This is a genomic window from Brevundimonas sp. SL161, assembly GCF_049896985.1.
GTDB lineage: Bacteria > Pseudomonadota > Alphaproteobacteria > Caulobacterales > Caulobacteraceae > Brevundimonas.
Window position 1 is genome coordinate 1 of sequence record NZ_JAFCVJ010000020.1, and the last position, 51,413, is coordinate 51,413.

General features: G+C 66.9%; 51 protein-coding genes and 1 tRNA gene. 18 read left to right on the forward strand and 34 right to left on the reverse strand.

Annotated features, from left to right (window positions below; translation table 11 throughout):
- Window positions 1–258: 258 nt before the first annotated feature.
- Genes ACP7AU_RS13170 through ACP7AU_RS13190 form a run of 5 tightly spaced genes read right to left on the reverse strand, consistent with a single transcriptional unit; the run spans window position 259 to window position 4,038 of the window.
- Window positions 259–540: a DUF2442 domain-containing protein gene (locus ACP7AU_RS13170; protein WP_426051687.1), complete on the reverse strand. Its 282-nt coding sequence runs from the start codon at window positions 538–540 to the stop codon at window positions 259–261.
- On the reverse strand, window positions 537–812 hold the full coding sequence (locus ACP7AU_RS13175) for a DUF4160 domain-containing protein (RefSeq protein ID WP_426051688.1): 276 nt from the start codon (window positions 810–812) through the stop codon (window positions 537–539). The genes ACP7AU_RS13170 and ACP7AU_RS13175 overlap by 4 nt, the downstream gene beginning before the upstream one ends.
- A 38-nt stretch (window positions 813–850) precedes the next feature.
- Window positions 851–2,080 carry an NAD(P)/FAD-dependent oxidoreductase gene (locus ACP7AU_RS13180; RefSeq protein ID WP_426051689.1) on the reverse strand — a complete coding sequence of 410 codons (1,230 nt, stop codon included), beginning with the start codon at window positions 2,078–2,080 and terminating at the stop codon, window positions 851–853.
- Window positions 2,081–2,089: 9 nt separating this feature from the next.
- Window positions 2,090–3,034, reverse strand: a complete 945-nt coding sequence (gene gcvA, locus ACP7AU_RS13185; RefSeq protein WP_426051690.1) for a transcriptional regulator GcvA — start codon at window positions 3,032–3,034, stop codon at window positions 2,090–2,092.
- Window positions 3,031–4,038 (reverse strand): cysteine synthase A, encoded by a 1,008-nt coding sequence (locus ACP7AU_RS13190; protein WP_426051691.1) that lies wholly within the window; start codon window positions 4,036–4,038, stop codon window positions 3,031–3,033. The genes gcvA and ACP7AU_RS13190 overlap by 4 nt, the downstream gene beginning before the upstream one ends.
- Window positions 4,039–4,200: 162 nt before the next feature.
- Between ACP7AU_RS13190 and ACP7AU_RS13195 the strand changes: the two genes are divergently transcribed.
- The gene (locus tag ACP7AU_RS13195; RefSeq protein WP_426037746.1) at window positions 4,201–6,648 is read left to right on the forward strand and encodes a S9 family peptidase; all 2,448 of its coding nucleotides are present in this window, start codon (window positions 4,201–4,203) and stop codon (window positions 6,646–6,648) included.
- A gap of 186 nt (window positions 6,649–6,834) precedes the next feature.
- On the opposite strand, the gene ACP7AU_RS13200 is transcribed toward ACP7AU_RS13195, so the two are convergent.
- The 14 genes from ACP7AU_RS13200 to rutB all read right to left on the reverse strand — a co-directional run bounded on the left by ACP7AU_RS13200 (window position 6,835) and on the right by rutB (window position 22,020).
- Entirely contained in the window at window positions 6,835–8,697 is a 1,863-nt protein-coding gene (locus ACP7AU_RS13200; protein WP_426051692.1) for a hypothetical protein, read from the reverse strand.
- The gene (locus ACP7AU_RS13205) at window positions 8,694–10,859 is read right to left on the reverse strand and encodes a DUF4175 family protein (RefSeq protein WP_426051693.1); all 2,166 of its coding nucleotides are present in this window, start codon (window positions 10,857–10,859) and stop codon (window positions 8,694–8,696) included. Before ACP7AU_RS13205 ends, ACP7AU_RS13200 begins: the two co-directional genes overlap by 4 nt.
- A complete protein-coding gene (locus tag ACP7AU_RS13210; RefSeq protein WP_426051694.1) occupies window positions 10,856–12,007 on the reverse strand; it encodes a BatA domain-containing protein in 1,152 nt (383 codons plus the stop codon). Before ACP7AU_RS13210 ends, ACP7AU_RS13205 begins: the two co-directional genes overlap by 4 nt.
- Window positions 12,004–12,891, reverse strand: a complete 888-nt coding sequence (locus tag ACP7AU_RS13215; protein WP_426051695.1) for a DUF58 domain-containing protein — start codon at window positions 12,889–12,891, stop codon at window positions 12,004–12,006. The genes ACP7AU_RS13210 and ACP7AU_RS13215 overlap by 4 nt, the downstream gene beginning before the upstream one ends.
- A gap of 8 nt (window positions 12,892–12,899) precedes the next feature.
- Entirely contained in the window at window positions 12,900–13,898 is a 999-nt protein-coding gene (locus ACP7AU_RS13220) for an AAA family ATPase (protein WP_426051696.1), read from the reverse strand.
- 31 nt (window positions 13,899–13,929) lie between these two features.
- Window positions 13,930–14,637 (reverse strand): DUF4159 domain-containing protein, encoded by a 708-nt coding sequence (locus ACP7AU_RS13225; protein ID WP_426037748.1) that lies wholly within the window; start codon window positions 14,635–14,637, stop codon window positions 13,930–13,932.
- 28 nt (window positions 14,638–14,665) lie between these two features.
- Window positions 14,666–15,994 (reverse strand): TldD/PmbA family protein, encoded by a 1,329-nt coding sequence (locus ACP7AU_RS13230; protein WP_426051697.1) that lies wholly within the window; start codon window positions 15,992–15,994, stop codon window positions 14,666–14,668.
- Between the two features lie 22 nt (window positions 15,995–16,016).
- Window positions 16,017–17,654: a TldD/PmbA family protein gene (locus tag ACP7AU_RS13235; protein ID WP_426051698.1), complete on the reverse strand. Its 1,638-nt coding sequence runs from the start codon at window positions 17,652–17,654 to the stop codon at window positions 16,017–16,019.
- A gap of 183 nt (window positions 17,655–17,837) precedes the next feature.
- A complete protein-coding gene (locus ACP7AU_RS13240; protein ID WP_426051699.1) occupies window positions 17,838–18,671 on the reverse strand; it encodes an enoyl-CoA hydratase-related protein in 834 nt (277 codons plus the stop codon).
- 3 nt (window positions 18,672–18,674) lie between these two features.
- On the reverse strand, window positions 18,675–19,748 hold the full coding sequence (gene rutA, locus ACP7AU_RS13245; protein ID WP_426051700.1) for a pyrimidine utilization protein A: 1,074 nt from the start codon (window positions 19,746–19,748) through the stop codon (window positions 18,675–18,677).
- 12 nt (window positions 19,749–19,760) lie between these two features.
- A complete protein-coding gene (gene rutD / locus ACP7AU_RS13250; RefSeq protein ID WP_426037627.1) occupies window positions 19,761–20,561 on the reverse strand; it encodes a pyrimidine utilization protein D in 801 nt (266 codons plus the stop codon).
- Window positions 20,558–20,863 (reverse strand): DUF3147 family protein, encoded by a 306-nt coding sequence (locus ACP7AU_RS13255; protein WP_426037629.1) that lies wholly within the window; start codon window positions 20,861–20,863, stop codon window positions 20,558–20,560. The genes rutD and ACP7AU_RS13255 overlap by 4 nt, the downstream gene beginning before the upstream one ends.
- A 50-nt stretch (window positions 20,864–20,913) precedes the next feature.
- The gene (gene rutC / locus ACP7AU_RS13260; protein WP_426037631.1) at window positions 20,914–21,306 is read right to left on the reverse strand and encodes a pyrimidine utilization protein C; all 393 of its coding nucleotides are present in this window, start codon (window positions 21,304–21,306) and stop codon (window positions 20,914–20,916) included.
- A complete protein-coding gene (gene rutB / locus ACP7AU_RS13265; RefSeq protein ID WP_426051701.1) occupies window positions 21,307–22,020 on the reverse strand; it encodes a pyrimidine utilization protein B in 714 nt (237 codons plus the stop codon).
- A gap of 73 nt (window positions 22,021–22,093) precedes the next feature.
- Between rutB and ACP7AU_RS13270 the strand changes: the two genes are divergently transcribed.
- The 4 genes from ACP7AU_RS13270 to hutI all read left to right on the forward strand — a co-directional run bounded on the left by ACP7AU_RS13270 (window position 22,094) and on the right by hutI (window position 25,684).
- On the forward strand, window positions 22,094–22,489 hold the full coding sequence (locus ACP7AU_RS13270; protein WP_426051702.1) for a response regulator: 396 nt from the start codon (window positions 22,094–22,096) through the stop codon (window positions 22,487–22,489).
- Window positions 22,486–22,932 carry a chemotaxis protein CheE gene (locus ACP7AU_RS13275; RefSeq protein ID WP_426051703.1) on the forward strand — a complete coding sequence of 149 codons (447 nt, stop codon included), beginning with the start codon at window positions 22,486–22,488 and terminating at the stop codon, window positions 22,930–22,932. Before ACP7AU_RS13270 ends, ACP7AU_RS13275 begins: the two co-directional genes overlap by 4 nt.
- 659 nt (window positions 22,933–23,591) lie before the next feature.
- On the forward strand, window positions 23,592–24,482 hold the full coding sequence (locus ACP7AU_RS13280; protein WP_426051704.1) for an agmatinase family protein: 891 nt from the start codon (window positions 23,592–23,594) through the stop codon (window positions 24,480–24,482).
- The gene (gene hutI, locus ACP7AU_RS13285) at window positions 24,479–25,684 is read left to right on the forward strand and encodes an imidazolonepropionase (protein ID WP_426051705.1); all 1,206 of its coding nucleotides are present in this window, start codon (window positions 24,479–24,481) and stop codon (window positions 25,682–25,684) included. The genes ACP7AU_RS13280 and hutI overlap by 4 nt, the downstream gene beginning before the upstream one ends.
- 184 nt (window positions 25,685–25,868) lie before the next feature.
- Here hutI and ACP7AU_RS13290 read toward each other — a convergent pair whose 3' ends face one another.
- The 3 genes from ACP7AU_RS13290 to ACP7AU_RS13300 all read right to left on the reverse strand — a co-directional run bounded on the left by ACP7AU_RS13290 (window position 25,869) and on the right by ACP7AU_RS13300 (window position 29,908).
- The gene (locus ACP7AU_RS13290) at window positions 25,869–28,283 is read right to left on the reverse strand and encodes a TonB-dependent receptor domain-containing protein (protein ID WP_426051706.1); all 2,415 of its coding nucleotides are present in this window, start codon (window positions 28,281–28,283) and stop codon (window positions 25,869–25,871) included.
- Window positions 28,284–28,314: 31 nt separating this feature from the next.
- On the reverse strand, window positions 28,315–29,274 hold the full coding sequence (locus tag ACP7AU_RS13295; protein WP_426051707.1) for a FecR family protein: 960 nt from the start codon (window positions 29,272–29,274) through the stop codon (window positions 28,315–28,317).
- Window positions 29,275–29,383: 109 nt separating this feature from the next.
- Complete coding sequence (locus ACP7AU_RS13300; protein ID WP_426051708.1) at window positions 29,384–29,908, reverse strand: RNA polymerase sigma factor; 525 nt, start codon at window positions 29,906–29,908, stop codon at window positions 29,384–29,386.
- Window positions 29,909–30,093: 185 nt separating this feature from the next.
- Here ACP7AU_RS13300 and ACP7AU_RS13305 point away from each other — a divergent pair, with 185 nt between their 5' ends.
- The 4 genes from ACP7AU_RS13305 (at window position 30,094) to ACP7AU_RS13320 (ending at window position 33,450) form a co-directional block, all read left to right on the forward strand.
- Entirely contained in the window at window positions 30,094–31,056 is a 963-nt protein-coding gene (locus ACP7AU_RS13305; protein ID WP_426051709.1) for a glucosamine inositolphosphorylceramide transferase family protein, read from the forward strand.
- A 1-nt stretch (window position 31,057) separates the two neighbouring features.
- Window positions 31,058–32,251 carry a glycosyltransferase family 4 protein gene (locus tag ACP7AU_RS13310; RefSeq protein ID WP_426051710.1) on the forward strand — a complete coding sequence of 398 codons (1,194 nt, stop codon included), beginning with the start codon at window positions 31,058–31,060 and terminating at the stop codon, window positions 32,249–32,251.
- A 157-nt stretch (window positions 32,252–32,408) separates the two neighbouring features.
- A complete protein-coding gene (locus ACP7AU_RS13315; RefSeq protein WP_426051711.1) occupies window positions 32,409–32,990 on the forward strand; it encodes a class I SAM-dependent methyltransferase in 582 nt (193 codons plus the stop codon).
- Window positions 32,991–33,159: 169 nt separating this feature from the next.
- Window positions 33,160–33,450: a YciI family protein gene (locus ACP7AU_RS13320; protein WP_426037676.1), complete on the forward strand. Its 291-nt coding sequence runs from the start codon at window positions 33,160–33,162 to the stop codon at window positions 33,448–33,450.
- A 1-nt stretch (window position 33,451) separates the two neighbouring features.
- Here ACP7AU_RS13320 and ACP7AU_RS13325 read toward each other — a convergent pair whose 3' ends face one another.
- The 4 genes from ACP7AU_RS13325 to msrA all read right to left on the reverse strand — a co-directional run bounded on the left by ACP7AU_RS13325 (window position 33,452) and on the right by msrA (window position 38,993).
- Window positions 33,452–35,137 carry an alkaline phosphatase D family protein gene (locus ACP7AU_RS13325; protein ID WP_426051712.1) on the reverse strand — a complete coding sequence of 562 codons (1,686 nt, stop codon included), beginning with the start codon at window positions 35,135–35,137 and terminating at the stop codon, window positions 33,452–33,454.
- Between the two features lie 159 nt (window positions 35,138–35,296).
- A complete protein-coding gene (locus ACP7AU_RS13330) occupies window positions 35,297–37,870 on the reverse strand; it encodes a TonB-dependent receptor (protein WP_426051713.1) in 2,574 nt (857 codons plus the stop codon).
- 115 nt (window positions 37,871–37,985) lie between these two features.
- Entirely contained in the window at window positions 37,986–38,327 is a 342-nt protein-coding gene (locus ACP7AU_RS13335) for an MmcQ/YjbR family DNA-binding protein (RefSeq protein WP_426037682.1), read from the reverse strand.
- An 18-nt stretch (window positions 38,328–38,345) separates the two neighbouring features.
- Window positions 38,346–38,993 (reverse strand): peptide-methionine (S)-S-oxide reductase MsrA, encoded by a 648-nt coding sequence (msrA, locus tag ACP7AU_RS13340; RefSeq protein WP_426051714.1) that lies wholly within the window; start codon window positions 38,991–38,993, stop codon window positions 38,346–38,348.
- 147 nt (window positions 38,994–39,140) lie between these two features.
- Between msrA and ACP7AU_RS13345 the strand changes: the two genes are divergently transcribed.
- The 5 genes from ACP7AU_RS13345 (at window position 39,141) to ACP7AU_RS13365 (ending at window position 43,570) form a co-directional block, all read left to right on the forward strand.
- Window positions 39,141–39,230, forward strand: a tRNA-Ser gene (locus ACP7AU_RS13345).
- Window positions 39,231–39,460: 230 nt separating this feature from the next.
- The gene (locus ACP7AU_RS13350) at window positions 39,461–40,018 is read left to right on the forward strand and encodes a hypothetical protein (RefSeq protein ID WP_426051715.1); all 558 of its coding nucleotides are present in this window, start codon (window positions 39,461–39,463) and stop codon (window positions 40,016–40,018) included.
- Window positions 40,019–41,189: 1,171 nt separating this feature from the next.
- Window positions 41,190–41,576, forward strand: coding sequence for a hypothetical protein (locus ACP7AU_RS13355; RefSeq protein WP_426051716.1), 387 nt, complete (start codon window positions 41,190–41,192; stop codon window positions 41,574–41,576).
- A gap of 14 nt (window positions 41,577–41,590) precedes the next feature.
- Window positions 41,591–42,808, forward strand: coding sequence for a cupin domain-containing protein (locus ACP7AU_RS13360; RefSeq protein WP_426051717.1), 1,218 nt, complete (start codon window positions 41,591–41,593; stop codon window positions 42,806–42,808).
- A 372-nt stretch (window positions 42,809–43,180) separates the two neighbouring features.
- Window positions 43,181–43,570 (forward strand): BLUF domain-containing protein, encoded by a 390-nt coding sequence (locus ACP7AU_RS13365; protein ID WP_426051728.1) that lies wholly within the window; start codon window positions 43,181–43,183, stop codon window positions 43,568–43,570.
- A gap of 157 nt (window positions 43,571–43,727) precedes the next feature.
- On the opposite strand, the gene ACP7AU_RS13370 is transcribed toward ACP7AU_RS13365, so the two are convergent.
- The 7 genes from ACP7AU_RS13370 to ACP7AU_RS13400 all read right to left on the reverse strand — a co-directional run bounded on the left by ACP7AU_RS13370 (window position 43,728) and on the right by ACP7AU_RS13400 (window position 48,003).
- The gene (locus ACP7AU_RS13370; RefSeq protein WP_426051729.1) at window positions 43,728–43,868 is read right to left on the reverse strand and encodes a hypothetical protein; all 141 of its coding nucleotides are present in this window, start codon (window positions 43,866–43,868) and stop codon (window positions 43,728–43,730) included.
- Entirely contained in the window at window positions 43,813–44,493 is a 681-nt protein-coding gene (locus ACP7AU_RS13375) for a hypothetical protein (RefSeq protein WP_426051730.1), read from the reverse strand. Before ACP7AU_RS13375 ends, ACP7AU_RS13370 begins: the two co-directional genes overlap by 56 nt.
- 2 nt (window positions 44,494–44,495) lie before the next feature.
- Window positions 44,496–45,032, reverse strand: coding sequence for a hypothetical protein (locus tag ACP7AU_RS13380; RefSeq protein ID WP_426051718.1), 537 nt, complete (start codon window positions 45,030–45,032; stop codon window positions 44,496–44,498).
- 272 nt (window positions 45,033–45,304) lie between these two features.
- Window positions 45,305–45,595, reverse strand: coding sequence for a hypothetical protein (locus tag ACP7AU_RS13385; protein WP_426051719.1), 291 nt, complete (start codon window positions 45,593–45,595; stop codon window positions 45,305–45,307).
- Window positions 45,592–45,795, reverse strand: coding sequence for a hypothetical protein (locus ACP7AU_RS13390; protein ID WP_426051720.1), 204 nt, complete (start codon window positions 45,793–45,795; stop codon window positions 45,592–45,594). The genes ACP7AU_RS13385 and ACP7AU_RS13390 overlap by 4 nt, the downstream gene beginning before the upstream one ends.
- Before the next feature lie 184 nt (window positions 45,796–45,979).
- Window positions 45,980–46,168, reverse strand: coding sequence for a helix-turn-helix domain-containing protein (locus ACP7AU_RS13395; protein WP_426051721.1), 189 nt, complete (start codon window positions 46,166–46,168; stop codon window positions 45,980–45,982).
- 614 nt (window positions 46,169–46,782) lie between these two features.
- Window positions 46,783–48,003 (reverse strand): tyrosine-type recombinase/integrase, encoded by a 1,221-nt coding sequence (locus ACP7AU_RS13400; RefSeq protein WP_426051722.1) that lies wholly within the window; start codon window positions 48,001–48,003, stop codon window positions 46,783–46,785.
- A gap of 387 nt (window positions 48,004–48,390) precedes the next feature.
- Between ACP7AU_RS13400 and ACP7AU_RS13405 the strand changes: the two genes are divergently transcribed.
- The 4 genes from ACP7AU_RS13405 (at window position 48,391) to ACP7AU_RS13420 (ending at window position 50,913) form a co-directional block, all read left to right on the forward strand.
- Window positions 48,391–49,587 (forward strand): tyrosine-type recombinase/integrase, encoded by a 1,197-nt coding sequence (locus tag ACP7AU_RS13405; protein WP_426051723.1) that lies wholly within the window; start codon window positions 48,391–48,393, stop codon window positions 49,585–49,587.
- 10 nt (window positions 49,588–49,597) lie between these two features.
- Window positions 49,598–49,801 (forward strand): hypothetical protein, encoded by a 204-nt coding sequence (locus ACP7AU_RS13410; protein WP_426051724.1) that lies wholly within the window; start codon window positions 49,598–49,600, stop codon window positions 49,799–49,801.
- Window positions 49,801–50,100 (forward strand): hypothetical protein, encoded by a 300-nt coding sequence (locus ACP7AU_RS13415; RefSeq protein WP_426051725.1) that lies wholly within the window; start codon window positions 49,801–49,803, stop codon window positions 50,098–50,100. The genes ACP7AU_RS13410 and ACP7AU_RS13415 overlap by 1 nt, the downstream gene beginning before the upstream one ends.
- Window positions 50,101–50,541: 441 nt before the next feature.
- Window positions 50,542–50,913, forward strand: a complete 372-nt coding sequence (locus ACP7AU_RS13420; protein ID WP_426051726.1) for a hypothetical protein — start codon at window positions 50,542–50,544, stop codon at window positions 50,911–50,913.
- Window positions 50,914–50,980: 67 nt separating this feature from the next.
- Here ACP7AU_RS13420 and ACP7AU_RS13425 read toward each other — a convergent pair.
- The coding region (locus ACP7AU_RS13425; RefSeq protein WP_426051727.1) for a DDE-type integrase/transposase/recombinase at window positions 50,981–51,413 on the reverse strand (433 nt) is incomplete at its 5' end.

The window sequence follows — 51,413 nt, forward strand, 5'->3', positions numbered from 1 at the left end:
AAGAACGCCCACTCCGCATCCGACATCAAACCACGAACCATGGCTGCTCTCCGCAAAGAACAGCCTTGAATCAGCGATCAGCTGATTTGGGAATCCACTTTGTCCACATCACCTAGGACTCTATGAAATCTCGGCAGATCGATACCTAGATCTGCTGCGAGCCGCCGGAACGGATGATCCGGAGATGACGACTTACAAGTTCAACGAAGCTCGAGACGACTACGACGTTTGGAGGGGACCAGAGCCCAAACGTGTTCGTTAGGCCATCACGCTCTCGAACTTCAGCACACCCGCTGCCGCCATATCCGCGTGCAGGGCCTCGGGGCTCCAGTCATACCCGTTAGGCCAGGTCAGGCCTCCGAACTCGACGAAGACCTCATTGAAGAAGGCCGGGTCCTTGAAGGGCTCGACCATCGGGCCTCGCTCTCGGGTCGCCAGTTCCGAGAAATCCCATTCGCCCGCCGTGCCGTCAGTGAACCACAGCTTCAGGCGATAGCCGCCGAGGCGCAGAACCCGTCTCACATGGATGATGTCGGTCACTGGGGCGTATCCAAACCCGGTATCCGCCGAAGGGGCATCCGCGACCCCGGCCGGGAGTTCTCCCAGTTCTCGATCAGCGCCGCCTGATTGATCAGCGTCCATTCTCTCACCAGTCCGCGCGCCTGCTTCGACAGGCGGCCCTTCATGATTTCACCGTCGGAAATCCGCACCTGTGCCTCGTTGCCAGCCTCATAGGCATGGAAATGGGGCGGCGCGTGATCGCCGAAGAACATGCGGATCGATATACCATAAAACCATGAGATGGTCGGCATGGGTCGATCATTACACGGGTGGGTTGCTTTCGCGAAGCCTAAGCCCCCACCTCCTTCATCGACACCGCCCTGTCCGCCAGCTTCTCCACATCCACCGCGCGCCGTTCCCCGATCAGCTTCCGGCCCATCATGAACTCGGGCGGGGCGTTGATCGCCTCGACCGCCTGAACCCTGTCGCCGGACAGGTGGAAGACCGCGAAGCTGGCGGTGGCCGGATCGCCGCGGACGACGATGCGGTCGCTGTCGAAGGGATAGCCGGCGATCTGGAGCTTGAGGTCGTACTGGTCCGACCACTGCCAGGGCGTCTCGCCGGCGGGAGCGGGGCGGCCGGTGATGGCCGCGGCGGCCTGTTTGGCCTGTTCCAGGGCGTTAGGGACGCTCTCCATGCGGAACATCCGGCCGTAGATCGGCATCGGACGGCGGGTGACGTCGCCGATGGCGAAGATGGCGGGGTCGGAGGTGCGGGCCTCCAGATCGACCAGGATGCCGCCCTCGACATCGAGCCCCGCCGCGACCGCCAGCGCGTCGTTGGGAATGGCGCCCACGCCGACGACGGCGCTGTCGCAAGGCACGGTGCGGCCGTCGGCCAGGGTCACGCCGGCGACGCGGGGGCCGTCGCCGACAAAACCGGTGACGTCGGCGGCCAGTTCGAAGCGGACGCCGCGATCCTGATGGTAGGTCTGGAAGAAGGTCGAAAGCACGTCGCAGGCGACGCGGGCCAGAAGGCGCGGCTCGCGCTCCAGCACCACGACCCCGGCGCCCAGGGCACGGGCCGAGGCGGCGACCTCCAGCCCGACATAGCCGCCGCCGACCACGGCCAGGGTGCGGCCCTCGCCGAGCTGGGCCTTGATCGCCTCCGCATCGGCGGCCGTGCGCAGGACGTGGACGCCGACGAGGTCCGCGCCGGGGACGTCGAGTCTGCGGGCCCGCGCTCCAGTCGCAAGGATCAGGTGATCGTAGGCCACGGTCGAGCCGTCCGACAGGCCGACGGTCCGGGCCGTCCGGTCAATGCCGGTGACCTCGACCCTGAGGCGAAGGTCGATCTCGTGTTCGGCGTAGAAGGCCAGCGGACGCAGGGCGAGGCTGTCGCCCTCCGCCTCGCCCTTGAGCCAGGCCTTGGACAGGGGTGGGCGCTGATAGGGGATCAGCGGTTCCTCGCCGATCAGGGTGATGGGCCTGTCATAGCCGTACTGGCACAACAGGGCGGCGGCCGTGCCGCCTGCATGGCCCGCTCCGACGATGACGACGCCTCGATCCGGAAGATTCATACGGGTCTCCTACAGCTCATCGACCGTGCCGTCGTCGGCATCAGCTTCCCGCCTCAGCCAGGCGACGAAGGTGCGGGCCTCCTCGCGGCCGCCGTTGCGGCGGGTCAGCACATGGTAGGCCATGTCGGTCGGCAGGTAGCCGTCGGCGAACGGCGTCATCAGCCGGCCCGAGGCCAGGTCGGCGGCGACGAACGCGCGCGGGGCCAGGGCCACGCCCCGGCCGTTGGCGGCGTCCTCGATGGCGAAGGCGGTCTGATCGTAGCGGGACCCGGCCGAGGCGTCGACGCCGGTCACGCCTCGGGCCTTCAGCCAGGTGGCCCAGTCGGGGCGCGGCTCCTCGACATGCCCGTTGCCGACATGGATCAGGGTGTGGCGAGCGAGGTCGGCGGGCTTCTGCAGCGGCGAGCGGCCGGTCAGCAGGGCCGGGCTGCAGACGGGCACGACTCCGGCCTCGAACAGGAGGTCCGAACGGACACCGGGATAGCCGCCGATGCCGTAACGCACGGCGACATCGACCCGGCCGCCGGCCACGTCGGCCAGTTGCATGTCGGCCGAGACCCAGACCTCGATCTCGGGATGTTCGGCCGAGAAACGGACCATGCGCGGAGCCAGCCAGCGGGCGGCGAAGGACGGCGGCACGCTGACCGCCAGCGAGCCACGACCGACGGGGCCATAGACGATGTCAGCGGCGCGCTTCAGATGTTCGAAGGCGTCGCGCAGCACGGGTTGAAGCCGGGCGCCGAGTTCGGTCAGGGCCACGGCGCCGCCGTCGCGACGGAACAGGGGGCCGCCGGCGTGATCCTCCAGCACCTTGATCTGCTGGCTGACGGCGCCGGGGGTGACGCCCAGTTCGCGCGCGGCGAGCGAGATGCTGAGCCGACGCCCCGCGGCCTCGAAGGCCTTCAGAGAGTTGAGGGGCGGGAGGCGGCGTCCCGCGTCGCCTGCGTCGCTCATACGCCCTCCAGCCAGGCGGGCACGTCGAAGCCCTTGGAGCGCAGGAACGCGGGGTTGTAGATCTTGCCGGCGTAGCGCTGGCCGGGATCGCAGAGGATGGTCACGATGGTGTGGCCGGGGCCGAGTTCGCGGGCCAGTCGGACGGCTCCGGTGACATTGACCCCGCTGGACGGGCCCAGGGTCAGGCCCTCGTCTCTGGCCAGATCGAAGATGACCGACAGGGCTTCGACGTCCTCGATGCGGAAGGAATGATCGACCGTGACGCCCTCAAGATTGCCGGTGATGCGGTTGACGCCGATGCCCTCGGTCACGGATGAGCCCTCGGCCTTCAGCTCCCCTTCGGTGAACCAGGCATGCAGAGCGGCGCCGGGCGGATCGGCGAGGCAGATGCGGACGGCGGCGTTCTTCGAGCGCAGGAAGGCGGACGTGCCGGCCAGTGTGCCCCCGGTGCCGGCGGCGCAGACGAAACCGTCGATGCGGCCTCCGGTCTGGTCCCAGATCTCCGGGCCTGTGGTCTCGAAATGGGCGCGGCGGTTGGCGGTGTTGTCGAACTGGTCGGCGTAGAAGGCCCCGTTTGGCTCGCTCTCATTCAGCTCGGCGGCGAGGCGGCGCGAGAAATGGACGAAATGGTTGGGGCTGGAGAAGGGGGCCGGATCGACCTCGACCAGGCGGGCGCCGTGCAGGCGGACGGCCTTCTTCTTTTCCTCGCTCTGGCTGCGCGGCATGACGATGACGACGGGATGGCCCAGCGCGGCGCCGACCAGGGCCAGGCCGATGCCGGTATTGCCGGCTGTTCCCTCCACGATCGTGCCGCCGGGTCGCAGTGTGCCGGAGGCCTTGGCGTCGAGGATCAGGCCGCGTGCGGTGCGGTCCTTCACCGACCCGCCTGGATTGAGAAACTCTGCCTTGCCCAGAATCTCGCAGCCCGTAGCGGCGGACGCCGCGCGCAGCCGGATTATCGGCGTGGAGCCGATCAGGGAAAGAATATCGGAGGCGATTGGCACGGGGAGGTGCTCCATCTGAACGATGGCCGCTTTTAGAATCTCTTGGGTCGCACGGGAAGGGAGGTTTGCCTTGGTGACCAGGGCGAAATGCGGGGTTACTGTCCGCGCCGGCGCGCCGGAGGGGCCCGCCTTGTCCTGTCTGGGTGAGAGTTTCCGATGAAGATGCGACTGATGCGTCATGTGGCGCCGACTGTGCTGATGCTGTTCGCGACGCCCGTTCTGGCCCAGACGGCCGGTAGCGCGCTGACCTATCAGCAGCCGCCCGCGCCGATTGCGGACATCCTGGACGCCCGGCCGACGCCCGGCGCCAGCGTCAGCCCCGATCAGAAGACCCTGGTCCTTTTCCAGCGGTCCAACCTGCCGACGATCGCCGAACTGGCCGAGCCGATGCTCCGCCTCGCCGGCTATCGGATCAATCCGCGCAACAACGGACCGGCCAACAGCCGCATCTCCTGGGTGACGGGCCTGAGCTTCCAGTCGGTCGAAGGCGGCGCGGCGCGCGCCGTCGCCCTGCCCGAAGGCTCGCGCTTCACGGGGGCGAGCTGGTCGCCCGACGGCAGGTCTGTCGCCTTCCTGATGGACCAGCCCGAAGGCATGGCCCTGTGGGTCGCCGATGTCGGCACGGCCACGGCGCGCGAGGTGTTTGGCGCCCGCGTGAACGCCGCGACGGGCGCCGGCATGAGCTGGCTGCCGGACAGTTCGGGCCTGCTGGTCCGGGCCGTGCCGGCTGATCGCGGCGCTGCGCCGGACGTGACGGCCGCGCCGGCCGGGCCCACGGTCGCCGAGAGCGGCGGCCGCGCGGCGGCGGTGCGCACCTATCAGGACCTGCTGGCCGATGCCGGCGATGAGGCCCTGTTCGCCCACTATTTCACCGCGCAGCTGGTTGTCGTCCCGCTGACCGGAGAGGCCCGCAGCATCGGCGCGCCGGGCGTGATCCTGGGCGCTTCGGTGTCGCCGGATGGCCGCTATCTGCTGCAGACCACGGCCAGACGGCCGTTCAGCTATGTCGTGCCCGCGCGCCTGTTCCCCGGCGACGTGGTGGTGACCGACATGGACGGCCGGGTCGTGCATGAGGTCGCCGACCTGCCGCTGCGTGACAATATCCCGCCGCCCTTCGACGCCGTAGAGACCGGCCCCCGCGCAGCCCAGTGGCGCGCCGACACGCCATCGACCCTGGTCTGGGTCGAGGCCCAGGACGGCGGTGATCCGCGTACGCCGGCGACCGTGCGCGACCGCGTCCTGATGCTGGATGCGCCATTCAAAGGTCAGGCGACGACCCTGATCGATCTGCCCGAACGCTATGCCGGCGTGACCTGGGGCCGGTCGGACGTGGCCGTGGTCAACACCCAGTGGTTCAACACCCGGCACGAGACCCGGTCGGTCGTCGATCCGTCGCGTCCGGGCGCTGGCCGCGTCATCGTCGATCGCAACTATCAGGATCGCTACAACGACCCGGGCTCGATCGCGACCGAGGCCAACGCCGCGGGCCGCGAGGTGATCCAGTTCACCCCGGACGGGTCGCGCGTCTTCGTCGAGGGCGACGGCGCGACGCGGGAGGGCGAGTATCCCTTCCTCGGCACGCTCGACCTCGCGACAGGCCAGACGGAGCGGATCTGGCAGTCGGCGAGCGGCGAGTACGAGACCGTCGTCGGTCTGCTTGATGACGACGGCCGCCGTCTGGTCACGGTGCGCGAGAGCCGGACCGAGCCGGCAAACCTGCGGGTCCGCGACCTGGACGGCGACGTGACGCCCCTGACCAGCTTCCCCGACCCGGCGCCGCAGCTGGCTGGCGTGACCCAGCAGCTGATCACCTACACCCGAGACGACGGGGTGCAGCTGTCGGGCACCCTCTATCTGCCGGCCGGCTACGACAAGGATCGCGACGGCCCCCTGCCGCTGCTGATGTGGGCCTATCCGGCGGAGTTCACCGACGCGGCCGTGGCCGGTCAGGTCGTGGATACCGCCAACCGCTTCGTGCGTCCGGGCGGCTCCAGCCACCTGTTCCTGCTGACCCAGGGCTACGCCATTCTGGACAACCCCTCGATGCCGATCGTGGGCGCGGACGGGACCGAGCCGAACGACACCTACATCGAACAACTCGCCGCCAGCGCGAAGGCGGCGGTCGATGCGGTGGTAGGAATGGGCGTGGCCGAACGCGGCCGTATCGCCGTCGGGGGCCACAGCTACGGCGCCTTCATGACCGCAAACCTGCTGGCTCACACCGACCTGTTCGCCACCGGCATCGCCCGTTCGGGCGCCTATAACCGGACCCTGACGCCGTTCGGTTTCCAGGCCGAGCAGCGGACCTACTGGCAGGCGCCGGAGACCTATAACGAGATGTCGCCCTTCGCCTATGCCGACAAGGTCAATGAGCCGATCCTGCTGATCCACGGCGAGGCGGACGACAACCAGGGCACCTTCCCGATCCAGTCGGAGCGGTTCTACGCCGCGCTCAAGGGCAATGGGGCGACGGTGCGTTACGTCGTCCTGCCGCTCGAGGCGCACGGCTATCGGGCGCGGGAATCGGTCGGTCACACCCTGTGGGAGATGACCCGCTGGCTGGACCAGACGATCAAGAACCCCACCGCTCCGGCGGCGGGATCGCAATAGGTCCGGCCTGGCCTCCGGCGGAGGGTGATCCCTTCTGCCGGGGGCCAAGGCGCCAAAGGGCGATATGAATTTATTCCTGATCAGGTCTTGCGCGTCAGGCCGAGGCTCTCATCTGATCTCTGCGGTCTTTGACAGGTCTCATCATCACCCCGTCGAAGCGGCGCGACTCTGTCGACTCTGTCGAGTCTATTTCCGGAGTCGCGCGGCGAACCCGCTCCAGCGATGGCCGACGCGCGTTCGCAAGGCCGCGACCCATCCGCCGACGTCCCGGTTCCGTTCGAACCACCACAGGCCTGACAACACCACCAGCAGCCCGGCGAACCATGGCCAGGGCGAGCCGGGCGCGTCGGAGGTCGAGGCCGGCGCCGCCCGGGTCGGGGCGGTCCCCGCGAGCGCCAGCGTCGCCAAACGGTTGGCGGCCATGACCAAAGAAGGCGCGGCGTCCGCGGGCTGGACATAGAAGGCCGTCTGGCGGTTCTCGCCGTCGCGGATGACGTGCCAGCCCGGTTGTTCGGGCCAGTAGGCGGCGCAGGCGCGGTCGCCGGCGGCCGGATCAACGCGCAGGCCATGGGCGCGGCCGTCCTGACCCAGGACATTGGCCTGGCCGACGAGGCGGCACACGGCGATGCGGGCGCCGACGCGGGCGATGCCGTCGACCTCGGCGCGGCTGTCGTCGCCGGCGCGGCCGATCTCCGAGAAGGCTTCGCTCCACATCTCGCCGTAGCGATCCGGACGGCCGGTGAGCACCAGGGCGTAGCTGTCGGTCACGGTCCAGACGCCGACCCGGCCGCGGCCGCGCGCGCGCCAACTGGCCAGGGCGACGCCGTCGGCGTCCCGCAACAGGGTCACGGCGCCGGAGCCCTCGTCGGTCAGGTCGCGACGGGCCAGTTCCGGCATGGCCTCGGTCTCTTCGGCCGTCTCGGCCTCGGCCCCGGGCGTGGCCTCTTCGGCGGGGAGATCGAGGCGCAGAGGAACGGCTTCGTCCCCGCCGGTCAGGGCGACGCCGAGCCCGGCCCAGTCGCGCCGGGTCGCGGCCGACAGCGGGCCGGTCGGGCGGAACAGAAGACCCATGCCGCCGTTCACTGCCGCCGTCAGGGCCGCACGCTGGCTGCCGCCGAGACTGTCCCAGCGACGGTCGTCGAGAACCACGAGATCCAGTTCATCCAGGGTCGTGGCGTTGAGCGGCACGGGTGCGTCGCCGAGCCGGACGCCCGCGCCGACGTCGATGTCGAGGGTCAGTTCGACGCCGGAATCCTCGGCCCAGCGCTTCAGATATTTGGTCTCGGCCGTGGGCGCTCCGGCGAGGACGAGGACGCGCGGCGGCGTCGTCGCCATGGTCTCGACCGGGATGGCGATGCGCTCGACGACGGCGCCGGCGGGGTCGCGGAGCCTGAGGTCGAACAGGGCGAGGCCGGGCGCGCGGGCGGCGGCCATCAGGGCGAAACGCTCGCCGGGCGCTGTGCGGGCGCGATCGACGACGACGTCGGCGGGCTCGACCAGTTCGACGGTTCCCGCAGGCATCGTTCCAACCTGTCCGCCGACGACGAAGGTCGCGCCGGGCGCCGTCACCTCGGGCAGGGCGATGTCGATCAGGCCGCGCGGAGGGGGCGGGGCGGAGAACTCGACCGGCACAGGCAGGGGAGACTGGTCTCGTGGCGTGAACCCTTGCCCCAGGACCCGGATACGGACCGGCGTGGGAGAACGTCGCAGCGCCGTCGCGAGGTCGGGGACGCGGGTCGCGCCGGTGACGGGGCCGGCCTCGGGCAGGGCCACCAGGATGTCTCCGGGCGCGGTCGGGATGATCGCGGGGGCCCCCCCCGTGGCGACGATCAGGGTTCCGGTGCGCATGACGGACGAGGGCGGGTTCAGCGTCAGCCAGACGAGGGCGCCGGCGACGACCTGAAGGCCGATCAGTGCGGCCAGACGCCAGCGCGGGGCCTGGGCCTCCGGAGCCGCGGATCCTTGCCACCGGAGCAGACGTATGACGCCGAGGGCAACCCCTGCGACGATGATCAGGGTCGTCCAGAGAGCCGGGCTGGAGACGTTCATCGCAGGGCGTCCAGATAGCGTTGGCCGCGTGCGCCGGGAGCCTCGCGGCGGCCGGGCGACGGGGCCGGACGTTGCAGGGCGGTCCACAGCAGGGCGCGCAGGCGGCGGCGGCAGTCGAGACAGGCGGGCTCGTTGCGCACCGTGTCGATGGCAGCTCGCAGGGCCAGGGGCTCGGCGAGCCGGCCTCCATTCTCGCGCGCCCAGCGGTCGAGGGCGCCGAGCGCCAGCGCCCCCGAGGCCGAACGCGGCCGTTCCTCCAGCGCGCGCCAGGCGTCGGCGGCGACGGCGTCTGCAGGACTGCGTTCGGGACGCTCGGCAGTCTCCGCCACGATGTCCTCGCGCTTGCCGGTCAGACGGCGGGCGAAGTCGACGGGCGGCAGGTCCGAGCCGAGTCTGGGAAGGAAGACGCGGGTCGCGCGCTGGGCCTCCTTCAGCAGTTCCAGCGCTTCGTTGGCAAAGGGCAGGGCCTGCTCCGGCCGTCCCTGACGCAGCTCCCGCTCCGAGCTCCACATGGCGTCCAGCGCGCGGGCGAGGGCGGATCGGGTCCGGGGCGCGAACAGGGTCGCGGCCTCACCGGTGTCGTGGGCGTGGCCGAACTCGTGCAGCACATCGACCTCGGAACCCATGGCGCCGCCGGCGGCCTCTCCGCCATGGTCGCCGTGATCGTCATGCTCGTCATGCGCGGGCGCTTGGGCGGGCGCGGGCGCGTCGCTGGTCGGCAGAGGCGCGCGGGCGGGCGGAGCGTCGCTGGTCGGCAGGATGATGCCGCTGCCTCCACCGCCCTCCGCCTCCTCGCCCATGAACTGTCCGTAGCGCAGACGCAGCGCGGCCTGTTCCTCGCCGATGACGTTGGAGCGGTCCATCAAGGCGCGCGGCTCCAGCCGACGACGCTCGGCGATCAGGGCCTCGGCGTTGATGATGATCTGGCGCTGGCTGGCGAAATAGGCGGGCATGATGCGCATGGCCATGCCGTCCAGCCCGTCGGCCATGGCGAGGTTGGCGGGCCATCTCAGGATCACGCTGGGACCCTCGACCTGCTGGCGTTCAGGCACCCGGTTATCGGAGACGACGAGCTGGACGATCAGGTCGCTGCCGGCCGCCATGCCCTCGCGGGCGAGATCGAGCGTCGTGGAGAAACGCAGCTGTTTCGCCGCGCCCCGTCCACGCAGCGGCATGGAGCGCTGCTCGAAGGTGATGTTCTCGCCGTCGCCCTTGGTGACAGTGATGCGCAGGGTCGCTGTCTCGATGACGCCGTAGTCGTCGCTGGCCTCGAACACGGGCGTCCAGGTCGTCTGGCCTGGGGTGAGCTGGACCAGCTGGCTTTCGGGTTCGACCAGGCGGACGACAGGTGCGGCGTCGGCGACGGCGTCGAGCCGATTCAGACGCTGCTGGGCCAGACCCGTGGCCTCGATCCGGTAGAGCAGGGGTCGATCGACGATCCGCGCGCCGGTCCAGCGCCGGCCGTCCCGGATCAGGGACACCGGCGTGCTTTCGGGGAACTCCAGTCCGGCCGAGGACGGCTGCGGGGCGAAGTCGATCAGCCATTCCACGCGAGAGCCCTCTGGCGCCCGGGCGTCGAGCGCGGTCTGCTCGCGGACGGGCAGGCCGGTGTAGGCGGGCGGAGTGATCCGCAGGCGCGCGCCGGTCAGGACGGGCGCCGTGGCTCCGGCGGCGGCGCGGGCGGGGGCGGCGGTCCTGGTCTCGGAGCCGTTCGCGCTAGGCCAGATCAGGATGGCGGCGATCAGGATGACGGCGGCGGCCCAGGCGATCAGGATCGGCCGCTGCGACCAGTCGGGGCGGAGGTCGATGGCGGAGGCTTCGTGGACGCGGCTCTCCAGCCGGTCGCGTTGCAGGGCGGCGAGGCCGGCGACGGCGGCGCGGTCCCTGAACAACAGGGCGGTGCTGTCCTCGAAGCGCGGAATGCGGGCGTCGAGCTCGCCGATCAGCCAGCGCAGGTCGAACCGGCGAGAGCGCCAGATGGCGAGGGCAGCGAGGGCGACGAGACCAGGCAGGGCGGCGATGACCGCGCCCGTCACTCCGAACAGCCGCCAGCCCAGCGCGGCGAGAACGAGAACGCCGGGCAGGCCGAGGGCGACGGTGTCGAGGCCGGCGCGCGCGCGGGCGGCGCTCTGGTGGTTCAGCAGGACAGGGACGGCCGTCATGGCGTGACCGCCCTCTGGCGCCGCATGGCCAGCCAACGCTCGCCGGCGAAGGCGACGGCGATCAGCAGGGCCAGCCACGGACGCAGGTCGAGCGGCGGCTGGTCATAGGGAACGGCGCCGGTCAGGGGGGCATGATCGACGGCGGCGACGCGGCCGGGCGCCGGACGCGGATCGAGCATGGACAGGAGGGCGTCGGGGAAGTCCGGCTCGACCAGCTGCGGGATGGCGGCGGGTTCCAGCGCGCGGGTCAGGCGGATGACGCGGCCCCGGCCCAGACGGCCCGCGAAAGCCAGCGGTTCTCCGGCCGCACCGCGCCACACGGGAACGGTCTCGCCCTCGACGGGGATGCGGGAGTCGAGCGCGGTCAGGATCACGCCGCCATTTCGGACCCAGCGCTCGACCGGAACAGGGACGGGGCCGGACGCCAGCCAGATCAAATGACGGGCGCTGTTCGGGACGGCGCGATCGACCGGTTCGGCGGCGAAGGTCGGGGCGACGTCGGCCACGGTCCAGGCCGTGGCGGCGGCGCGGAAATAGCGGACGGCATCCCCGGCCTCCGGGGCGAAGCGGACGGTCAGGGACGGCGGCGCGGGCGAGCCGACCTGGGCCGCGCCCGCTTCGGCGCCGACGGTCCATCCGACACGGCGGGACAGCCTCGGGCGCTCGGCGTCGACGCCGTCGAGCGTGCCGGGGACGACCAGTTTGACCGGGGCGCCGGGCGGGAGTTCGGCGTCGAGCTGGCGGATCAGGCTGACGACATCCCCTGGCGCGACGGGGGTCAGGGCACCGTGCTCGGGGAAGCCGGGCGCCAGCCAGACGACGCGGTCGCCCTTTTCCGTGGCAGCAGCGATGGTCGCGGCGTCGGCACCCGGCGCGATGGCCACGACGGGGCGATCGTCGGCGGCGTTCCACAGTACCGGCGCGGCCAGCCAGAGGGCGATCAGAGCCAGCAGCAGGAGGCGGGCGGCCAGCAGCAACCGCTCGTCGATGGTCAGGCTGCGACGCGGCTTCGGCTGGGGATCGAGCCAGCGCAGGGCGGCGAAGTCGATCGTCCGGCTCTCGGTGCGGCGCGCGATATGGATGACGATCGGGATCGCCAGGGCCAGCAGGGCGGCGAGGCCCGCGGGGAGGAGCAGCGCCGGGTTCATTGTCGGCCGGTCGGGCGGAACAGGGTGCGGATCGGAATGTCCGCGCTCTCGTCGATGAAATGCTCGACGTGGCGGATGCCGCGCGCGTCGAGCCGGGCGGCCAGCGCGGCGCGGGCGGCGGCGAACCTCGCGACGAAGTCGGCGCGGAGCGAGCGGCCGTCGCCGATCAGTTCGGCCCCCGTCTCCGGGTCATGGAAGCGATAACCCCGGTCGAACGGGAAATCGCGCTCGTCGCCGGTCAGGATCTGGACGAGGCAGATGTCGCGGCCAGAGGCGGCTAACCGTTCGGCAGTCCCGATACAGCCATCGTCGAAGCCGTCGGTCACGATGACGATCAGGTCGCGCGCGCCGATCTGTTCGCCGAAGATGCCGACGTCACGGGACCAGTCCGCCGCGCCCGCAGCCTTCAGCGGGGCCAGCGCCAGCAGCAGCCGGTCGCGATGGCGGCCGTCGGCGTGCGGCGTCAGGACCATCGGCCCCTCGGCGCGCTCCACCACCACGCCGAAGCGGTCGCCTTGATACAGGGCGATCTCGATCAGGCTGGCAGTGAGGCGGCGCGCGGCGTCGAAGCGGGACCAGTCCGGGCGGGCGAGATCGGCCTGGGCCATGGAAGCGCTGGCGTCGATGACGATCCAGATGGCGACGGGGCTCTCGCGCTCGGCGTCGCGGACGAAGAACCTGTCCGAGCGGGCGTAGAGTTTCCAGTCGATGGCCCGCAGATCGTCGCCACGCTCATAGGCCCGGTACTGGGCGAACTCGAGCCCGCCGCCCTTGTTGCGGCTGTCATGCATGCCCGCACTCGCCAGCACCGCCGCGCGACGCGGGACGATGGACAGACGACGAAGGCGGCTGCGCAACTCCGGGGGCAGGTCGAGCGGGGACATGCCGTGGATCAGTCGGGTGCGGGTGCGGGCAGGGCGGCCAGAAGGGCGGAGACGACGTCGTCGGCCGTCTTGCGCTCCGCCTCGGCGGCGAATGACAGGAGGATGCGGTGACGCAGGACCGGTGCGGCCAGGGCGACGACGTCCTCGCGCGTTGCGGCCAGACGGCCATGCAGCAGGGCGCGCGCCTTGGCGGCGAGGACCAGCGCCTGACCGGCGCGCGGACCGGCGCCCCAGCGGACATAGTCCTGAATGGCTTTCGGCGAGTCCACCGACGGCCGGGTGGCGCGGACCAGGGCGGTGATCCAGGTCAGGAGGGCCTCCCCGACATAGACGTCGCGCACCCATTTCTGCAGGGCGACGATATCCTCGCCGACCATGACCTGGGGCACCGCGCCGCCGCCGGAGCCGGTCGTCTGGACCAGGATGGCGCGCTCCTCTTCCGCCGTCGGATAGCCGACGCGGATGTTCAGCAGGAAGCGGTCAAGCTGCGCCTCGGGCAGGGGATAGGTGCCGGCCTGTTCCAGCGGATTCTGGGTCGCCAGGACGAAGAAGGGTTCGTTCAGCTTGTGGGTCACGCCGGCATAGCTGACCGTATGCTCCTGCATCGCCTCCAGCAGGGCGGCCTGGGTCTTGGGCGGGGTGCGGTTCAGCTCGTCGGCGAGGAACAGGTTGGTGAAGACCGGGCCGGGCTGGAAGCGGAAGCTGCGGTGGCCGGTGCCGTGATCCTCCTCCAGCACCTCGGTGCCGAGGATGTCCGAGGGCATCAGGTCGGGGGTGAACTGGACGCGCCGAAACTCCAGATGCAGGGCCTGGCCCAGGGTACGGACGAGCAAGGTCTTGCCGAGGCCGGGGACGCCCTCGATCAAACAGTGGCCGCCGGCGAGCAGGCCGATCAGCAGCTGTTCGACGACCTCGTTCTGGCCGACGATGGCCTGGCCGATCGCGGCCTTCAGCTTGCCGAGCTGGGCCAGCCGGGCGTCGATCTCGGTTTGGGTGGGCGTGGTCATAGAGGCTCCGGGGAGGAGGAGAGGCGGAAGGTCAGGCCGTCAGGGCGTAGAGGATGATGTTGACTGCGAACTTGGTGTTGTCCTCGGCCAGGAAGCGCTTGTTGCGCCAGTCGTAGTCCCACTCGCAGCCATAGTCCTTGTTGGAGTAGAGCACGCCCAGCCGGCCATCGATCTCGATGCCCTTGAGGTAGTCGTGAATGAGGTCGTCGCCCCAGCCATTCAGTTCGAAACTGGTCGCTGGCGGGCCGTCCTCGAACTCGAAGAAGCTCGAGTAGATGGCGTGGTCATTGGGCAATTTCTTCAGGGCCTCCGCGCCGAAGATCGAGGCCATCTGACGCTCGAACGTCGTGGCGAACAGGCCGTCGATGTCGTGGTTGCAATCGTCGACGAAGACGAAGCCGCCGTTCCTCACATAGCGTTCGAAATTGCGCGCCTCCGCGGCGTTGAACTCGACCAGCTTGTGGCCGGCGAGGTAGCAGAACGGGGCGGTCAGCATGGCCGGATCGGCCAGGGCCACGACCCGCTCTTCGGGGTCGACGCGCAGGTTGGTGTAGTCGACCAGGGAGGTCAGGATGTTGGCCGGCATCCGCTGGTCCACGTCCCAGTCGCCGGAATCATAGCGCAACCGGGTGAACCAGAAATCATAGGTGGCCTGCGCGTCGGCGGCGCGCGGGAAGCCTGCAAGCAGGGCCCCCAGCGCGCCGCCGGTCAGCAGTCGCAAGGCATCCGCGCGTGTCATACTCGAACGCGACACGCACTCTCTCCGGTCAGACGGCGTCGGACAGGGAGGTGAAGGTGAAGTCGCGCACGCGCATGGGCGGGATCATCATGGTCGGACCGTCATCGCCGACGCGGACCGAGCGGCCCAGTTCGTCGATGTTGTTCAGCATGATCACGGGGGACTCGTTGAAGCGGAAATTCTTCAGCGGATATTTCAGCTCGCCGTTCTCGATGTAGAAGGTGCCGTCGCGGGTCAGGCCGGTTAGCAGCACCGTCTGCGGGTCCACCATGCGGATGTACCAGGTGCGGGTCACCAGGATGCCGCGCTCGGTCTCGCGCACCAGGTCGGACGTCGACTTGGAGCCGCCCTCCATGATGATGTTGCCCGGCTGGGCCATCTGCGGCTTGCGCTGTTTGTCGGCCCAGAAGCGCGAATAGCCCAGGTTTCGAACGACGCCGTTCTCGACGATGTTGACGCGCTCGCGTGGCAGGCCATCGCCGTCCCAGGGCAGGGCCGGGGTCTCGGCGTGGCCGGGATCCGAGTAGACGTTGACGCGCGGGTCGAAGACCTGTTCGCCGATCTTGTTGCCGCCGCCCGCCTTGGACAGGAAGCTGCGGCCCTCGTCCGCCGAACGGGCGTCGAAGAAGTTGAACATGAAGGAGATCAGGCCCGCGGCCGCGGCCGGTTCCAGGATCACCGTGTACTTGCCGGGCTCGAGCGCCTGGGCGTCGCGCGAGGCGCTGGCCTTGCGCATCGCGATCTGGATGTCGGTATCGACGTTGAAGGTGCTGGCGTCCTGAAGGTTACGGGCGACCCAGCCCGATCCCGTGCCGTCCTCGGTCCGCACCGTGCAGGTGTAGTCCATCTCGGTGGAGCGCTGATAACCGAAGGCGCCCTTCGAGTTGGCGAAGGCGGTGAAGCTCTGGTTGTCGTTCAGGAACCCGGCGGCGATCAGATTTTGCGATTTGCAGGGGGCGATCGAGGCGCGGGCGATTTCGGCGCGGTTCTCTGGCGTGATGGCCGCCGTCGCCGCGCTGAAGGTGTTCGTGGCGCGATAGGTCTGAGGACCGACCGCCGGCATGAACTCCGGGTTCTCCGGGGCCAGTTTGGCCAGGTCCTCGGCGCGCTTGACGACGCGGGCGAGGGCCACGTCCGAGAACTCGTTGATCGTCGCGGTGCCCACGCGCTTGCCGAACGCGACCTGGACGCTGAGGTCGATGTTGGAGATGACGCCGCTGGTCGAGACGTTGTTCAGGGCGAAGCGGATATTTCCGTCGATCGTCCCGTCCAGCTGCGCGGTGCATTCGTCGGCGGTCGACAGTGCGATCACCTTGTCGAGGATCGTCTTGGCCTCGGCTTCCGTCATGATGCTCATGTGATTTTTCCCTTGGGTCCGATCAACCGAGCGAACGCGCGGTGTTGATGACATTGATCTTGTCGAAGCGGGTGGAGGAGGAGCCGTGGCTCACCGCCGACACCTGGCTGGGCTGGCCCTTGCCGTCGAAGAACGAACCGAACATGCGGTAGTCGCTCTCGTCGCAGATGGCCGAGCAGGCGTTCCAGAACTCGGGCGTGCGCATCTGATAGGCGACATCCTCGAGCGGCTGGGTGATCTCGCCGTTCTTGATCTCGTAGAACAGGGTGCCGCCGAACTGGGCGTTGTAGCGCTGCTGATCGATCGAGAACGACCCGCGGCCGAGGATGTAGATGCCGTTTTCGACGTTCGAGATCATGTCGTTGCGGGTCATCGGCTGCGTGCCCGGCTTCAGCGAGACATTGGCCATGCGCTGGAACTGAACCGTCGACCAGCTGTCGGCGTAGGAGCAGCCGTCCGAAGCATTTTTGCCCAGGATGTGAACCTGATCGCGGGTCGCCTGGTAGTCGACCAGCTTGCCGTCCTTGATCAGATCCCACGACTTGGTCTTCACGCCCTCGTCGTCGTACTCGACCGCGCCCAGGCTGCCGGGCTGGGTCTTGTCGGCGAACAGGTTGACGATTTCCGACCCGTACTGGAAGCGGCTCTCGCGCTTGTCGAGCGTGGCGAAGCTGGTGCCCGCGTAGTTGGCCTCGTAGCCCAGGACCCGGTCGAGCTCGAGCGGGTGACCGACGGACTCGTGGATGGTCAGGCCGAGGTGATCGGGGTCCAGGACCAGGTCGTACTGACCCGGCTCCACCGACTTGGCGGTCAGCTTCTCGCGCGCCTGACGGGCTGCGGCGACCGCATCCTCGCGCATGTCGTAGGACATGTCATAGCTGATCACGGCGCCGTTGGCCGACTCCAGCTTGTCCTCGCTGCGGCCTTCCAGATATTCGTAGCCGAGGCCCATCGGGGCCGACAGCCCCTGACGCGAGCGGAACTTTCCGGTGGTCTGGTCGATGACCGTGACCGACATCGGGGCCCAGATGCGGTGCACGTCCTGGTCGATGTAGGAGCCGTCAGAGCTGGCGAAATACTTCTGCTCGTTGACCAGGAACAGCTGCGAGTTGACGAAGTTGGCGCCGGCCGCCATCGCCGCGGCGTTGACGCCCAGCAGCAGTTCGACCTTCTCGGCGATCGGTACTTCCATCGCGTTGCGGCGGATCGGGGTCTTCCAGCTGACCTCGCCGACGCCGGGCGTGGGGGCCAGTTGGACGGGTTGGGTCTGGTTCCGGGCGTTGGCCTTGGCGATGGCGGTGGCGAGGCGCGCAGCCTCTGCCACGGCTTCGGCCGTCATGTCGTTGGTGGCGGCGAAGCCCCAGGCCCCGTCAGCGATGACGCGAACGCCCGTGCCGATGGACTCGGTGTTGACGATGTTCTGGACGTTGGCTTCCCGGGTGATCACGAACTGGCGCAGGTAGCGGCCGACGCGAACGTCGCAGTAGCTGGCGCCGGCTGCCGAGGCGGCGCTCAGGCCGGCGTCGGCCAGGCGTTTCTTGACCGCGATGTCGATGGTCTCGACCAGCTGGGATTCCGCGATGGCGCGTCCGGCGAACCCGGGCAGCAGAAGCCCGCCCGCGCCGATGCCGCAAGCGGCGAGGAATGAACGTCTATCCAAGGCTTCTCTCCACCCGAATGGCCTGCCGCGGGGGCGCACAGGCGGTGTTGAGCGGGCATTGTACGCAGCCCCCTCGTCACGCGCGCCGCATCTTTGACAGCCGGGTGACACAGGTCAAACGATCGGAGCCATTCCGGCTGATCATTACGAAATCTTCACGCCGAGACCAGTGCTGGCGGGTTTTCAGACTGCTGGGTCAAACGGTCGCAGCGGCGACAGCGGGGCGAATTCGCCCTCCGTCCGCGTCATGCGCGCCTGAATCGCGGCCATGACATCGGCCGGGCTCCACAGCGAGCCCTGCATGACGGCGATCCATTCCAGCCCCTCGGCGACGGTGTGGTCGCGGGCGTGGTTGAGGGCGGCCTTGGACCCGGAGATCGCCAGCGGCGCTTTGGTCGCGATCCGTTTCGCCATGTCGAGCGCCGCCGTAACGACCGCCTCGGCGTCGGGCAGGACGGCGTTGATCATGCCCAGTCGTTCTGCGCGATCGACCGTCAATTTGGTGCCCGTATAGGCCAGTTCCCGCACCACGCCCTCGGGCATGAGCTTCGGCAGGCGTTGCAGGCTGCCGATATCGGCCATCATGCCGATGTTGATTTCCTCGATGCGGAGGTACGCATCCTGCGACGCCAGCCGGATGTCGCAGGCGGCGATCAGGTCGAGCCCGCCGCCGACGCAGGCACCCTGGATGGCGGCGATGACGGGGAACCGCATCTTTTCCAGCGTGGTCAGGGTTTCCTGCAAGTCTCGGGCGGTCTGGTGGAAGGCCTGGCGGTCGCTGACCTTGTCGGTGTTCAGGATCGCGCCGCCCGAAAAGACGGAGATGTCCATGCCGGCGCAGAAATTTCGGCCTTCGCCGGAGAGGACCAGGGCGCGGACCTCGCCCGTCGCATCCAGCACCTTGAGCTCCGGCCCGAAGCGGCGCCAGAAATCCATGTCGAGCGCGTTCGACGCCTCCGGCCGGGTCAGACGCAGATGCGCGATCGGGCCATCGCGGGTGATCTCGAAGCTCGCCAAGGCTCAGGCCGCTTTCACATTGGCGCGGCAGGTCATCAGCGGCTGAATCTTCTGGCCGAAGTCCTCGATCCCTTTCTCGAAATCGTCGAAGGTCAGCAGGACGCCGCCGGTGCCGGGCACCTCCGACATCTCGTCCAGCATCCGCGCGACCGAGGCATAGGAGCCGACCAGGGTGCCCATGTTGATATTCACCGCCCCCTCGGGCGCGGCCAACTGGCGGACGTTGGTGGTGGCGTTGACCTTGTCGGCCGCGCCCTGATCCTTGAGCCAGCTGATCGCATCCACGTCGACGCCGTCGTTGTAGAGTTTCCACCTTGCCATCGCCTCTTCGTCGGTGTCGGCAGCGATGACCATGACGAGGACGAACATCTTCACGTCGCGACCAGTCTTCGCGGTCGCCTCGGCCAGACGCTCATTGTTGAAGGCGAAGGCCCTGGGCGTGTTGACCCCCTTGCCGAGGCAGAAGGCGTAGTCCGCCCACTGGGCCGAGAAGGCCAGGCCCTCGTCCGACGAGCCGGCGCAGATGATCTTCATGTCGGTCGACGGCGTCGGGCGGACCAGACAGTCGTCCATCGTGTAGTAGTCGCCCTTGAAGTCCGAGCGACCCGTCTCCCACAGCTCGCGCAGGATGCGGGCGTATTCGTCGAGCATCTGATAGCGGTTACGGAAATGCTCCTCGCCAGGCCACAGGCCCATCTGGGAGTATTCCGGCTTCTGCCAGCCCGTGATCAGGTTCAGACCGAAGCGGCCGTGGCTGATGGAATCGATCGTGTTACACATCCGCGCGGCGAAGGCCGGCGGGATGACCAGGGTCGGGCAGGTTGCATAGATCTTGATCTTCTCGGTGACGGCCGCGAGCCCGGCCATCAGGGTGAAGCTCTCCAGCCCATATTCCCAGAACTCCGTCTTGCCGCCGAACCCGCGCAGCTTGATCATCGAGAGCAGGAAATCCAAGCCGTAGTGCTCGGCCCGCTGGGCGATGCGCTTGTTCAGGTCGAACGAGGGCATGTACTGCGGCGCGGTCTCTGAGATCAGCCAGCCGTTGTTGTTGATCGGTACGAAGACGCCGACTTCCATGATGATCGCCCCTCAGCTGTCGCCGTTCAGAAAGGCGACCAGGCGCGCATTGAACGCACCGGAAACCGTCGCCGTAAAGGCGTGTCCGCCCCAGGGCACGACGTCGAGCGTCGCGCTGGGCAAACCCTCAGCCAGACGTCGCGACAGGAGCGGCGGAACCAGCATGTCGTCGGCCGAGGCGGCGACCAGAACCGGGTGCGGAATCTCGGCGAGCCGGTCGTCGATGTCGAAGGCCAGCAGGGCGCAAATCCGGGCCAGCATGACGTCGGTGCGGGGGAAGGTCTGGATGTGATGGTGTTCCTGCGTCTTCAGCAGGGCGTCGTTCTCGCTGACCCAGTCGGGCGGGTAGAGGAACACCGCCTGGGCCTCGACATAGGCGGTGGGGCCAAAGGCCTCTAGCAGGCGAATGCGGGCGGCGAAGCAGCGGGCGACATGCGGGTCCGGTCGCGACCAGCCGTTGACAACGACCAGCCGGTCGAGCCGTTCGGGATGGTCGAGCGCCAGCTGCAGCCCGGCATTGCCGCCCGCCGCGTGGCCGACGAGGTGGGCCCTTGCCGTGTCCGTGGCGTCGAGGACGGCGGCCATGTCCTGCGCCATCGCGGCGACGGAGTGCCCGGGCTTCAGGCTGCGGTCGCTGCGGCCCGTTCCTCGGTGGTCGTAGAGGATGACGCGGAAGCGCTCGGTCAGGGCGTCCATCTGCGGGGCCCAGAAGGTGGCCGATCCGCCGAGACCGGCGGACAGGATGACCGACGCCGCGTCTCCGGGTCCGTCGTGGATTTCCCAATAGAGGCCGTCAGCGGTCCCGCTTGTCACAGCTTCAAGCCAAAGCGCGGGCCGACGGCGGTCATCGCCAGATAGAGGCCGATGGTCAGGGCGCAGCCGAGGCCGAGTGCGGGCCAGAACGCCATCCCGCGCCTCAGCAGCATGGGGATCAGCAGGAACATGGGCAGCGACGGCAGGACGTACCAGAAGGTCGCCTGGGCGTGCTGCGCCATGTTCTCCGGATCGGGCTTGGCCGACCACAGCCAGATCATGCCCAGCACCGACACCAGGGGCAGGGACGCGATCAGGGCCCCGATGCCCGGCTGGCGACGCGCGACCTCGGAGGCGGCCACGATCAGGATCGCGGAGATGACCGCCTTGATCAGCAGGGTCGCGAGCGGGCTCAGGCGCGTTCACCGATGTGGGCGATGGTGGCGATCTCGACGAGGAAGTCGGGGCGGACGAGGCCGCAGACGATGCAGAACCGGGCCGGCTTGTCGCCGGGGAAATACTCCGCATAGACCTTGTTCAGGGCGGCGTAGTCGGCCCAGTCCTTGAGGAAGATGTGGTTCATGGTCACGTCGTCCATGGTCCCGCCGGCGGTCTCGATCACCGACTTGATGGTCTCCAGCACGATGCGCGTCTGGCCCTCGGCGTCGCCGACGCAGGCGACGTTGTTGTCCTTGTCGAAGGCCAGGGTGCCCGAGACATAGACGATCCCGTCGGCCAGGGTCCCGGGCGAGAAGGGGGCGATCGGGGTGACGGTGCCGGGCGGTGTGATGACGGTCTTGGGCATTCAGGCCTCCTGTGCGCTTTTCGATTCTGGGGGCGCGATCTGACCGACGGCGCCCTTGAAGTCGGCGACGCTGGAGACCCAGCCGAAAAATGTCTCGATGTTGTAGATCGCGGCCTGCTGGACAAACTCGGGCCCGGCCTGATGGGTGGCGTCCTCCAGCACGATGCCGAAATATTCGAGGAAGAACCCGTCCCGGAGCGTGGACTCGACGCAGACATTGGTGGCGATGCCGACGAAGACGAGGTTGCGGATGCCGCGCGAGCTCAGGACGCTGTCGAACTGGGAGTTGAAGAAGCCGGAGTAGCGGGTCTTGTGCAGACAGATGTCGCCCGCCTGCGGCTTGAGCGCGTCGACCAGTTCGTAGTCCCACGTTCCACGGGCGAGGAGCGTCCCCGTCAATTCGGGCCGGGCGCGCATGGTCTTCAGCGCATTGGACTTGTGCCAGTTGGGTGAGCCGGGGCCGCCGGCCTCGACATAGTCGGGATCCCAGCCGTTCTGGAAATAGATGACCTGGACGCCCGCACGGCGCGCGACCTCGAGCACCCCCCTGGTGTTCTCGACCACCCTGGCGGCGCCGGAGATGTCGAAACCGGCCAGATCCAGATAGCCGCCGGGCGAGGCGTAGGCGTTCTGCATGTCGATGACGATGACCGCCGTCTTCGCCGGATCGATCTCCAGCGGTTCGGGTCGGCAGGGCAGGGTGAGGGTGGCCATCCCTCCACCATGACAGATGCGCGGGCGACGCCAAGTCGGCTGGAGCGACTTATGTCGTGGCGCATCGGCTTTAATGCCGGAGATGGATGGCTACGACTTCACGCGCTGGCTGCGGCGCGAGACCGAGCCACCCATACGCTACACACCGGTGATCCTGCTGACCGGACACGCCGCCCAGTCGAAGGTGCAGAAGGGGCGTGACTGCGGGGCCAGCTTCGTCGTCACCAAGCCGCTGACGCCGAACGTCCTCTTGCAGCGCATCCTGTGGCTGGGCGCCGACGAGCGGAACCTGGTGGAATGCGACACCTATGTGGGGCCGGACCGTCGGGTGCGCAGCCTGGGCCCCCCGGTGGGAACGCCGGGCCGGCGTAACGGCGATCTGTCCGAACACGTCGGCGCCGCCACCGAGGCGAACATGGATCAGTCCTCTATCGATATGATGATGAAGCCGATGAAGGTCGCACTGTGAGCGAAGCCCGGACGTTCAAGATCAAGAGCACGCTGGCGCGGCAACTTCAGGATCCGGGCGGCAGCCAGGTCCGCGACCTCGAGCGGCAGGCGACCGCCAGGCTGGAAACTCATCGCGACGACGCCATGGCCGCTGTGGTCGCAACGTTGGACGCGCTCGACGCCCTGTGCGCCGAGGCGGCTATCGATGCCGGACCGCGCGTCTACGCCCTGGGGTCGTCGATCGTGGATGTGGCGGGCTATTTCGACACCGGCCCGCTCTTCCATGCGGCCTACAGTCTATGCGGGGTCTCCGACCGGATGCTCCAGGCCGAGACCTGCCACTGGCCGTCAATCCGGGTCCACACCCAGGCGTTGCGCCTGATCCTCGCGAGCGGATGCCGCGTCGGACGCACCAGCGAGACCTTGCTGGCCGGCCTGCGCTCGATCACCCAGAGCCGCTAGGGGGGGCCTCCGTCAGCCCTGGGGCGATGGGTCGTGAATTTATTCCGGGCTCACCCCGCTGGTGTGAGGCGCTGCCGCCCGCGCCCTGCGCGGATCCTTGAAACCGTCAGGCGCGACTGCCCACGGGTGACCGACAGGCGAGAGAATCGGCAGGGCTGGAAATCCAACCGACTGAATCCATTCAATATGTCCGGAACCCCCGACCGGCTTGCCCGATCGCACCAGCAGGGTCTCGTCTGGCGCCAGGCGCGCAGGCTCTCGACGATCCGGTCGAAACCGGCCCAGGTCCGGGCCGTCATCGCGGTCCCGCGAGGGGCCCGGACGATACCGGTGTTGCGCGTGGCGGTCACCGGATCCTCCATGCGGGGTGCAGGAGGCTGTCTGTCGTGGTCTTTGGTGTTATGTCTAGACATTAATTCAGGCAAGCGGCACTTTCGGCGCATGGATCACGCGCCGCAAGACCCTGAACCGCAAACGCCTGAACCGCTTCACGGCCGGAGCGTCGGCGACATCGAACATCGTGTCGCCTCGAGCGAGTGGCGCCAAGGCTTCCGCGTCCCGACCGGGACGGCTCTATTCGGCGTGACCCGGGCTTTCCAAACCTTCCCCGGCGCCGCCTATGATCTGGTGGCGCGCTTTTCTCCGACCAAGGGATGATCATGAGCCATACGTCAGAAGCTCTCGGCTGGCGCTCCGTCGCGGATCTGGTCGGAGATCATCCGGATGCGCCCGTGGCCCTGATCGGCGCGCCGCTGAACGAACGGTCGCTGACGCCTGGCCGCTGCGATCTCGGTCCGAAGGCGTTCCGGGCCGTCCTGCCGCGCCTGTCCACCTATGACATCGAGACCGGCAGGGAGCTGGGCCTGCGGGTGCATGACGCAGGCGATGTGCCGTTGAAAGCAGTGTCGCCCGCCGACGCCTTCATCCCTTTGCGCGACGCGGTGAAGGCCCAGGCGTCCCGAGGCCTGACCATCCTCGTCGGCGGCAATAACGCCATTACCCGACCGGGCGTCCATGGCCTGGGGCTGGACCGCGTCGGGGTGCTGACGCTCGACGCCCATTTCGACCTGCGCGATACGGATCAGGGCCTGACCAACGGTAACCCCATCCAGGCCGTGCTCGACGACGGTCTGGCCGGGGCGCGGATCAGCCAGGTAGGCCTCGCCCCTTTCGCCAACACCCGCCGCGCTCATGAGAAGGCCAGGGCGGCGGGCATCAGTGTCCGCATGGCGCGTGAGTGCCGTGAGCGCGGTCTGGCCGGCGTCGTCGCCGAGGAACTGGAGCGACTGTCCGCCCTCTGCGACGTCCTCTACGTCGATTTCGACATTGATGTGATCGACCGCAGCCAGTGGCCCGCAAGTCCCGGCGCCCGCCCGGGCGGCGTTTCGGTCCACGACTTTTTCGACGCCACGCGCGTCATCGGCGCCCATCCGAAGGTCCGCGCTGTGGACCTGACCGAATACGATCCGTCGCTAGACGTCGGCGATCTCGGTTCCCTGACGGCAGGACGCTGGTTCTGCGAATTGCTGGCCGGGTTCGAAACGCGATGACCACCCTCATCACCGACTGTCACGTCGCCACCATGGTCGAGGGTGGGGAGCCCTACGGAGCCATTGAGGACGCGGCGCTGCTGATCCGTGACGGTCGCATTGCCTGGGTCGGGCCGCGCGCTGATCAGCCCCCGCACGATGCCGTGCAAATTCACCGGCTCGACGGCCGCTGGATCACGCCGGGCCTGATCGACTGCCACACCCATCTCGTCTTCGGCGGCGACCGTTCGGGCGAGTTCGAACAGCGTCTCAACGGCGCCACCTATGAGGAGATCGCCCGCGCCGGCGGCGGCATCGTCTCGTCCATGACCGCGACCCGCGCGGCGTCGGAGGCCGATCTCTACGCCTCCGCCCTGTCGCGGCTGGACGGCTTGAAGGCGACCGGCGTCACAACCGTCGAGATCAAGTCCGGCTACGGCCTCGACCGCGATGCTGAACTCAAGATGCTGCGCGTCGCCCGTCGCATCGGGCGAGAGGCAGGCGTCCGCGTCCGCACCTCCTACCTCGGTCTCCACGCCGTTCCGCCGGAGCATCGGGCCGACCGCTCGGCCTATGTCGACCTCGCCATCGAAGAGATCCTGCCCGCCGCTCATGCAGAGGAACTGGTCGACGCGGTCGACGCCTATTGCGAACCCATCGCCTTCTTCAACGCCGAGGTCTCGCGCCTGTTCGAGAAGGCGAAGGCGCTCGGCCTGCCGGTCAAGCTCCACGCCGACCAACTGTCCGACGGCGGCGGCGCGGCGCTGGCGGCCCGTTACGGCGCCCTGTCCGCCGACCACATCGAACACTCCAGCGAGGCGGGCGTCCGGGCGATGGGCAAGGCCGGCGTCGTCGCCGTCCTGCTGCCCGGCGCCTATCTGATGCTGCGAGAGACGACCCCGCCGCCGATCGAGATGCTGCGTCGCTACGGCGTTGCGATGGCCGTGGCCACCGACTGCAACCCCGGCACCTCGCCGCTCGCCTCGATGACCGCCGCGCTCACCCTGGCCTGCGTCCAGTTCCGTCTCACGCCGGAGGAAGCGCTGGCGGGCGCGACCCGCCATGCGGCCAGGGCGCTGGGTCTTGCTGACGAGATCGGCACGCTTGCGGTCGGCAAGGCGGGCGACCTCGCGGTCTGGGACGTCACCCGTCCGGCCGAGCTCTGCTACTGGCTCGGCAAGCCGATCCTGCATTCACGCTATTTGGCCGGCGGCCTGGCCTGATCAGCCCGGACGGGCGGGATTCCAGGCCGCATATGCGTCCAGCGCGCTCTGCGGCGCGCCGACCGATCGAGATATCGTTCGTCGTCATCGATCCTCTGGTTCTTGTCGCCGAAGATCCGCAGGCCGGTAACGAGGTCATGGCTGCGCGACTATAGCGGCCGGCGCCGTCTCGCCCGGGGACGAGCTAGGGCCGCCAGTTCAGGGTCAGGCCGATGGTCCTGGGTCGCAGCGGGGTCATCGCCAGACCCTCGGGCAGGCGGAACGGGTCCCCGAAGGCGAAGGTGTTGGCCTGGGTGTCGAATGGATTATCGACAAAGGCCGTCGCTGACCACGACGCGGCCTCCACGCCGAGCGAGACCCTCCCGCTCATATAGTCACCCATGCGTGAACGGCGCTCGGCGTCGAATGTCAGACGCGACGCTCCGACATAGGCCAGGTGGCCGTCCGCCCGCAGCTCCAGACCGTTCCACAGAGGCCGGTGGTAGGAGGCAACGATGTTGGACGAGACCTTCGGCACCCCCGGCAGGCCCGCGTCGCCGCGCGAGTTGAACGCCGCGCCCGGCCGGGTGATCTCGGGATCGGCGAACAGGGCGTTGGCCCGGATTTCCAGCCCGGACGTCGGCCGCCAGGTGGTCTCGATCTCCAGCCCTTTGTTGGCGCCGTCGCCGACATTGACCGCATAGGCCAGTCCGCTCGGCAGGAATTGGTCGCTCTGGATATTCCGCCAGTGCGCCATGAAGACCGCGATGCGGGCCCGCAGTGTCCCGTTCCAGAGGAACCCCTTGGCTCCGCCCTCGTAGTTCCACAGGCTGTCCGCCCCGTACTCCCGGCCCGGCATACCGACCGCATTCGTGAATTTCTGACCCGCCGGCCCCGCGGTGTTGAACCCGCCGACGCGGTGTCCCCGGCTGACCTGGGCGTAGACATTCCACTGGTCATCGAGGCGATAGGCGAGGGCCAGTTTGGGCGAGAAGCCGTTGGCCCGGCCCGCGCCACTGAACCGCCTCTGGGCGGCGCCCTGGGCCACCCGCGATCCCACGCTGTAGGAGGCGTCATAGTAGCGGGCGCCGGCGGTCAGGCTCAGTCTGGACGTCAGATCCCGGGTGACCTCGCCGAACACCGCAACCTCGTCCAGCTGATCCGATCGCCGCTCGGCGTAGGCAACGCCCGGGACGGGTTGCAGGGCGGACACCGTCGTGTCGGTGCGCGTGCCGCTGGTGGACAGGAAGGCGCCCGCCAGCCAGCGGAAATCGCTGTCCTGGGGCGAGGCCAACGACAACTCACCGGTCAGCAGCTCGATGTCCTTGTCTTCGTCGAGCGCGCCGATCAGTTGCCGTGAGCCGAACTTGATCAGCGCCGGGGACGCGTCGAAGCGGCTCCGGAAATCGTGCCGCACATAGCCGATCGAGGCGTCTAACCGCCCCCATTCGGCCTGTCCGTCCAGGGTCACGTAGGCGGCGTTAAAATCGTTCTCGTGCGGCTCGCGCACGAGGTTGGCACGCCGGAACCTGCCGAGACCCCGGATTACATAGTGGGTGTCTTCCGTGTCGATGGACTGGTGCACGAGGCCGGTGCCGAAATTCCAGTCGGGTCCCAGGCGAGCGGCGAGGGCGACCCGGCCGCCGCTGCGACGGCCTTCGTTCACTTGCGGCAGGTTGAGCGCGACATCGTTGATGTACCCGGAATACTGCTCCTCGTAGGCCACCGCGCGGATCGCCGCCCGCCCACCGAGGATCGGCAGGTTAGCCATCACCGAATAGTCGCTGTTCGGTCCACCCGAACGGGTTTCCGAACGCGTCAGCGACACCTCGCCATAGAAGGCCTCGCTGTCAGGTTGTCGCGTGATGGTGCGGATCACCCCCCCGATCGGGCCTGTCCCGTAGAGCGTCCCCTGCGGCCCGCGAAGCACCTCGATCCGGTCGATATCGACCAGTTTCAGGTCCGGGTCCGGGGCGTTGTAGGTGATTGGGATCTGGTTCAGATACAGGGCTACCGTCGACTGGGTCAGGCCGGTGAAGGCGCCGTCGGACATGCCCCGCAGGAGGATCTTGTTCCGGCCCGATCCCAGATTGGTCACGGTCATGCCGGCCGTGAGGGAGGCGACGCCGATCATGTCCGTGACGCCGCCCTGCTCCAGCTGCAGCCCGGCGATGGCAGTCAGGGCGGCGGCGACTTCTTCCGGCGTCTCGGGGCGGCGTTCCGCGGTGACGACGATGTCGCCCAGCTGCGTGTCCGCCGCCTCGCGGTTGACGGCTTCCGACGCGGGGGCGACGGGCCTCGAACGGGCGGGCGGAGGCGGGAGGCGCGCGCTCCGGATCAGGATCGCTCCATCGGCGCGAATGGAGGCGGCGCACCCCGATCCTGTCAGCAGACGGTCCAGAGCGACGCCCACCGACATCGCGCCCCGAAGGCCGCGCGCGACGCCGCGACAGGCGCGAATATCCCCGCCCAGCGAGCGACGGGTCTGCAACGCCAGGGTCAGCAGGGCCTCGTCCGCACGCTGCTGCGGTATGTTCAGGCTGAAGGTCTCGGACGCGCGGCTCTGGGCCAGCGCTGGCGATTGAATCGCGACGGCTCCCAAAAGCAGCGTCAGGCTCATCCATCGGGTCGCCGGGCGGCGACGCGCGTGCTCAGGCGCCGTCACGCGCCGTCAGGCGGATCCCATCGTTCTCTCGGGTCGCCCTGATCGGAACGAAATCCTGCAGCTGTCTCAACATCGTAGCCTCGTCGCCGATACGAAGCGCGCCGGTGAACCGGAGCGCGCGGGCGGACTCCGACACACTAACCGGCTTGTTGAGATAACGCGACAGGTCCTCCGCGACCGTGCCCAGATCAGTTTCGCGATAGACCAGCACGCCCTCATGCCATGCGGACGCCTGACCGGGATCGATTCGAGACACGACGGCGGCCGCCGACCCGTCCTGGACCAACTGCTCGCCCACGCCCAGCTGGACCATTTCAGGCATTGCGTCCCCGGACACTGCGACGCGGCCGCGCCGGACGCCGACCGAGAACCGCCCGCCGTGGGACAGCACGTTGAAGACGGTGCCCAGAACGCGAACCTCGTAAGCTTCGGCCGCGATCAGGAACGGGCGTGCGGGGTCATGCGTCACGTCGAAGGCGACCTCGCCTCCGGCCATGGCGACCTCGCGATCGCGCGCGCCGATGCGGACCCGCAGGTCGGAATGGCGGTTCATCGACAGGCGCGACCCATCCGGCAGGACCACCTCTCGCGGAGCGTCGTCGGTGCTGTAGGTTCTGAAACGGCCCTCGCCGCTGATTTCCGGCCAGAAACCCACGACCATGACGGCCGCGGCGGCGGTGGCGAGCAACGGGGTCAGCCAGGCGCGGCTGAAGCCGCCGCGGAGGGGCTTGACGTCGTTGGCCGCGATCGGGGCGACGACGGCTTCGGCGGGGGCATGCGCGTCCAGCGCGACCCAGACCTGTTCGATCCGGCCATAGGCCTCGCCTCGGGCGGGATCGGCTTCCAGCCAGGTCTGGAACTCCAGCCATGCGCCTTCCGGCGCGTCGGCGTCGCCCAGCCGGACGAACCAGTTCAGCGCCTGATCGTGAATGTCCGAGGTCGTCATGCGTGCGCCAGCCGAGTTCGCGTCGCCGACACCGGCGCCTGACCGTTAGACGGCGCCGCCATGGCGCCACCTCCACCAAAGGTCGCAGGATTCTGCTCGCCGTGCGCCCTCATTGTCGAACCTTCGCCGCCAGAATCTTCAAGGCGTCCATCATATGCTTCTCAACCGTGCTCTTCGAGACATTGAGATTTCGGGCCACCTCGGCGTAGCTGAGGCCGTCGAACTTGTGCAACCGGAAGATGGTTCTGGTCCTGTCCGGCAGCCCGTCGAGCGCCGTCATCAACTGGGCCAGTCGCTCGCGTCCGGCGACCACGGTTTCGGCCGATGGCGCGTCGTCCAGGTCTTCGGTCGGACCCGCGACATGGACGACGTCCCGCCATGCAGCGTCGCGGGCGGCTGCACGACGGCTGGAACGCCAGCGATCCATCATCAGGTTCGATGCCAGCCGATAGAGATAGGCGCGCGGCTCGCGCACCTCGGAGGTCCCATCGACGCCGACGACCTTGAGGTAGAGGTCCTGCAACAGGTCCTCGACATCGGCGGCAGGCCCCAGCCGCGCCAGGAAGAAGCGCCGCATAGCCTCTCGCTGTTCGAAATAGGTCGACAGCAACGCGGGCGCTGGCAGCGCGGTCAAAGGCCGAAATCCTCCGGGTCCGGTTTCCGGAACGACTTCGCGCGCCTGAGTTCACCGTCAAAAACTAATGCCGTGCTGAATTTGATGAGGCAAGGCGAGAACTTGCGCGATTTTTCTCTGAGGTGACGGTCCGGCGACGACGTCTTCCGTCTGAGGCCGCGACGGCGGCCGGTGCGGGGGCCTTGATGTACGACCTTTGGCGATCCGGTTTCGTCCGACGCTCGCTGACCAGCCTTGTTGCCGGCGGCCTGGACGCGCGCGAGGTGACGTGGCTGCCGGATCAGGGCCTGTTCGCCTATCTCGCCGACCCTTTCGGGATCGACCGTGGCGGCGTTTTGACCGTCTTCGCCGAGCATTTCGACTATCGCAGCCGCCGCGGCGAGATCCGCTATTTCCAGTATGACGCGACCAACGCCCTGGTGGGCGAGGGTATCGCCCTGGCTGAGCCGCATCACCTGTCGTACCCCTCGCTGATTGAGGATGGCGGCGAACTCTACATGCTGCCGGAGGCGTACAAGAGCGGCGGCCTGACCCTCTACCGCTGCGTCCGCTTTCCCGACCAATGGGAACCGGCCAAGCGGATCCTCGATGTGCCGGCCATCGACGCGACCGTGGTTCGCCACGACGGCAAGTGGTGGATGTTCCATGCCCTTCCGGGTCCGGCCGACCGGGCGATGCGAGAGCTGCATGTCGCCTTCTCCGACGCTCTTAACGGTCCATGGACGCAGCATCCCGCCAATCCAGTGCGCTCCGGCTTCCCCGCGTCGCGGCCTGGCGGGACGGCGTTCGAGGCGAATGGCGCGCTGCACCTGCCGCTTCAGGACTGCGCCGGGACCTATGGGGCGGCGATCAACCTCCTGCGCATCGACACCCTGACGACTGATGCCTTCGAAGCCTCGGTCGTCCGCCGGTTCGAGGCCGGGGAGCTGCTGACCGGCTATGCGGACGGTTTCCACACCCTCTCGGGCTGCTGCGACACGACCTTCATCGATGTGAAGCGCATCCAGCGCTCGGCAGCCGAGGGCTGGGTCCGCACCCAGTACAAGGTCCGCCGCCTGCTCGGACTCAACGGACCGCACGCACGGCGCCGGCCTCCGTCGGAAACGACGTCCAAAACGCCGCCGGTGCTCGCCGGACAGGGGATCTAGAATGCGCGTCGCCGTCGTCATGCCTCGTGGGTCGCAGATGAGCCGCGCCAGGCCAAACTCCATGGAGACGGTGGCGGGAGCCCTGCTCGAGCCGAGCCGCCTGAAGAACCAGACCCACGTCATCTGCGACGCCGGCGCGTCCGATCCCGCCCTGCCCAACCTCGTGGCCGTGCCGGACGGTCTGAGCAGGTCGCGCCGCGCCGCCGTCGTGGCCCGTGCGATCGAGGCGCTGAACCCCGACTATGTCGAATACCACCAGCAGCTGGACTCCTCGGCCGCCCTCGCGCGGCGGCTGCCGGGCCGCGTCCACGTCCTCTATCGCCACACGCGGATCAAGCCGGCGCGGGGGCTGGTCAACCGGATACGATATGGCGCGCGCCTGGCAGCCTTCGACCGCCTGGTATTCGTCAGCGGGGCCGCGCGGGCGGAGTTCGCGGCCGACTATCCCCGTTTCGCCGATCGGGCCTCGGCGATCTGCAATCCGATCGACGTCAAGGGCTGGACCGCTGACCCCGACGACCGCGACAAGCTGATCATTTTCTCCGGCCGCGCCATGGCCGAGAAGGGGCTGGAGCCCCTGTGTCAGGCGCTTGAAGTCGTGCTGGACCGGTTCCCCGACTGGCAAGCGGCCCTGATGCTCGGGGATTGGGACCGTCACGCCGACTGGGCCCAGCCGCGCCTGCAGCCGCTCGCGCGTTTCGGCGACCGCGTCGCAATCCACAGGTCGGCATCGCTTTCGAAGGTCAAGGCCGTGATGCGCCGCGCCGCCATCGCCGTGACACCGTCATTCGTCGCCGAGGCCCTCGGCCTGTCGGCGCTGGAGGCCCATGCGGCTGGGGCGGCCCTCGTTTCGTCCGGACGCGGCGGGCTGCGCGAGGCCAGCGGACCGCATGCTGTCTATGTCGAAGACCCGCAGGCCACGGCCCTGGTCGAGGCGCTGAGTGGACTGATCCTCGATCCGGTCGCTCGCGTCGAGATGGCCCGCGCGGGTCAGGCTTTCGTCGTGGCAAACCACACCCCTGCCGTTCGCGCGGCCCAGCTCGACACGCTGCGGGAAACCCTGGTGGCCCGGCGCGTCGCGCCGACGGTCCGCGAGAATTTGCTCGTCCAGATGATCTCGGCGGCTCTGCCGTTGTCCGCCCCGCGCTGGGCCTGGGCGGGGCCACGGCCTCAGGGCCCACTGACAGGGACCTGAGGCGTTCAACTATTCCATCGGGCGTCCCTGAACGTGCGATGGAACGATCGGCGTTGTCTCACGGCGACGATCGTCGACGGGCCGGCTGGACATCGCGTCCATCCGGCCCGCATTTCTGTTTGAGGCAAAAGGTAATCGAGTGGGCGCACGCACATTATTGACCAGGCTTTTCGCGGGCGACGCGGCCGTGCTGGCGATGAAAAGCCGTCGGGTGCTGAAAATCCGCGACCTACCGGACCGCAAACTGCTGGCCGAGGCCTATATCCCCGCCTTCGCCGTGGAGGGCGGCAAGATCCTGTGGGTCGGATGCCGCGCCTACACCGCCGATGACTATCCGGTTCTCGAGGCCGGGGGCGGCGAGGTCTGGACCACTGACATCGACCCGGGCGCGGCGCGCTGGGGCGTCGAGGGCAGGCACCGCACCGGCGATGTCTGCGAGGCCGATGTGGTCTTCGCAGACCAGATGTTCGACGCCATCGTCTGCAACGGCGTGCTCGGCTTCGGAGTCGATGCGCCCGAACAGCAACGTCGAGCGCTCCAGGCCCTGTCGCGGATACTCAAGCCCGGAGGTCGGCTCCTGCTGGGCTGGAACGTTGACAAGATCTCCGATCCGATCGCGGCCTCGCTGACCGAGCCCTGGTTCTCGCATCAGCCGTTCGCCGGCCAGCAGGCGCGCGTGACGTTCGCGGAAACGACCCACGTTTACGACACGTTCGTGCGCCGACCGTCGGCGAGCTGAGTCCGTCCGTCCGGGGGCAGCACCCCTGCTGTGACTCCAGCGCCTGGACCACGCGTGGGGTCGCCGTGGCAGAGACCGCCGTTCTGCTGTTGTGTGTGCGTGCTGCGCGCTACACCACCCGGATCGGCATTCCCGTCGTCAGCGGAATGCACACCAGGGTCCAGAACACATGCAGTTCCTCATCATCGGCCGCGACGGTCCCGACGCCGACGCTCCGGCCCGCCGACAGGCTGCGCGTCCCGCTCACATCGAAGGCCTCAAGGCGCGCCGGGCCGCAGGCGAAGTCGTCGAGGTCGGCGCCCTGCTGGACGACGCCGGGTCGCCGATCGGATCGGCCATGATCGGAGAGTTTCCCGACCGCGCGGCCGCCGACGACTATGTGGCGCAGGAGCCCTACACGACGGCCGGCGTCTGGGTGACGGTCGAAGTGACGCCGTTGCGGCTTCTGACCTGGGATTAGATCAGGCCTGCGTCGGCCCGGTGACGCCGTCTGCGTCCCGGGTCACGACCCAGGTCGACAGGGTGCGCGACACATAGGGTTTGGCCAGGATGGTCGAGACGGTCTGCAGTTTCGCCTCCGCCCGCTCGGGCGTCAGGGTCAGCAGGACATAGCCCTTGGCCGTCTGGTCGCAGAATACGACCTTGTCGTTGTTGGCCGACAGCAGCGGCCCCAGCGGCAGGGGGGCGACGGCGTCGCCGGGCGAGGGACTGGAGATCGCGCTGGTGCCGAACTCGACCGCGCGACGCTCGCCGTCGGCGTCCTTAAGGTCATTGACCCAGTAGGCGTGGCTGTCGCCGGCCAGGACGATCGGCTGCACCCCGGCCTCCTTGAAGGCCGCATAGAGACGCTCCCGACCGGCCGGATAGCCGTCCCAGCTGTCGAGGCCGAACGGCACGCCCAGCTTGTAGAGCTGGATCATCTGGCGAAGGCCGGCGCGGACCGCCTCGGGCAGGCCGCCGATCATGCCCTCGATCTGGGCGTCTGACGCGATCTTCGTGACGTCCGGCCCCATGACCCGGGCCATCACGACCTGATTGCCCAGTACCTGCCAGGGCTTGTGGGCAGACTTCGACGCTGCCAGCACGCCCTTGAGCCAGTTCCGCTGCGCATCGCCCAGCAGGTCCCGGTCCGGGGCGTTCAGCGTCTCATTGAAGGCGATGAGGTCAGGCGCGCCGTCGACCATCGGCATGTCGGTGGTGTAGTCGAGTTGCTTGTTGCGCGCCGTCAGACGCGTCTCGACCATGGCCAGGGTCGCCAGGTCCCCGAACTCGAAACTGCGGTTGATGGCCTCCAAACCCAGGCCGGCGCGCGGCTCGCGGATCGGCATCCATTCATAATAGGCCCGCAGGGCGATGGCCTTACGGGCCGCATAGTCGCCCTCGGTCGTCTCGGTGTGGTTCTCGGCCCCCATGGACCAGGCGTCGTTGGCGACCTCGTGGTCGTCCCAGACGCAGATGAAGGCGGCGCGGGCGTGGGCGGCCTGCAGATCGGGATCCGCCTTGTACTGGGCGTGACGCAGCCGATAGTCCTCGAGCGTCAGGATTTCGTGCGGCGGCTGGGGAATGCGGCTCAGGGACGCTCCCGTCGACAGGCCGTAGTCGTCGGGGGCCGCGCCGTACTCGTAGATGTAGTCGCCCAGGTGCACGACAGCGTCGAGCCGCGGCTCCTTCGACAGGGCGTCATAGGCGTTGAACAGACCGCCGGGATACAGCTGGCAGGAGACGACGGCGAGGACGACGTTGGGCGTCACGCCTTCGGGCAGGGTGCGAACGCGGCCGACCGGCGAAACGACGTCGCCGGCGACGAAGCGGTAGAAATACTCGGCTCCGGGCTCCAGCCCCTGACCGTCCAGGTCATGCTTGACGGTGAAGTCACGCGCAGCGCGGGCGCGCAGGCCGGACGAGGTGCGCACCTTGTCGGAGAAACCGGCATCGCGCGCGACCTCCAGCGTCACCTCGATATCGGCGCCCGAGGCGTCGGCGGGGGTGACACGCGTCCAGAACACCGCCGAATGCGCATCAGGATCACCAGAAGCGACCCCGTGCAGGAAGGCGGCCGCAGGGCCGTGCGCCGGCGCGGTGAGAGCAGGGGTGGCCAGGACGCCCGCTCCGATGCCGGTGATCAGGCCGCGACGGTCGATTTTCATCAGGACTCTCCGGGAATGGTCGTCTTCTTCACCTTGCATTCCGGCGAAGGCCGGGATCCAGATTCACACACGGATGTGAGGGTTTCGCGTCACCTCAGGCAGGCAACGGAATCCGTGATCTGGACCCCGCCCTCCGCCGGAGGGCACGGAAGTAAAGGTTCAGTAGCGGACCGTGACGGTCGCGCCGTAGGTCCGGGGCTCGCCGGCAATGAAGGTCGGCAGGCCGAGGCTGTCGCCGGTGTTGCCGGCGTCCTTGATGAACTCTTCGTCCAGCAGGTTGTCGCCGAACGCCTCGACCGACCAGTTCGCGCCGTCGGGGACATAGCGGACCCGCAGGTTCAGCAGGCCGTAGCTGTCCTGGAACTCGTCGACGATCCGGTCGGGCACGAAGCCGGTGGTCTGCAGGTTGGTCCGGTCATTGTTGTCGTCGAAGAAGACCTCCGACTGCCAGCTATAGGTCGGCTGGATTTCGAAGGTGCCGCCTGTGACGGGCAGGCTCACCAGGGCGCCGATCGAGACGCGGTGGTCGGGCGACAGGCGCAGGCGGTTGCCGTCTCGGGCGCCCGTCTGGAAGCGGGCGTGGTTGTAGCCATAGGTGGCGAACAGATCGAGCCAGTCGCTCGCCATCCAGCTGGCCTGGCCCTCGAAGCCATAGGCCTCGGCTTCACCGGCGTTGGTGGTGATGAACTGGGTGCCGACCTGCTCGGTCGTCTGGAAGTTTTCATAGCTGTAGAAATAGACCGCGCCGTCCAGGCGGACGCGGCGATCCATCAGCGCCGACTTGAAGCCGGCTTCGTAGCTATCGACGGTCTCGGCCGGGACCTCGGTAAAGATCGGCGCGCCGTAGGGGGGCGAGGGCACGGTTACGGCCAGCACGGCCGGGCGCCGGCCGCGGGCGTAGGTGGCGTAGAGGCTGGCGTGGTCCGAGACGGCGTAGCGGCCGGTCAGGCGGTAGGTCAGGCCGTCGTCCTTCAGGTCGCGAGCGGTGACGCCGCCGTTGCCGGCCGTGGGCTGGAAGGTCAGGCCGAACAGCGGGAAGGCCGCGGACGCGGGCGCGTTGGCGGCGCCCGGGGTGGCCAGCTGTGTCACCAGACCGTTGGCGAAGGCGCCGAGCGCGCCTGCCTGCGCCAGGGCGGCCGGGGTGCCGACCGCGATCAGGGCGTTGATCTGGCCCTGCAGCTGCTGCACCGCCAGCAGGCCCCCGGCGATGGAACGGCCGTTCAGGACCGAGGAGCCGAACGCCGTGGTCTTCTCATCCGAGGTGTAGCGAACGCCGGCGGCGAACTCGAGCCGGTCGGAGGGCTTCCAGGTCAGGTCGCCGAAGACGTCGAACGACTGCAGTTCGGTGTTGGTGGCGGCCGTCTCGATGTGGCTGGCCTTCAGGTTGTTGGCGATCCCGGCGCGGGCCGCGGTCGGGATGCCGAGCCCCGCCAGCAGCGGCTGCAGGAAGGCTTGCGACCCATAGACCGAGCGGGGCAGGGCGGTCGGCAGGACGGCCAGCGGCGTGCCGTCCAGGATGCCCGCCAGCTGGGCCAGGGCCAGGCGTTCGTCGATCTCGATCGGCGAGGACGACTGGTTCTCTTCGCGGAAATAGCTGGCGCCGACGAAGCCGGAGAAGGCGCCGCCGTTATCCCAGTTCACGCGGAGCTCCTGGCTCCACTGCTCGCCGTCGGAGATGCCGATGCCGGTCAGGATCGGCAGGGAGATGCCGTCCGGGTCGAAGGTCTCGGCCGTCTCGAAGGTGCGATAGGCGCTGACCGAGTTCAGCGTCAGGCTGTCCGACAGGTCATAGCGGACAAGACCGGTCACGCCCCAGACTTCGCGGTCGATGCCCAGTTCGCTGCCGCCCGGGATATTCGACCCCGGCGTCAGGGCGGCGGGAGAGCCGGGATTGCGGTCCGTGCCCAGGACCGCGCCCGTGTTCGGATCCTGCGGGTTGTAATAGATCGAGCGGAAGCTGACGCCCGAGGGCGTGTCCTGCTGGTAGTTGGCGATCACGTCGACCCGCAGGGCGTCGGTCGGCTCGAAGGCGGCCAGGGCGCGGAAGGCCTGGGTATCGATGCCGTTGTAGTTGCGAGCGTCCAGCAGGTTCTCGACATAGCCGTCGCGGGTCTTCATGCGGGTGGCGAAGCGGAAGGCGGCCGTGTCGCCGACCGGCGCGTTCAGCATCAGCTCGACCATGCGATAGTCGTAGTTGCCGATGGCGGCGCGGCCCTCGGCGGCGAAGCCGTCGAGATCAGCCTTGGTCTGGATCACATTGATCGCGCCGATCAGGGCGCCGCGCCCGTACAGAGTCGATTGGGGGCCCTTGGAGACCTCGACCCGGTCGACATCGAACAGTTCGACGAAGGCGCCCGGCGCGCGCGAGATGGAGACGCCGTCCTGGTAGATCGACACGCGCGGCTCATCGGAGGCGCCGGTCGAGTCCGACGTCAGGCCGCGGATCACGAAGCCCGGATTGTTCGGCGACTGGTTCTGGACCAGCAGGCCGGGCACGAAAGCCGACAGCTCCTCGAAGTCCTGAACGCCGAGCCCGTCCAGGAACTCGCCGCTGTAGGCGGTCAGGGCAAACGGGACCTCGATCGGGTCCTGGGCGCGCAGCTGGGCGGTGACGATCACCTCTTCCAGCTGGGACGTCTGGTCCTCCGACACCTGGGCGTTGGCGGAGGTAGCCAGCGCGCACGCGGCGGCGCAGCCCATAAGAATGGTTCTGGAATGAGTGCGATTGAACATGACAGCCCCTGTTGCTGTCCTGCTCTCTAGCCAAGCTTGGCGGCGCCCGAGCGACGGGGCGATGATGGAGCGGTGACGCTTGGGGCGGGTTCGGACGGCTCGTCGCCGAATGGTCTCAGAGGCCCAGTCCGGCCCGCGCCTTCTTGGTCAGTTTCGCCGCCACAATCCGGTGGGCGATGGCGAAATGCTCGGCCAGTTCGTCGTCATCCCAGGCCTCGGGATGGGGCAGGTTCACCCACTTCGCCCGGGCAAGATAGGGCGCCGGGCGCGCCCTGCCGGTCTCGGTCAGGACCTCATAAGCGATCTCCGAGACCTTGAACGACACCCCGCCCTGTTCGCCGGCCATTACGAACATCTTGCCGCCGATCCGGTAGGCGTCGTGATGGTCGGCGAACGGATGGTCGAGCGTGACCCCGGGCAGGGCCAGGCAGACTTTACCTATGCCCGCCCTATCCATGAAAGGACGAGGCCAACCTCAGGCCTCGACGCCGACGCCGATCGGGCAGATGACGCCCGTCCCGCCGATGCCGCAGTAGCCCTCGGGGTTCTTGGCCAGATAGCCCTGGTGATAGCCCTCGGCGAAATAGAAGGGTCCGGCCCCGGTGATCTCGGTCGTGATCTCGCCGCGACCGGCCTTGGTCAGGGCGCCCTGATAGGCGTCGCGCGACGCCTCGGCTTCCTGACGCTGCGCGTCGTTCAGAGTGTAGATGGCCGACCGATAGGTCGAACCGACGTCATTGCCCTGGCGCATGCCCTGGGTCGGATCGTGCCCCTCCCAGAAGGTCTTCAGCAGTTCGGCATAGGAGATTTCGGCCGGATTGAAGACGACCTGGACCACCTCGGTCTGGCCGGTCAGCCCGGTGCAGGTCTCCTCATAGGTCGGGTTGGGCGTGACCCCGCCCGAATAGCCCACGGCCGTGACCCAGACGCCCGGCAGCGACCAGAATTTGCGCTCCACGCCCCAGAAACAGCCCATGCCGAACACGGCGGTCTCGAACCCTTCGGGATGCGGCCCCTTCAGCGGGCGGCCGTTGACGAAATGGACCTGATCGGTCGCCAGCGGCGTCGACCGGCCGGGCAGGGCCGTGGCGGCGGTGGGCAGGGTGGTCTTGTGGCTCAGCATGGATGCGATCCGTGAGAAAAGGGACATGGCGATCATATGGGAAGGCCCCGCGGTTTTGACCAGCGCGGCGCTTGCCCAGAGCGCCCGGCCGTTCTATCAGCCTCCCTCCCCGGGCGACCTCCCGGGCGTTAGCCCTCGTGGTGAAACGGACAGGTGGCGGAGTGGTCGATCGCGCACGCTTGGAAAGCGTGTGTAGGTGAAAGCCTACCGAGGGTTCGAATCCCTCTCTGTCCGCCACTACTCATTGATTTTCATCATATAAAATTAAGATGAAGGGGGCGCTCCCATAATGGCTCCCCAAACCAAGGCCCGCTAGGCTTTCAGGGCAATGGCCGAAGCCGACCTAATCCAGACCTTGAAGGAGACCGCTTCCGGTTAGGCCCTACCAGCTGTGCCGTCCGCGCTTGACGAGGGACCTAGTGCAGGGACTATGACGCATGGGGCGCTTATCGAGAGTCTGCTGTGCTGTGATCGCCGGGACTTTTGGGCTGTCAGCGCCCGCATTGGCTCAGGCTCAGCAGTCACCGTCGATCCAAGAGGTAGCGGTTGTCCCTCGCTTTGCCGATGGGGTGCTTCAAGGGTGCGCTGTAAACTTCCAAGTCATCCAATACGACACGATGTACGCCGGTGGACGGCCAGTGTTATTGGACGGCAGCTTTCAGATTTATAACTTCGGGCCCGGCCGAGTTTCAGCTGTATTAAAGCTGGGCTTCATTGATGAGATTGGCGGTGCCCACACAGCACCAAGCGACGCCTATCTTGTGAATGGTTTGGCCACGTCAGTGGACGAAGCTCAGCATCAAATGGGGTCTGAAACTTCAGGGTTTGGACTTTTTGGCTTTCGCTTAGGTGAGCAAGTCACCAACTCGATCGTCAGGATAATGACTGCAGGCAAGTTCTCGTTTGCTTATCAGCGTGAAGGAGGATCCGGCGGGGTGCCAATCGAGATCGACATGAGCCAATCGCCCGAAAAAGTGTCGGATTGGTCTGAATGCATCGACGCCTTGTTGCTCAGTGACCGCTGACGGTCTTCCAGCACGTATGCCCGAGGCCCCCTCACGAGTGAAAACCCCTTAGGCGGACCTTTTTGGGTTGACGGTGGTCATCGCCGGGGCTCCCGGAACCTGACATTCGGTCCATCGCCCGAAAGCGGACCCTCTGAGGGTCGGCTAGGGGTGGGTAGCGGACAGTCACTACGCCGCCACGCAATCCACCTTCACGGGTTTGGCAAGTCACACCCAGGTGTGGCAATTACAATGTGGGATCCAGGAGGAAACGATGAAGCATGAAGTCGTGTTAGCCACCGCCGCATGGCTGTTGTTGGGGAACGGCCACGGGCTGGCGGAATCAACTACCCGGCCCGACGTCCTCACCGTCCCTGTTGCATCCAATGACGGCCCATCGGCCACGAGAATGCCTGTAGCCCTTCAAGATGGCGTGGAGGTGTATATTTTTGTCGCTAGTTCTAGAGGGCAAGACCTCGGCTATGACGGGCCTCACCGCTTGACCGGAGCCAGTGCTATTATATCGATCGCTGAATATCGCCGCCGGGTGGTGCAGCAATTCGGCTCAGAAGCTACGGTAAGGTCGTTCAGAACGAACGGGTCAGGCACATGTCTGTATGCTTACCGTAATGAGCGCCGATAGCCAGGACGAATACTTGTAGTCCCTGAAAGTTCAAAACTAAACGCAGACGCAAGATTGAGAAGGTTGCAGACTAATGACGGAGGTGACGTCGTCGTGTCGCCAAATTGTGCACCTTAAAAACTGGCATGCTGACTGCTCACTGGCTGTGCCATCTTCAGTATTAGGAGACTACATGGCGCTTCAGTATCGCTTTGCCCCATTCTGACTTCCTCGCGAATGGCGTGTATTGCGAAGCGTACATAGGCTTTGGAGAGTCTGCTCTGGGTCGGCAGCGCCTCTTGACAGGTCTGCTGGGGCGCGAGACGATGTGTTTGCCTTGGGGAGGCGAAGGGGGAGTTTCAGTTGTCAGATTTAAGTCGACGATCATTTTTGGTGAGAGTTGCTGGTGCCGGCCTATCGAGCGGCGCGTTGGCGACTGTCATCGGTGGGCAAGCTCTGGCGCAGCAAGCAGGACCAACTGACTCTGATCCAAGCGATGGGGTCGGACGTGGTCGCGGAACGGGCGTTAGTGATAACGATCCCACCGATGGCGTCGGGCAGGGTCGCAACATGACCGGCGAGAGCGACAACGATTCCACCGACAGGTCCGGCCAAGGCCGAAACATGACCGGCGAGAGCGACAACGACTCCACCGACAGGTCCGGCCAAGGCCGAAACATGACCGGCGAGAGCGACAACGACTCCACCGACAGGTCCGGTCATGGCCGAAACATGACCGGCCAAAGCGACAACGACTCCACCGACAGGTCCGGTCAAGGTCGAAACATGACCGGCGAAAGCGACAACGACTCCACCGACAGGTCCGGCCAAGGCCGAAACATGACCGGTCAAAGCGACAGCGATAGTACAGACCGTGTCGGGCAGGGGAGAAACACGACCGGGGTCACCGACAGCGATAGTTCGGACCGGGCCAATCAGGGCCGCGGGCCCCGCTGAGCAAATCAGTTCTTATGAGCGCCGCAACCACGTCAGGCGTGATCGAATGGATGGTGGGCGTCCCGGATTCCGATTTTTTTCTGGAAGCCTACGAACAGAAGCCACTAATCCATAGCGGTGGCGACGTAGACCGTTTTGACGCCCTGCTAACGCTGGAGCGGTTGAACGACCGCCTTGCGGAGATGGATCTACGGGATGGTATGGTCGAGATGACCAACGCGCGCTCGCCCATTGATCGGTCAGACTACGTCAAGAACGGCATCGTCGACCGCGTAGCGCTAACGCGCGGCTATCGCAACGGGGCAACACTTGTAGTCAACCAGCTGCAGCATAGTGACAAGCGGCTGGCCGACTTCTGCCGCGCGCTAGAGCAGGACCTGTCATGCCATATACAAACCAACATCTATCTGACGCCTCCACGCGAACAAGGTTTTCGCACCCACTACGACAGCCATGACGTTTTTGTCCTTCAGGTAGCGGGTGAAAAGACTTGGCGGCTCTATAGTGAGCCTGCCGCTTCTCCTTACCGAGGCGAGAAATTCCGGTCCGGCGAGCATGCGGTCGGAGAGCCCAGTCACAGTTTCGTACTGCGCCAAGGCGATTGTGCCTACATTCCTCGCGGATTTTTCCACGACGCGGCGAATCTCGGCGACACTCCTTCCCTCCATATTACCGTAGGTCTCATCGCCCGCACTTGGGCGGACCTTATGCTGGAGGCTGTCTCTGAAGTGTGCCTCAAGGATCATGCCTTCCGAAAAGCGTTGCCTCATGACTACGCTAAACAGCAGTTCGAGCCGTCCCGGCTACAACCGGTTTTCGAGCTGCTGGCGACACGCTTGAGCGCTGCTGCCACACCGACAAAGGCTTGGGAGACGCTAAGGGAAAACTTCATTCGTTCCCGAGAGCCGGATATCGCGGAAGCGATATCCTCGAACCGGGTTTCTCCCTCGGCTGTATATGTCGCTCGACCAGCCTTCATTCGTATCGCGGCGGCGAGTGAGGGTGTGCGCGTCTTGGGCCCAGGTTCAGACTTCCGTTTCGGACGAGCCCCTTTCGACCTCGTTTGCAAAATCTTGTCTGGCGAGCCCTTCACCTTGACGCAGCTCAACCATCCGGAGGCTTCCGATGTAGTGGAACGGTTGATGACCGCCGGTCTCGTTGGTCGTTTATCAGCAGTCACTCCGCGGCCATGGGACCACCGTGGTGCTGCCAGTTTAACCGCGCCAAGTTGAAAACCGCGCCGTACCCTGGCTGAAATTAGGCAGCAGAAGGTGCCCAGGTCGCTTCAGCCTCGGCCAGTAAACGGCGAAGAATGGTCTCCTGATGAGGTGACGCTGGATGTTGAAGGTGGGCAGGGTTGCCTCAGCGCACTTTTTTGGGCGGTCGTAATGTCCGCTATGGGTCGGGAGCAGTCCGTCGCTTAGGTGGGGAGCGGACATACGGCCGGGTGAAACAGGATAGTCGGGTTTAGCTGGGCTAGGAAACAGAGCCTAGGGACTGGCCCATGGAACTTCTCAACGATTTCGTCGCTTTGGCCATGATGGGCGTGAGGCCGGCATTGTCGCCGCCTGACAATCGGAGCGGTCTTGGACAGTCTCGAACGTGTGATTTATTGCAGCCGGGCGACCGTTCCCACCGGTTCACTGACGCTCCTGACAGACATTCTGGCAGTCTCGCAAAGAAACAATGAGCGCGACCAACTGACCGGGGCATTGGCAGTGAGTGACGGCTGGTTCCTTCACGTCGTAGAGGGTCCCCCCCACAATCTAGACCGACTACTTGGCCGGCTAGAGGCTGACACTCGACATACGGAAATCGCTGTGCTTCAGCGCCGTCGGGTCAAGGCACGGATGTTCGAAGGCTGGTCTCTAGCGAGCGCAAGGATTACACCGGCCCTCGGTGATGACCTTGTGCGCCTGATCGATGGGTGCCGCGTCAATCCAGACGCCGCGCTGCTTGGCCTAATGGAAGTCGTCTACTCAGGCAGGGTCTGAATGAGACTGTCGAGGCGTAGAACAGCGTCGGCACCCGGAGGGGGAGACGTGCAGTGATGAGTCGGGATTTGCAGAAACTCGGCTGATCTCCAAGCCGTGGCCGGATGTCCGCTATGGGTCGGACTCGGTCATCGCCTGTCAGGCGGGAAGCGGACATTCAGCCCGCGACTGAGGCTAGGAAACGCGCGGTCGCCTTCGCCTCCGCCGAATAGCCCCCATGCTTCCAAGCATTGCGGTTGCCTCTAGGTGCCCCCGGATTCGTCCCTCCGTGCATTCGACACCTTTTCCGGCCGGACACCGTCGGGGACTGGCACGGCCTGCCCTGCCGCGTCATTGCGAGGCAGCGCGGCGCATTCGCCAGCCGGTCCGGCTGCATGGGATTGTTCGCTTGAAACTGCATTTTCCTCAGCCCCCCGGTGGTGGTGGAAATGATCGGCCACGATGGCTTGACCACCGTCATTGACATGGACGTGGCGGACCGTCTGCTCACGGGGCTGGTGAAGCCGCGCCAGAGCCTCCAGCGTCGCCCGGCAGTTGCTCTGCGCCTTCATCGCCAGTCGGGCATAGCGGTCTGCCGCCAGCAGGTGCTCACCGATGTTGGCAGCGGCTCTGCGAGCAAGCTCGGTGAACATGGCGTCGAGTGTCAGGGCCTGGGACGCGAGCATCCTGCTGGCGACGGCGACGTCGCCGGCTTCCGCCCTGTCCGATACGGCTTTCACATGGTCGATGAAGTCCCCGATCCCGGGCTTCTCATTGATGGCGATCAACGGCGTAGCGAAGGCCGAGGCCGCCACTGCGTGTCTGCCCTCCGGTCTGAGCAGGCAGCGAGCTAGAGCCTGAGCGCCCGTTTCGGCGGTGGTCTGCTCGACGTTCATTGCGGGGTTGGGCCTCATCGGGCCGACGGACCTTCTCTTCGCAGCCATAGCTACATCCTTTCCTTTCGCGCCTTCGCGCCAATGTTTTGAGAGGTGGAACAGCGCCTTCCGACGACGAGGCCACCGGGGTCGAGGCGATCGAGGCCAAACAGCTTTCCGGCCACCGGCGTCGCGCCCTTGAGAACATAGGCCATCGCCGCATCCAGGTTTACGAGGTGGAGTTCGGGCTGGCTGACCTCGATGCCCAGACGCCCGCCGATCGGCCTGCTACGGATTACCCGGGCGCGATATGGCCGGCCGGTGATGATGCCCAGCCACTTGATCGCCAGACGATTGAGTTTGCCGACAAGGCGGGCCGGAACATGGAACATCAGGTGGCAATGCCCGCCCTTCTCGTCGCCGTTTTCGTGAACCCAGATCCAGCTCGTGCGCGACCCCGAACGCGCCAGGGCCTTGGTCAGAAGGTCGAGGAACCGCCCCGTCGCCGACGTCATGGCCGACAACGGCAGGCCCGCCGCCTGCCAGTGGACGGTGACCATCCGGGTGAACGGCAGGCCAATCGATGTGGCGTGCGCCGCAGCAGCCACGAGGTTGGAGACCTGTTGCGGGGTAAGGCCGAGGCTGGTGCGGTGCTTGTGGTTGTGAGCCCCGCCCCTGCCTCGGCCTCCTTCAACAGCGGAATCGGCGGACCCACCTATTATAAGATTACTTATGCGGGCTGCCCCGGGCTCCGACGAGGACGTCGTGGCGGCGGGGTTTTCGGGAGTGCGAGCTCTGTTTGAAACTTCACCGAAAGTCGCCCTCCGGTGAAGTTTCAAAGCCTCGCCACGCTCGGTCTCAATGAGCATGGCGTTCGACATCAGGCGGCCACCCAGACAATGGCCTTTTTGCCGGTGAAATTGGGCCGGCGCCGTCCGCTGTCCAGGATGAGCCCCTTCAGCTTCAACTCGGTGGTGCGAGGCTGAACTGACCACCGATCCATGTGGATCTTGGCGGCGAGTTCGTCGGCCGTGAGACCGACAGGGCAAGCTTCGACAACGGCGTCGAGGACAAGTTTCTGGAGCTTGCCCAGGCGGGGAGCCAGATCGTTCGCGGCCTCGACGGACGTCGAGACGCCCCGGTGGCCCGGGTGGTCGGGGTAGTCTTTCATTGACCACCCTCCACCACCAGGATCGGCAGGCTCGCCCGCACCAGCAGCTTGGCGAGCCAGTTCTCCTGCGCCGGGCTCAACGGCGCGGGGTCAACAGCCAGTTGACCCAGGAACTGACCCGCCTTCCTGCTGAGCCTGTGGTCCCCATTCAGCAGCGCCAGCGCTGCCGTCCGGTGGTCGGGGAAAGGACAGTCAGTCATCGCGGCCCTCCCCGAAACAGAGCAGGCATGTCAGCCGAGCCCTGCATGGCGAGAGGCCCAGCCTGGAGACGAGCAGTTGCTCGCGCCAGTCCGAACCGGTAAGTTGATGTTGCGACTTGTCGCGCGAAACGCTTCCAGAAACCCCGGCCTGCCCGCCGGGGTTTCGCCATGTCGGCCTCATCGCTCATGCCCCCGCCTGATAGGTGGGGAGGCGCGACAGGTAGGCTTCCAGATCGCTGAACGAGATCAACGTCCGTCGTCCGGCCTTCCGGGCGGTGAGATCGCCACGCTTCAACGCCTCATAGACGCCGGTGCGCGAGATGCCTGATACCCTGACAGCCTCAGGGACCGTGACCGTGATTGGAGTATGCATTTTGAGAGCCCACTGCGTCCCTGCGAGATTGCACGGCCGCATCGGGACGAGTGCTAGCTGACCGCCAAACTCGGCTTCCGTAGCGCTACCCAAAAATCAAAGAACTCAGTCAGCGTCGCCTTCTGAGGCCATCCGGCGCAACATGGCGCGGGCCTCTTCCCAGCACCTTATGACCGTTGAACGGCTTATCGGCCGCCCGATTCGCTGAGACCAATCGCTCGCAACATCGTCGAAGATCACCTGGCGCACCCCGGCCGGTCTCCTCACGGTCACGCGAAGGATGGGACGTCCCTCGTCCTTCGGATCAAGCCTCCCCGCAACGCGGAGGGTCGCATCAAAATCGTAGCTGAACTGCTCGAGCTGGTCGGCCCTGTGACTCGTCCAGGCCATTCGACCTGCGACAGGGATTGACTGAATCTGCGCATACATATTCGCAGCATGCCTGTCCTCGGGCTCTTGGAGTGCGCCTCTCCTGAACTTTTCCGCCTCGAATTTCGCCAAGCGCAATGCAGTCTTTTCAAAGGCGGCCTCGCACTGGAAGCCCACTGCCATCCGCTGAGTCGGGGAGAGCAAAGGTTTCCGCCCCGCACCGGGCCTCCCACCGCCGCGCACCGTTAAACTCCTGACCTTCGGATCGGCGTCACTGTCGCCGCCGCCACGCCGTCGTGCGCGCAGTAGATCGCCCATTCTCCCATCAGCCGACGCCGCTTTTCAAACAGGTCGCCGCGCCTGTAGGCCGCTTCAGATTTGTTGCCGATGGTGTGTGCCAATGCCATCTCGCAGACCTCGTGCGCATAGGCGGTGCATTCTGCGGCCCAGTCCCGGAAGCTGGATCGGAAGCCGTGCACGGTGCAGTCGGCATCCATCCGGCGCAGCAGCATAGTCATGGCCATCGAGGACAGCTTGCCGCCGACGTCGGATGGAAACAGGCTGTCTTTGCCCAGCGGCTTGACGGCCTGAAGTATCTCGCCTGCGCGGGGCGACAGAGGAACCCGGTGTTCTTTACCCGCCTTCATGCGAGCGCCGGGGATCGTCCAGAGGCCCTTGTCCAATTCGACTTCGGCCCAGGTAGCCCCCAAGACCTCGTTGGTGCGGGCAGCGGTCAGGATCACAAACTCCAGCGCCAGCGCAGAGGTCGCCTGCCGGTCGCGCAACTTCGCCATGAACGCCGGGACGTCGGCATAGGGCATGGCCCTATGGTGGCCCCGTGTCAGACGCGAGCGGGCAGGCAGGATTTGTGCAATGTGGCCCCGCCAGCGGGCGGGGTTGTCGCCGTCCCGGTAGCCCCGTGCCTTGGCGGCGTCGAGCACAGTCTCAATCCGCCCTCGAACACGGCTCGCGGTCTCTGGTTTTTCAGTCCAGATCGCCTCAAGAATTTGAAGGACATGGGCGGTGCCGATGTCGCCGACGGGCAGGTCACCCATGACGGGGTAGACGTAGTTGGCCAAGGTGTTACGCCACTGCTGCCTATGTTTGTCGTTACGCCAGCCGCCCTCGTTGGCGGCGATATAGCGCTCGGCCACGGCCTTGAAGGTGATACCGGCTATCGTGGCCTTCTGGGCAGCTGCAACGGCCTCAGCGGCCTGCTGTTGGCGTTCCGCGAGGGGGTCGGTCCCCGCCTTGACCTTCAGTCGCAGAACCGCCGCCAGATCGCGAGCGTTGGCGAGCGATACGCCACCGGGTCCAGCGGCACCCAGACCGACGTCGCGGGCCTTGCCCTTCAGCATGAAGCGATAGACCCAGGAGCGCGCGCCCGACTCCTTCACCAGTAGATGCAGCCCCCCGCCATCGGCATGCCGCCCGGGCTTGGCGTTCTTCACCGCCAGCGGCGTCAAGGCGTTACTCAGCTTTCTGGGCATCGACTTCGTCCCTGCTCCCAAATACGTTCCCCGATAATGCGCCGTTTTTAGGGGAACGCAACCGGACGAAACGGGACGGGCGAACCGCCCTAGCAGTCAGTTAGTTAGACTACGTGGGCATTTTAGGGACGAAGCCGGACAAGCTGGATCAGTCGTTCGGGGGACTCTCTGTCCGCCACAACCCCCTTCGCAGGCCTTCGCCGCCATCCACAGACAATCCGCTCTGGCCCTTGCGCAGTGGGCATTTACTTCGCTTCCCTTCGCCGGTCGTCGCCCGCTTTCGGCGCACGACTTTAGGACAGACCTTAGGACGGCGTCCGCTTCTGACGTCGTGCTATGTTCTTCCTTCGTTCTGGAGGGTGCGTGGCCAAGCCGATCAACAAACTGTCGTGGCGAGAGGTGCCCAAGCTGGCGCCTGGGTGGCATGGCGACGGCCAAGGCCTTTACGTGCGCGTCGAGGAGACCGGGAGCCGGCGCTGGGTCTATGTCTATTCCCGCCTCGGCAAGCGTCGCGAACTCGGTCTGGGCTCGGCTGACACCGTCAAGATCGCCGACGCCCGTGCGGCCGCAGCCGATGCCCGCGAGCTGATCCGCAAAGGTCTGGATCCGATCGAAGCCCGCCGCGCGCTCTTGACCCCGCCGCCGGAAAGCAAGACGTTTGGAGAAGTCGCCGCCCTGCTGATGGACACGCTGGAGCCGGAGTGGAAGTCCGCGAAGCAGCGGCCACAGTGGGAGGCGTCGCTGAAGCAGAACGCCCCTGCGATCTGGAAGGCGGACGTCGCCAAGGTCGATACCGAGATGGTGCTCGCCGCCCTTCGTCCAATCTGGTCGACGAAGCCCGAGACGGCCAACCGGGTCCGGGCCCGCATTGAGCGGGTCCTCAGCGCGGCCAAGGTCAGAGGCTTCCGTGCCGGAGACAACCCCGCGATCTGGCGCGGCCATCTCGACCAGCTCTTGCAGCGCGGGAAGCGGATCAGAGGCCACCACGCCGCCATGCCCTATGCAGACGTCCCGGCTTTCCGGATCAGGCTGGCGGAGCGCCGCAGCGTTTCGGCCCTGGCGTTGCTGTTCCTGATCTTCACCGCCGCCCGATCAGGCGAGGTTCGGGGCGCGCGCTGGGAGGAAATCGAAGGCGACCTCTGGCGGATTCCGGCTGAACGGATGAAGGCGGGCCGGGAGCACGTCGTGCCGATGTCGAAACCCGCGCTGGCCGTTCTCGACCGGATCGCACCGCCGACGAGGCAGGGTCTGATCTTCCCCGGTCTCAAGGGGCCGCTGACCGACATGGCGCTGGCGATGGTGTTGAGGAAGCTCGACGTGCCAGACGCCACTCCGCACGGCTTCCGATCCTCGTTCCGCGATTGGGCAGGCGACTGCACCGGCTACCCTCGAGAGCTCATTGAGGAAGCCTTGGCTCACCAGGTCGGCAACGCGGTGGAGCGCGCCTACCGCCGCGGCACCGCGCTGGAGAAGCGCCGGGCCCTCATGAACGCCTGGGCTGACTACTGCACGGGCCTGGCTGGACAGGTGATTCCGTTCGCATCACGACCAGTGGCTTAGAGGGTAAGAGATGGACGACGACAAGAAGACCGCTGACCAGCTGATGGACGCGGTGCTGTTGATGATGGCGGGCGGTCCCGAGGCCCTGGTCGGCGCCCGCGCCCTGTTGCGCGAGATCCGCGACCGACATCCCGGCGAGTTCGACATCACCGCCGCCGGCATGCAGGCGCGTCGGCTGAACCTTCGACGGCCGGCGAACAGCCTCGCGGTCTGATGGGCTGCCTCATACCGACCTGGGCCGGAACGGTCGGGGCCTGCATCGACAACGGCGTGATCGTGCAACGCTATTGCGAGCGGTGCCAGAGGCGTCATCCCGTCGATCTGGCGGCGATGAAGGCCGCGCACGGCACCGATTACTGGCTATGGGATCGCAGGACGCCGTGCCCCTACTGCGGCGGCACGCTGCCGTTCATGTTCTCGCCGGGGAAGAGCACGCCCACCACGCCCATGATCTCGACCAACCGACACGACGTGGCGAGGTCGGCGCGGACCAGGGCTGAACAGGACGGCTGAAATGACCCCCGCCGCAGGAGACAACGGGGGCCACATCCGCAGTTCGTAACACCTGCACTCGGAGACGCGCATATTGCCGGGCCACGTCTCGCATCGGCCGGCTCCGATCAAGGAAGCCCGAGATTGAAATGCGGTTCCCACCGGCGGGTATGCGTTTCTGAGCCGATGACCACTTTCGACCCCTAACGGCGGCCCAGAAGGTCCGCTTTCGGGCCTTGGGGCGAATGTCCGGTCTCGGGCCCAGTGCCAATGTCGTGGTCCGACCAAGGCGGACGTGGAGGGGAGTGGCGGTCAGGCCAGCTGGCGAATGCATCCGATTGTGAAAGCCAATCCGACCTAGGGTTACGCCGCTTGTTGCTTTCAGCGAGGCATCTCCGGATAGCGTCCGCGTTCCCTGCCGGGCTTAAGCCTTTTTTCGCCCCACTGCCCTATGCGGTTCGAATGGCCGCAGTTATTTCGATCGTTGAATCCGGAAGATACGTCATCGCCGCCGCGTCGCCTCAGCCCGGAATCACGGTGGCTGCTACCATCCTCGACCTGCTCGACCGACGCCCCAAAATCGCGGGTTGGGATTGGATCATCGACGTCCGGTGCGCCTATCAGCAGGCGACCCCATCAGAGATCGACCAGATCGCGGCGGCGTTCAACAGGGCGACGAGTCGACAAGGCTTCGTGATCTACGTGAGTGAGGACCCGGCCAGCCATGATCGTTGCGCGATGATTGCTCCGAAGTTCCGGAACCGCTGCTTCCTGGTTGCCCACACCCTTTCATCTGCGAAGTTGCTTCTGCCGAGGATCATGCCAAGCATCTAGCCCATGCCGCATCAGGGCGCTGTCAGGATAACCGCGCCGGGTTGAGAAGCTCCCCAACCTGCCGAAATCAGGCGACCGCAGCCGACCATGCAGCATCGGCTTCGGCGCGGAAGCGCCGAAGGGTGGGTCTGCTGATCAGATGACGCTGGATGTTGAACGTGTTGTAGATCGCCGCGTGGGTGGTGAGGAATTTCTGGGCTGAGGCTTGGGATTTGAACCGCTGCTGCTGGCGTTCTCGTCGTCGGATCGGAAGGTGTGAGTTCTCTGCCCGATTGTTCTCCCGAAGCCGGCCGGGTCGGTGCAAATGCCTGAGATCCAGGACATCGAGCGCCGCGCCGTATGAGGCCAGGCCGTCCGTCGTGATCGTTTGCGGCTCGACCAGCTGATTATGAAGGAGACGCCTGAGCAGCTTCAATGCGGCCTCCGTGTCCCGCCGGCGCTGGACTACGAGGTCGAGGACCTCGCCTTCGTCATCGACAGCCCGCCACAGATACATCCGC

Coding starts and splice junctions, on each gene's coding strand:
- hutI (WP_426051705.1), top strand. CDS start 24,479: ATGACCACCCTCATCACCGACTGTCACGTCGCCACCATGGTCGAGGGT.
- ACP7AU_RS13305 (WP_426051709.1), top strand. CDS start 30,094: ATGTACGACCTTTGGCGATCCGGTTTCGTCCGACGCTCGCTGACCAGC.
- rutB (WP_426051701.1), bottom strand. CDS start 22,020: ATGGCCACCCTCACCCTGCCCTGCCGACCCGAACCGCTGGAGATCGAT.
- ACP7AU_RS13390 (WP_426051720.1), bottom strand. CDS start 45,795: ATGACTGACTGTCCTTTCCCCGACCACCGGACGGCAGCGCTGGCGCTG.
- ACP7AU_RS13325 (WP_426051712.1), bottom strand. CDS start 35,137: ATGAAAATCGACCGTCGCGGCCTGATCACCGGCATCGGAGCGGGCGTC.
- ACP7AU_RS13295 (WP_426051707.1), bottom strand. CDS start 29,274: ATGACGACCTCGGACATTCACGATCAGGCGCTGAACTGGTTCGTCCGG.
- rutA (WP_426051700.1), bottom strand. CDS start 19,748: ATGGAAGTCGGCGTCTTCGTACCGATCAACAACAACGGCTGGCTGATC.
- ACP7AU_RS13230 (WP_426051697.1), bottom strand. CDS start 15,994: ATGAGCATCATGACGGAAGCCGAGGCCAAGACGATCCTCGACAAGGTG.
- msrA (WP_426051714.1), bottom strand. CDS start 38,993: ATGCTGAGCCACAAGACCACCCTGCCCACCGCCGCCACGGCCCTGCCC.
- ACP7AU_RS13175 (WP_426051688.1), bottom strand. CDS start 812: ATGCCGACCATCTCATGGTTTTATGGTATATCGATCCGCATGTTCTTC.
- ACP7AU_RS13320 (WP_426037676.1), top strand. CDS start 33,160: ATGCAGTTCCTCATCATCGGCCGCGACGGTCCCGACGCCGACGCTCCG.
- rutC (WP_426037631.1), bottom strand. CDS start 21,306: ATGCCCAAGACCGTCATCACACCGCCCGGCACCGTCACCCCGATCGCC.
- ACP7AU_RS13385 (WP_426051719.1), bottom strand. CDS start 45,595: ATGAAAGACTACCCCGACCACCCGGGCCACCGGGGCGTCTCGACGTCC.
- ACP7AU_RS13200 (WP_426051692.1), bottom strand. CDS start 8,697: ATGAACGTCTCCAGCCCGGCTCTCTGGACGACCCTGATCATCGTCGCA.
- ACP7AU_RS13290 (WP_426051706.1), bottom strand. CDS start 28,283: ATGAGCCTGACGCTGCTTTTGGGAGCCGTCGCGATTCAATCGCCAGCG.
- ACP7AU_RS13195 (WP_426037746.1), top strand. CDS start 4,201: ATGCGACTGATGCGTCATGTGGCGCCGACTGTGCTGATGCTGTTCGCG.
- ACP7AU_RS13330 (WP_426051713.1), bottom strand. CDS start 37,870: ATGTTCAATCGCACTCATTCCAGAACCATTCTTATGGGCTGCGCCGCC.
- ACP7AU_RS13415 (WP_426051725.1), top strand. CDS start 49,801: ATGGGCTGCCTCATACCGACCTGGGCCGGAACGGTCGGGGCCTGCATC.
- ACP7AU_RS13410 (WP_426051724.1), top strand. CDS start 49,598: ATGGACGACGACAAGAAGACCGCTGACCAGCTGATGGACGCGGTGCTG.
- ACP7AU_RS13180 (WP_426051689.1), bottom strand. CDS start 2,080: ATGAATCTTCCGGATCGAGGCGTCGTCATCGTCGGAGCGGGCCATGCA.
- ACP7AU_RS13335 (WP_426037682.1), bottom strand. CDS start 38,327: ATGGATAGGGCGGGCATAGGTAAAGTCTGCCTGGCCCTGCCCGGGGTC.
- ACP7AU_RS13280 (WP_426051704.1), top strand. CDS start 23,592: ATGAGCCATACGTCAGAAGCTCTCGGCTGGCGCTCCGTCGCGGATCTG.
- ACP7AU_RS13360 (WP_426051717.1), top strand. CDS start 41,591: ATGAGCGCCGCAACCACGTCAGGCGTGATCGAATGGATGGTGGGCGTC.
- ACP7AU_RS13220 (WP_426051696.1), bottom strand. CDS start 13,898: ATGACCACGCCCACCCAAACCGAGATCGACGCCCGGCTGGCCCAGCTC.
- ACP7AU_RS13310 (WP_426051710.1), top strand. CDS start 31,058: ATGCGCGTCGCCGTCGTCATGCCTCGTGGGTCGCAGATGAGCCGCGCC.
- ACP7AU_RS13205 (WP_426051693.1), bottom strand. CDS start 10,859: ATGACGGCCGTCCCTGTCCTGCTGAACCACCAGAGCGCCGCCCGCGCG.
- ACP7AU_RS13420 (WP_426051726.1), top strand. CDS start 50,542: ATGGCCGCAGTTATTTCGATCGTTGAATCCGGAAGATACGTCATCGCC.
- ACP7AU_RS13215 (WP_426051695.1), bottom strand. CDS start 12,891: ATGTCCCCGCTCGACCTGCCCCCGGAGTTGCGCAGCCGCCTTCGTCGT.
- ACP7AU_RS13395 (WP_426051721.1), bottom strand. CDS start 46,168: ATGCATACTCCAATCACGGTCACGGTCCCTGAGGCTGTCAGGGTATCA.
- ACP7AU_RS13355 (WP_426051716.1), top strand. CDS start 41,190: ATGACCGGCGAGAGCGACAACGATTCCACCGACAGGTCCGGCCAAGGC.
- ACP7AU_RS13225 (WP_426037748.1), bottom strand. CDS start 14,637: ATGACACGCGCGGATGCCTTGCGACTGCTGACCGGCGGCGCGCTGGGG.
- ACP7AU_RS13270 (WP_426051702.1), top strand. CDS start 22,094: ATGCCGGAGATGGATGGCTACGACTTCACGCGCTGGCTGCGGCGCGAG.
- ACP7AU_RS13210 (WP_426051694.1), bottom strand. CDS start 12,007: ATGAACCCGGCGCTGCTCCTCCCCGCGGGCCTCGCCGCCCTGCTGGCC.
- gcvA (WP_426051690.1), bottom strand. CDS start 3,034: ATGAGCGACGCAGGCGACGCGGGACGCCGCCTCCCGCCCCTCAACTCT.
- ACP7AU_RS13375 (WP_426051730.1), bottom strand. CDS start 44,493: ATGGCTGCGAAGAGAAGGTCCGTCGGCCCGATGAGGCCCAACCCCGCA.